The organism is Kitasatospora sp. NPDC004669 (genome assembly GCF_040609455.1).
Taxonomy (GTDB): domain Bacteria; phylum Actinomycetota; class Actinomycetes; order Streptomycetales; family Streptomycetaceae; genus Kitasatospora.
Window position 1 is genome coordinate 1 of sequence record NZ_JBEXKB010000058.1, and the last position, 56,992, is coordinate 56,992.

At 72.2% G+C, this 56,992-nt stretch carries 54 protein-coding genes and 1 pseudogene (1 of these 55 cut by a window edge); 37 read left to right on the top strand and 18 right to left on the bottom strand.

Features of this window, described 5'->3' with window-relative positions:
* Positions 1-88 precede the first annotated feature (88 nt).
* Both ABZW30_RS35010 and ABZW30_RS35015 read right to left on the bottom strand, forming a co-directional pair.
* Positions 89-1,192, bottom strand: a complete 1,104-nt coding sequence (locus tag ABZW30_RS35010) for an NADH:flavin oxidoreductase/NADH oxidase (protein ID WP_355675279.1) — start codon at positions 1,190-1,192, stop codon at positions 89-91.
* A gap of 146 nt (positions 1,193-1,338) precedes the next feature.
* Positions 1,339-4,083 carry an AAA family ATPase gene (locus tag ABZW30_RS35015; protein WP_355675280.1) on the bottom strand — a complete coding sequence of 915 codons (2,745 nt, stop codon included), beginning with the start codon at positions 4,081-4,083 and terminating at the stop codon, positions 1,339-1,341.
* Positions 4,084-4,164: 81 nt separating this feature from the next.
* Here ABZW30_RS35015 and ABZW30_RS35020 point away from each other — a divergent pair, with 81 nt between their 5' ends.
* Positions 4,165-4,311, top strand: coding sequence for a hypothetical protein (locus tag ABZW30_RS35020; protein ID WP_355675281.1), 147 nt, complete (start codon positions 4,165-4,167; stop codon positions 4,309-4,311).
* A 95-nt stretch (positions 4,312-4,406) separates the two neighbouring features.
* Here ABZW30_RS35020 and ABZW30_RS35025 read toward each other — a convergent pair whose 3' ends face one another.
* A complete protein-coding gene (locus ABZW30_RS35025) occupies positions 4,407-5,516 on the bottom strand; it encodes an MFS transporter (protein WP_355675282.1) in 1,110 nt (369 codons plus the stop codon).
* Between the two features lie 51 nt (positions 5,517-5,567).
* Between ABZW30_RS35025 and ABZW30_RS35030 the strand changes: the two genes are divergently transcribed.
* The gene (locus tag ABZW30_RS35030; RefSeq protein ID WP_355675330.1) at positions 5,568-5,849 is read left to right on the top strand and encodes a zinc ribbon domain-containing protein; all 282 of its coding nucleotides are present in this window, start codon (positions 5,568-5,570) and stop codon (positions 5,847-5,849) included.
* 24 nt (positions 5,850-5,873) lie between these two features.
* Here the strand turns inward: ABZW30_RS35030 and ABZW30_RS35035 are convergent, their stop codons facing one another.
* Positions 5,874-6,362: an NUDIX hydrolase gene (locus ABZW30_RS35035; RefSeq protein ID WP_355675283.1), complete on the bottom strand. Its 489-nt coding sequence runs from the start codon at positions 6,360-6,362 to the stop codon at positions 5,874-5,876.
* Between the two features lie 163 nt (positions 6,363-6,525).
* On the opposite strand from ABZW30_RS35035, the gene ABZW30_RS35040 reads away from it, so the two are divergent.
* Both ABZW30_RS35040 and ABZW30_RS35045 read left to right on the top strand, forming a co-directional pair.
* On the top strand, positions 6,526-7,356 hold the full coding sequence (locus ABZW30_RS35040; RefSeq protein WP_355675284.1) for a helix-turn-helix transcriptional regulator: 831 nt from the start codon (positions 6,526-6,528) through the stop codon (positions 7,354-7,356).
* The gene (locus ABZW30_RS35045; protein ID WP_355675285.1) at positions 7,353-7,565 is read left to right on the top strand and encodes a DUF397 domain-containing protein; all 213 of its coding nucleotides are present in this window, start codon (positions 7,353-7,355) and stop codon (positions 7,563-7,565) included. Before ABZW30_RS35040 ends, ABZW30_RS35045 begins: the two co-directional genes overlap by 4 nt.
* 194 nt (positions 7,566-7,759) lie before the next feature.
* On the opposite strand, the gene ABZW30_RS35050 is transcribed toward ABZW30_RS35045, so the two are convergent.
* On the bottom strand, positions 7,760-8,290 hold the full coding sequence (locus tag ABZW30_RS35050; protein WP_355675286.1) for a hypothetical protein: 531 nt from the start codon (positions 8,288-8,290) through the stop codon (positions 7,760-7,762).
* A gap of 553 nt (positions 8,291-8,843) precedes the next feature.
* Between ABZW30_RS35050 and ABZW30_RS35055 the strand changes: the two genes are divergently transcribed.
* Entirely contained in the window at positions 8,844-9,557 is a 714-nt protein-coding gene (locus ABZW30_RS35055) for an RICIN domain-containing protein (protein ID WP_355675287.1), read from the top strand.
* Between the two features lie 82 nt (positions 9,558-9,639).
* Here ABZW30_RS35055 and ABZW30_RS35060 read toward each other — a convergent pair whose 3' ends face one another.
* The 4 genes from ABZW30_RS35060 to ABZW30_RS35075 form a co-directional block, all read right to left on the bottom strand.
* Entirely contained in the window at positions 9,640-12,408 is a 2,769-nt protein-coding gene (locus tag ABZW30_RS35060; RefSeq protein WP_355675331.1) for an AfsR/SARP family transcriptional regulator, read from the bottom strand.
* Positions 12,409-12,500: 92 nt separating this feature from the next.
* On the bottom strand, positions 12,501-12,890 hold the full coding sequence (locus ABZW30_RS35065; protein WP_355675288.1) for a ribosomal protein L7/L12: 390 nt from the start codon (positions 12,888-12,890) through the stop codon (positions 12,501-12,503).
* Positions 12,891-12,931: 41 nt separating this feature from the next.
* Complete coding sequence (locus ABZW30_RS35070) at positions 12,932-14,587, bottom strand: alpha-amylase family glycosyl hydrolase (protein WP_355675332.1); 1,656 nt, start codon at positions 14,585-14,587, stop codon at positions 12,932-12,934.
* Between the two features lie 37 nt (positions 14,588-14,624).
* A complete protein-coding gene (locus ABZW30_RS35075; RefSeq protein ID WP_355675289.1) occupies positions 14,625-15,659 on the bottom strand; it encodes a questin oxidase family protein in 1,035 nt (344 codons plus the stop codon).
* A 577-nt stretch (positions 15,660-16,236) separates the two neighbouring features.
* Here ABZW30_RS35075 and ABZW30_RS35080 point away from each other — a divergent pair.
* From ABZW30_RS35080 to ABZW30_RS35130, 11 genes are read left to right on the top strand one after another with little or no spacing between them, the layout of a single operon-like run.
* Positions 16,237-17,949 (top strand): WD40 repeat domain-containing protein, encoded by a 1,713-nt coding sequence (locus ABZW30_RS35080; protein WP_355675290.1) that lies wholly within the window; start codon positions 16,237-16,239, stop codon positions 17,947-17,949.
* Between the two features lie 9 nt (positions 17,950-17,958).
* Positions 17,959-18,663 carry a GTP cyclohydrolase II RibA gene (ribA, locus tag ABZW30_RS35085; RefSeq protein WP_355675291.1) on the top strand — a complete coding sequence of 235 codons (705 nt, stop codon included), beginning with the start codon at positions 17,959-17,961 and terminating at the stop codon, positions 18,661-18,663.
* Positions 18,660-19,841: a bifunctional diaminohydroxyphosphoribosylaminopyrimidine deaminase/5-amino-6-(5-phosphoribosylamino)uracil reductase RibD gene (gene ribD, locus ABZW30_RS35090; protein ID WP_355675292.1), complete on the top strand. Its 1,182-nt coding sequence runs from the start codon at positions 18,660-18,662 to the stop codon at positions 19,839-19,841. The genes ribA and ribD overlap by 4 nt, the downstream gene beginning before the upstream one ends.
* On the top strand, positions 19,838-20,851 hold the full coding sequence (locus tag ABZW30_RS35095) for an SUMF1/EgtB/PvdO family nonheme iron enzyme (RefSeq protein ID WP_355675293.1): 1,014 nt from the start codon (positions 19,838-19,840) through the stop codon (positions 20,849-20,851). The genes ribD and ABZW30_RS35095 overlap by 4 nt, the downstream gene beginning before the upstream one ends.
* A gap of 5 nt (positions 20,852-20,856) precedes the next feature.
* Positions 20,857-21,942, top strand: a complete 1,086-nt coding sequence (locus ABZW30_RS35100) for a glycosyltransferase family 4 protein (protein ID WP_355675294.1) — start codon at positions 20,857-20,859, stop codon at positions 21,940-21,942.
* 13 nt (positions 21,943-21,955) lie between these two features.
* Positions 21,956-22,888, top strand: a complete 933-nt coding sequence (locus ABZW30_RS35105; RefSeq protein WP_355675295.1) for a nucleoside hydrolase — start codon at positions 21,956-21,958, stop codon at positions 22,886-22,888.
* Between the two features lie 31 nt (positions 22,889-22,919).
* Entirely contained in the window at positions 22,920-24,344 is a 1,425-nt protein-coding gene (locus tag ABZW30_RS35110) for an MFS transporter (RefSeq protein ID WP_355675296.1), read from the top strand.
* Complete coding sequence (locus ABZW30_RS35115) at positions 24,341-25,147, top strand: hypothetical protein (RefSeq protein ID WP_355675297.1); 807 nt, start codon at positions 24,341-24,343, stop codon at positions 25,145-25,147. Before ABZW30_RS35110 ends, ABZW30_RS35115 begins: the two co-directional genes overlap by 4 nt.
* The gene (locus ABZW30_RS35120; protein ID WP_355675298.1) at positions 25,144-26,499 is read left to right on the top strand and encodes an NCS2 family permease; all 1,356 of its coding nucleotides are present in this window, start codon (positions 25,144-25,146) and stop codon (positions 26,497-26,499) included. Before ABZW30_RS35115 ends, ABZW30_RS35120 begins: the two co-directional genes overlap by 4 nt.
* Positions 26,500-26,546: 47 nt before the next feature.
* Positions 26,547-27,212, top strand: coding sequence for an HD domain-containing protein (locus tag ABZW30_RS35125; RefSeq protein WP_355675299.1), 666 nt, complete (start codon positions 26,547-26,549; stop codon positions 27,210-27,212).
* Entirely contained in the window at positions 27,209-27,874 is a 666-nt protein-coding gene (locus tag ABZW30_RS35130) for an HAD family hydrolase (protein WP_355675300.1), read from the top strand. The genes ABZW30_RS35125 and ABZW30_RS35130 overlap by 4 nt, the downstream gene beginning before the upstream one ends.
* Positions 27,875-28,099: 225 nt before the next feature.
* On the opposite strand, the gene ABZW30_RS35135 is transcribed toward ABZW30_RS35130, so the two are convergent.
* Positions 28,100-28,558, bottom strand: coding sequence for a MarR family transcriptional regulator (locus ABZW30_RS35135; protein ID WP_355675301.1), 459 nt, complete (start codon positions 28,556-28,558; stop codon positions 28,100-28,102).
* A gap of 105 nt (positions 28,559-28,663) precedes the next feature.
* On the opposite strand from ABZW30_RS35135, the gene ABZW30_RS35140 reads away from it, so the two are divergent.
* Entirely contained in the window at positions 28,664-29,935 is a 1,272-nt protein-coding gene (locus ABZW30_RS35140) for an alpha/beta hydrolase (RefSeq protein WP_355675302.1), read from the top strand.
* Between the two features lie 79 nt (positions 29,936-30,014).
* Here ABZW30_RS35140 and ABZW30_RS35145 read toward each other — a convergent pair whose 3' ends face one another.
* Complete coding sequence (locus tag ABZW30_RS35145; RefSeq protein WP_355675303.1) at positions 30,015-30,461, bottom strand: MarR family transcriptional regulator; 447 nt, start codon at positions 30,459-30,461, stop codon at positions 30,015-30,017.
* A gap of 104 nt (positions 30,462-30,565) precedes the next feature.
* On the opposite strand from ABZW30_RS35145, the gene ABZW30_RS35150 reads away from it, so the two are divergent.
* Positions 30,566-30,958, top strand: a complete 393-nt coding sequence (locus ABZW30_RS35150) for a nuclear transport factor 2 family protein (RefSeq protein ID WP_355675304.1) — start codon at positions 30,566-30,568, stop codon at positions 30,956-30,958.
* Between the two features lie 102 nt (positions 30,959-31,060).
* Here the strand turns inward: ABZW30_RS35150 and ABZW30_RS35155 are convergent, their stop codons facing one another.
* The gene (locus ABZW30_RS35155) at positions 31,061-31,669 is read right to left on the bottom strand and encodes a helix-turn-helix domain-containing protein (protein ID WP_355675305.1); all 609 of its coding nucleotides are present in this window, start codon (positions 31,667-31,669) and stop codon (positions 31,061-31,063) included.
* Between the two features lie 51 nt (positions 31,670-31,720).
* Here ABZW30_RS35155 and ABZW30_RS35160 point away from each other — a divergent pair, with 51 nt between their 5' ends.
* The 4 genes from ABZW30_RS35160 (at position 31,721) to ABZW30_RS35175 (ending at position 35,512) form a co-directional block, all read left to right on the top strand.
* On the top strand, positions 31,721-32,275 hold the full coding sequence (locus tag ABZW30_RS35160) for a GNAT family N-acetyltransferase (RefSeq protein ID WP_355675306.1): 555 nt from the start codon (positions 31,721-31,723) through the stop codon (positions 32,273-32,275).
* Between the two features lie 290 nt (positions 32,276-32,565).
* On the top strand, positions 32,566-33,087 hold the full coding sequence (locus ABZW30_RS35165; protein WP_355675307.1) for a cupredoxin family copper-binding protein: 522 nt from the start codon (positions 32,566-32,568) through the stop codon (positions 33,085-33,087).
* Positions 33,084-34,037, top strand: a complete 954-nt coding sequence (locus ABZW30_RS35170) for a metallophosphoesterase (RefSeq protein ID WP_355675308.1) — start codon at positions 33,084-33,086, stop codon at positions 34,035-34,037. The genes ABZW30_RS35165 and ABZW30_RS35170 overlap by 4 nt, the downstream gene beginning before the upstream one ends.
* Complete coding sequence (locus ABZW30_RS35175; protein ID WP_355675309.1) at positions 34,034-35,512, top strand: DUF6529 family protein; 1,479 nt, start codon at positions 34,034-34,036, stop codon at positions 35,510-35,512. Before ABZW30_RS35170 ends, ABZW30_RS35175 begins: the two co-directional genes overlap by 4 nt.
* 180 nt (positions 35,513-35,692) lie before the next feature.
* Here ABZW30_RS35175 and ABZW30_RS35180 read toward each other — a convergent pair whose 3' ends face one another.
* From ABZW30_RS35180 to ABZW30_RS35190, 3 genes are all read right to left on the bottom strand, one after another.
* Complete coding sequence (locus ABZW30_RS35180; protein ID WP_355675310.1) at positions 35,693-35,836, bottom strand: hypothetical protein; 144 nt, start codon at positions 35,834-35,836, stop codon at positions 35,693-35,695.
* Positions 35,837-35,934: 98 nt separating this feature from the next.
* On the bottom strand, positions 35,935-36,123 hold the full coding sequence (locus ABZW30_RS35185; protein ID WP_355675311.1) for a hypothetical protein: 189 nt from the start codon (positions 36,121-36,123) through the stop codon (positions 35,935-35,937).
* 260 nt (positions 36,124-36,383) lie between these two features.
* Positions 36,384-36,959 carry a CGNR zinc finger domain-containing protein gene (locus ABZW30_RS35190; protein ID WP_355675312.1) on the bottom strand — a complete coding sequence of 192 codons (576 nt, stop codon included), beginning with the start codon at positions 36,957-36,959 and terminating at the stop codon, positions 36,384-36,386.
* Between the two features lie 69 nt (positions 36,960-37,028).
* Between ABZW30_RS35190 and ABZW30_RS35195 the strand changes: the two genes are divergently transcribed.
* The 4 genes and pseudogenes from ABZW30_RS35195 to ABZW30_RS35210 form a co-directional block, all read left to right on the top strand.
* Positions 37,029-38,246, top strand: coding sequence for an MFS transporter (locus ABZW30_RS35195; RefSeq protein WP_355675313.1), 1,218 nt, complete (start codon positions 37,029-37,031; stop codon positions 38,244-38,246).
* 209 nt (positions 38,247-38,455) lie between these two features.
* On the top strand, positions 38,456-38,890 hold the full coding sequence (locus ABZW30_RS35200) for a hypothetical protein (RefSeq protein ID WP_355675314.1): 435 nt from the start codon (positions 38,456-38,458) through the stop codon (positions 38,888-38,890).
* Positions 38,891-39,319: 429 nt separating this feature from the next.
* The gene (locus ABZW30_RS35205) at positions 39,320-39,901 is read left to right on the top strand and encodes an RICIN domain-containing protein (protein ID WP_355675315.1); all 582 of its coding nucleotides are present in this window, start codon (positions 39,320-39,322) and stop codon (positions 39,899-39,901) included.
* Positions 39,902-40,193: 292 nt separating this feature from the next.
* A pseudogene (locus ABZW30_RS35210) lies at positions 40,194-40,595 on the top strand (NAD(P)-dependent oxidoreductase); the annotation flags it as partial.
* A 108-nt stretch (positions 40,596-40,703) separates the two neighbouring features.
* Here ABZW30_RS35210 and ABZW30_RS35215 read toward each other — a convergent pair.
* From ABZW30_RS35215 to ABZW30_RS35225, 3 genes are all read right to left on the bottom strand, one after another.
* Complete coding sequence (locus ABZW30_RS35215; RefSeq protein WP_355675316.1) at positions 40,704-41,870, bottom strand: alanine--tRNA ligase-related protein; 1,167 nt, start codon at positions 41,868-41,870, stop codon at positions 40,704-40,706.
* A gap of 299 nt (positions 41,871-42,169) precedes the next feature.
* A complete protein-coding gene (locus tag ABZW30_RS35220) occupies positions 42,170-42,625 on the bottom strand; it encodes an SRPBCC family protein (protein WP_355675317.1) in 456 nt (151 codons plus the stop codon).
* Between the two features lie 384 nt (positions 42,626-43,009).
* A complete protein-coding gene (locus tag ABZW30_RS35225; protein WP_355675318.1) occupies positions 43,010-43,336 on the bottom strand; it encodes a hypothetical protein in 327 nt (108 codons plus the stop codon).
* Positions 43,337-43,387: 51 nt separating this feature from the next.
* Between ABZW30_RS35225 and ABZW30_RS35230 the strand changes: the two genes are divergently transcribed.
* From ABZW30_RS35230 to ABZW30_RS35280, 11 genes are all read left to right on the top strand, one after another.
* Complete coding sequence (locus ABZW30_RS35230; RefSeq protein WP_355675319.1) at positions 43,388-43,987, top strand: TetR/AcrR family transcriptional regulator; 600 nt, start codon at positions 43,388-43,390, stop codon at positions 43,985-43,987.
* 296 nt (positions 43,988-44,283) lie between these two features.
* A complete protein-coding gene (locus tag ABZW30_RS35235) occupies positions 44,284-45,111 on the top strand; it encodes an FAD binding domain-containing protein (RefSeq protein WP_355675320.1) in 828 nt (275 codons plus the stop codon).
* Positions 45,108-47,837 (top strand): molybdopterin cofactor-binding domain-containing protein, encoded by a 2,730-nt coding sequence (locus ABZW30_RS35240; RefSeq protein WP_355675321.1) that lies wholly within the window; start codon positions 45,108-45,110, stop codon positions 47,835-47,837. The genes ABZW30_RS35235 and ABZW30_RS35240 overlap by 4 nt, the downstream gene beginning before the upstream one ends.
* 5 nt (positions 47,838-47,842) lie before the next feature.
* Entirely contained in the window at positions 47,843-48,829 is a 987-nt protein-coding gene (locus tag ABZW30_RS35245; RefSeq protein WP_355675322.1) for an antibiotic biosynthesis monooxygenase, read from the top strand.
* 197 nt (positions 48,830-49,026) lie between these two features.
* On the top strand, positions 49,027-49,263 hold the full coding sequence (locus tag ABZW30_RS35250) for a ferredoxin (protein WP_355675333.1): 237 nt from the start codon (positions 49,027-49,029) through the stop codon (positions 49,261-49,263).
* Positions 49,253-50,647 (top strand): FAD-dependent oxidoreductase, encoded by a 1,395-nt coding sequence (locus ABZW30_RS35255; protein ID WP_355675323.1) that lies wholly within the window; start codon positions 49,253-49,255, stop codon positions 50,645-50,647. Before ABZW30_RS35250 ends, ABZW30_RS35255 begins: the two co-directional genes overlap by 11 nt.
* A 54-nt stretch (positions 50,648-50,701) precedes the next feature.
* Positions 50,702-51,940 (top strand): cytochrome P450, encoded by a 1,239-nt coding sequence (locus ABZW30_RS35260; protein WP_355675324.1) that lies wholly within the window; start codon positions 50,702-50,704, stop codon positions 51,938-51,940.
* Between the two features lie 576 nt (positions 51,941-52,516).
* On the top strand, positions 52,517-54,340 hold the full coding sequence (locus ABZW30_RS35265; protein ID WP_355675325.1) for an FAD-dependent oxidoreductase: 1,824 nt from the start codon (positions 52,517-52,519) through the stop codon (positions 54,338-54,340).
* Between the two features lie 220 nt (positions 54,341-54,560).
* Positions 54,561-55,838 (top strand): ABC transporter substrate-binding protein, encoded by a 1,278-nt coding sequence (locus ABZW30_RS35270; RefSeq protein ID WP_355675326.1) that lies wholly within the window; start codon positions 54,561-54,563, stop codon positions 55,836-55,838.
* On the top strand, positions 55,835-56,767 hold the full coding sequence (locus ABZW30_RS35275; RefSeq protein ID WP_355675327.1) for a sugar ABC transporter permease: 933 nt from the start codon (positions 55,835-55,837) through the stop codon (positions 56,765-56,767). Before ABZW30_RS35270 ends, ABZW30_RS35275 begins: the two co-directional genes overlap by 4 nt.
* Positions 56,764-56,992, top strand: partial view of a carbohydrate ABC transporter permease gene (locus ABZW30_RS35280; protein ID WP_355675328.1) — the 5' portion only. It continues 602 nt past the right edge of the window; 229 of the gene's 831 nt are visible here — the first part of the coding sequence; the start codon lies at positions 56,764-56,766; its stop codon lies off the right edge, out of view. Before ABZW30_RS35275 ends, ABZW30_RS35280 begins: the two co-directional genes overlap by 4 nt.

Consider the following 56,992-nt stretch of genomic DNA (forward strand, 5'->3'; position numbering starts at 1 on the left):
GTCTCGCGGCAGCCCACGCCCCACCCGCGGCCCGGCGCCCCCCCCCACCACGCCGGTTGGCCGGCGGCCGCGGCGGCCGTCGGGTGCGTCAGGCGCGGTGGTACTGGACGGGGGAGTGGACCTCGCCGCCCAGCTCGGCGGCGGCGTGACGGGCCCAGAAGGGGTTGCGCAGCAGCTCACGGCCGATCAGGACGGCGTCGGCGCGGCCGGAGGTGAGGATGTCCTGGGCCTGGGCGGGGTCGGTGATCAGGCCGACGGCGGCGACCGGCAGGCCGGCCTCGTTGCGTACCGCCTCGGCGAAGGGCACCTGGAAGCCGGGCGCGGCCTCGATCCGGGCGTCGGGGACGAGGCCGCCGGTGGAGACGTCCAGCAGGTCCACGCCGTGCGCCTGGAGTTCCTTGGCGAGGCGGACGGTGTCCTGCGAGGTCCAGCCCTCGCGGCCGTCCTGCGGGTTCTCGGTGAGCCAGTCGGTGGCGGAGACGCGGAAGAACAGCGGCAGTTCCTCGGGCCACACCGCGCGCACCGCGTCGACGATCTCCAGGGCGAAGCGGATGCGGCCCTCGAAGGTGCCGCCGTAGGCGTCGGTGCGGTGGTTGCTCTGCGGGGAGAGGAACTGGTGGATCAGGTAGCCGTGGGCGCCGTGGAGCTCGATGACCTGGAAGCCGGCGTCGAGCGCGCGCCGGGCGGCGTCGGCGAACTGCCGTACGATCTCGCCGATCTGATCGACCGTCAGCTCGTCCGGGGTGCTGTGCTCGGGGGAGAAGGCGGCGGCGCTGGGGCCGACCGGCATCCAGCCGTGCTCCTCGTGCGGGGCGAGGGCGCGCCCGCGCTCGATCCAGGGGCGCTCGGTGGAGGCCTTGCGTCCGGCGTGGCCGAGCTGGATGGCGGGGACGGTGCCCTGCTCCTTGAGGAAGGAGACGATCCGGCGGAAGGCCTCGACCTGGGTGTCGTTCCAGAGGCCGAGGTCGTACGGGCTGATGCGGCCCTCGGGGCTGACCGCGGTGGCCTCGACGATGATCAGCCCGGTGCCGCCGGCGGCCCGCGCCGCGAGGTGGGTGTAGTGCCAGTCGTTCGGGACCCCGGCGGCCTCGCCGGTCGGCGCGGCGCTGTACTGGCACATCGGCGGCATCCAGACCCGGTTGGGGATGGTCAGTTCCCGCAGGGTGTACGGGCTGAAGAGGTTGGTGCTCATGGTCGGACTCCCGGTGGGGTCGGCGGCGGAGACGCCAGCAGCCGTTTGCAGGTGCGCTCTATGTGCCATGACAATAGTTGCACAGGACGATAAAATTCAAGAGTGACCCGCCCGCGGCCCCACCGCCCGGTCCGCCACAGCCCGTCTCAGCCCGCGGTGTCCGAGCGCAGGAGACCGCGGGCCCGGGCGGCCAGGCCGTCGGCGCCGCACCGGGCGGCCAGCTCCAGGCCCCGGGCGAGCGCGGCACCGGCGGCCGGGGCCGCGCCCAGCGCCTCCCCCAGGTCCACCAGGGCGAGCGCGTGCTCGTAGCGGGCGGGCGAGCGCTCCAGATGCCGGACCGCCTCCGCCAGCAGCTCGGCCGCGCGCGGCCGCCCGTGCACCGCGGCGCCGAGCCGCAGGGCGCTGCCGACGGCCGAGTCCGTCCCGGACTCCCGGGCCCGGCGGACCGCCTCCTCCGCGAGGCCACGGGCCCGCTCCGGCTGGTCGACGGCCACCGCGCGGGCCAGGTGCCCCAGCCACGGCGCCCACACCGTGTTGCGCCACCCGCGTGCGTCCAAGGCCGCGCCCGCGGCGGCCAGCGCCTCGGCCGCCCCCGACACGTCGCCCCGCGCCAGCAGCAGCCGGCCGTACAGCGTGGACGCGTCGGGCAGCACCATCACCGTCGGGTACGGCGGCCCGTAGGCGTGCTCGCGCGCCAGCTCCAGGGCCTCGTCGAGCCGGCCGCGCGCCGCCAGGGTCTCGGCCAGCGCCCCGACCGCGTCCCAGTGCAGCGGGGTGCCCGGGCCGATCCGCTCGGCGATGCGCAGGGCCCGGCGCAGGTAGTCCTCCGCCTCGACGAGGACACCGCAGCGGAACCGGAGCATGCCGGTCAGCAGATAGGCGAAGCCGAGGTGGCCGCCGCTCCACCCGGCCACCTCATAGGCGCGCACCGCCTCGGTGAACAGCTCCTCCGCCCGGTCGACCCGGTCGGCGTACAGGTAGCTGATGCCCAGGACCCCGGGCAGCTCGAAGCCCCAGGTGGTGTTGGTCCAGCCGAGACAGCGCGGCAGCCGCCCGCCCGGCAGCGCCGACTCGGCCAGGGCGATCACCTCCGCGCGGTCGCCGCCGCGCAGCGTGAGGTCCCAACAACGCAGCACGGCCACCGCGTGAGCCAGGCCGTCGTGCTCGAACACGGCCTCACCCGGGGCCGCCCCGTCCTCGACGGTGTCGGCGAAGGCCAGGCCGACCGTGTCCAGCATCCGGGCGAACTCCGCGAGCCGCCGGGAGCGGCCCGGGCCGTCCTCGTCCTCGAACCGGAACGCGGCGAACATGAAGTGGGCGACCTCCAGGCGAAGCCGCCCCGGGCCGGGCCGGGTGCGCGCGGCCTCCTCGGCGCACAGCGCGGCCGCCTCGCCCAGCCGGTTGCTGTGGGCGAGGGCCTGGGCGAGCCGGAAGACCGCGTCCACCCGCAGCTCGGGGCCCAGCCCGTACGGGTCGGCGAGCGCCTGACGCAGCTGGTTGACCGTGGTCGCCGGATCGGTGAGCAACGCCGAGCAGCCGAGTTCGTAGAGCACCGGGGCCCGGTCCTCATCGGCGGGCGGCTCACTGATGGCACGGCGCAGGCAGCGCTGCGCCGCTTCGGGCGCGCCGATGGCCAGGTGCTCGCGGGCCGCCCGGCGCAGCTTGTCGACGATGGCGCCGTCCCCTTCGGGCAGGATCTCCAGCAGGTGCCGGGACGCCGCCAGCAGGCCGAGGCCGGCGTTCTCGACCTCGACGGCGGCGACTCCGTGCATCCCGGTCCGGGTGGCGGGCGACATCGACTGGTAGACCGAGGTGGCGACCAGCGGGTGGACGAACTCCAGCCGGCCCGACGGCGTGCCGGTCAGCACCTGGTGCCGGCGCAGCTCCCGGATGGACTGGGCGGCGGTCTCCGGCCCCTGGGCGCAGATGGCGGCGGCGAGGTCGGGCCGGACGTCGGTGTCCAGCACCGACGCCGCCCAGGCGAAGCGCAGCGCGGTCGGGCCGAGCCGGTCCAGCCAGTGCCGCAGCGTCATCCCCCGTGCCGTGGCGGCGAGTTCGCGCAGCTGCCCGGTGCTCTCCTCGACCGGGTCGAGTCGCTGGTCGGCCACCTCGCGCAGCAGGGCGGCGGTTTCGTACGGGTTCCCGGCGGTGACCGCCCAGACGTGGCGGCAGAAGGCGTCCTCGGCCCGCGCGCCCAGGGCCGCGCGGACCAGGTGCGCGACCGAGGCGGGCTGCAGCGGCCGCAGTTCGTGCCTGCGGTCGGCCCGGTCGGTGAGGCCGCGCTGCAGCGGCAGGGCGTCGTCGGGGAACTCGTCGCGGCAGGCGAGCACCAGCAGGGCCGGCAGCTCCCGGGTGCGGACCGCGAAGCCCGCCAACCAGCCGAGCGACTCCGGGTCGGCCCAGTGCAGGTCGTCCACGATCACCGCCACCGGCGAGCGGAGCTGGACGAGGCGGGTGAGGACGAAGTCCAGCCCGTCGCGCACCCCCTGCGGATCGAGCCGCCCACCGGGCGGCCGCAGTCCCGCCGCCGGACCGACGATCTCCTCCCACGGCCCGAAGACCTGCGCCCGCTCCGCGTCGGACAGGGCCGACAACACCGGCCGCACCAGCTGGCGCACCACGTGGAACGGCTCGTGGCACTGCCGCTGCCCGCCCCGGGCGAACAGCACCGTGCAGCCCGCGCGCTTCGCCGCCCGCCGCACCTCGGTCAGCACCGCGGTCTTCCCCAGCCCGGCCGCGCCGGTGTAGAGCAGCAGTTCCCCGAGCCCGCTGTCGGGCCGGACGAGCGCCTCGATCGCCTGCGCGGCCGACCGGATCTCGGCCTCGCGCTCGTGCAGCGCAGGGCCCTCCCGCCCGGCCTCGTCGCCGCCCCCGCCCTTCCCCTCGGCCACCCGTCGCCTCCAATTCGCCCCGCCGGGGCCGTCGTTGCAGAGGGCCGAGGCTACTGCCGATCGGTCGGCTCCGGTACGGGCTTGACAAAGCCGCCCGGCCACCTCACCCCGGCGGTGCGCGACCACCTCCTGCCGCTGCTGCGCGAGTGCGACGACCCCGTCCTGCCCCACCCCTGGTACCCGCCCTACCTCGGCCGGGAGGTCTCCAGGTGGTTCTGGATCATCTGAACGGCATCGACAGCAAGGGAGTCGACGGTCCGTAGGCAAAAAGGGGCGGCGCCGCCCGGAAGGACCGGGTAGCGCCGCCGTTCGCGCGTCAGCCGTCAGCGCACCGTCTGCGGCACCCGTTGCGCCGGAACGGCCGGCGCCGAAGCCTTAACCGCCGTACCGCCCGCGGCCGGCGAGGCGCCCAGCGCCGTCCCGCGCGTCTCCTCGGCCCACAGCACGCACACCAGCAGCCCGAGGGCCGTCGTCCCGGCGGCGATCAGCATGGTCGGCCCGGTGCCGAGCCCGGACAGCGACAGTGGCAGCAGGTAGGTGCCCACGGCCGCGCCGATCCGGCTCACCGAGGTGGCCACGCCCACGGCGGTGGCCCGGATCTCGGTCGGGAAGAGCTCGTTGGGGTACGTCCAGTCGAGCACGTTGGGCCCGCCGCACAGGAAGGCGTACGCGCACAGCGCGGTCAGGGCGATCGCGGCGGGGGCGGTGGGCCACACGCCCAGCAGGGCGAGCGGGACGGTCATCAGGGCGAAGGACCAGATGATGACGGGGCGTCGGCCCCGGGTGTCGATCAGGCGCAGCGCCGGGTAGCAGCCGAGCAGGAAGACCAGGCTGATCAGCCCGGTGCCCAGGGTCTCCATCACGGTGCCGCCCGGCATGCCGAAGGAGGAGAGGATCTGCGGGCCGAAGGTGAGCATCGCGAACAGCGGACCGACCTGGCAGAGGAAGAACAGGCCGCAGAACAGGGTGCGGCGCCGGTAGGGCGGGGTCATCAGCAGCCGCAGCCCACTGGCGCGCCGGGCGCGTTCGGCCGGGTCGGGCATCAGCTCCCGGCCGTCCACCCGGACACCGAGGTGCTTCTCGACGACGCGCACCGCCTCGCCGACCCGCCCGTTGGCGGCCAGCCAGCGCGGCGACTCGGGGGAGCCGCGGCGGATCACCAGGAAGACCACGCACAGCACGGTGGAGCTGGCCAGCATCCACCGCCAGCTGCCCGGTCCGGCCAGCTCCAGGAACAGGTAGCCCACCACGTAGGCGAGCACCGAGCCGGCGTACCAGGCGACGATCTGCTTCCCGAGCAGGCGGCCGCGGTGCTTGGCGGGCAGCCACTCGGCGAGCAGGGAGGTGGCGATCGGGTAGTCGGCGGCCACGGCCATGCCGAGCACGAAGCGCAGCACGGCAATCGCCCACACCGCTTGGACAAGGGATGGCATCTGCTCGAACTGGCCCTGCGCAACGCCGCCCGGACCACTGGGACGGCCGTGGTGCTGGTCAACCCCGCGTACACGTCGCGGACCTGCTATGCCTGCGGGCACTGCGCACCGGAGAACCGCGAGAGCCAAGCGGTCTTCCGGTGCACGGCCTGCGGGCACCGGGACCACGCCGACGTGAACGCCGCGAAGAACATCAAGGCCGCCGGGCAGGCGGTCTCAGGGCGTGGAGACCTCGGCACTGGCCGGTCTGTGAAGCGCCAACCACCGGCCAGGCACACGCGCACGGGGCGAAGCCCCCACGCGGCGCGCTCGGCCGGAATCCCCGTCCTTTGAGGGCGGGGAGGAAGTCAACCTGAATCAGCCGACCGGGACCGGCACGCCCCGTACGAGGAGCGGAAGACCGGCGCCGTGCTCCCATGCGTCCCAGGCGTCCTCGACGCGCCGGCACTGGTCGTCCGCCATGACCTCGCGCAGCTTGGACTCGGGCACCCAGTGGAGGCCACGGATCTCCTCCGGTGGCTGGTGGCGGCGGACGGCCTCGGCCTGCCGGGGCGTGATCATCCCGCCCGCGTAGACGAAGTTGACGCCCTCGGGGAACTCCGCGGCGGGCACGTAGTCGATCGTGAGGATCGTCCGCACGGCGAGGACGAGTCCGGTCTCCGTCTCCAGGTGCCGACGGGCCGCGAGGTGCGGCAGCTCGTCCTGCTCGGCGCTGCCGCCGGGCAGGGTCAGTCCCTCCCGGTAGACGGGGTCGACCAGGAGGACGAGGAACTCGTCCGACCTGTCAGGGTCTTCGCGCAGGACGAAGACCTGCTGGCCCGATCGCCGAACGGGAGGACGGCTCATGAGGCGGATCCTGCTCAACCCTGCTCCAGATGTGAGAGATTGCGCTGCGCTTCCGGTGAATCACCAGATGTAGCCATGATGGCGTTCCGCCCTCTACGATCGGAAGGCTTTCCCACTTGACAGTTCCCCTGGGTGGGATTCGTGTAGCGGCGGAGGTCTGACGATGCGTGAGACGCGGCTGGATCCATCGGCATCCCCCCTCAAGGCGTTTGGGGCTCAACTGCGCAGGTTGCGCAAGGCGGCAGGCTTTACCCAGACTCAACTCGGCGAGCTGACCAACCTGAGTGATAGTCAGATTTCGAACCTCGAAAGGGGGACGCGCAATCCCACACTTGACTGGGTTCGAAGCGCTGACAAGGCCCTTGATACCGATGGAACATTGGAACTGACGTACTGGAGCCTCAGCGGGTCATCGTTGCTGGAAGGCTTTCCCGAGTACGCGCAGCAAGAGGCGAAAGCCCACGGCATCTCCCACTTCGAGCTGGGCATCGTGCCTGGCCTGGCCCAGACGATGGAGTACGCCGAGGCCTTCGCGTCCGCAGCCGTACGACGCGGCAGCATCACCGAGGAACAGGCCGCAGATCGACTCGACTTCCTGGCCACGCGTCAGAAGCTGCTTGACCGCGGCTCAGCTCCGCGCCTGCACTTCGTCCTGGATGAAGGAGCCCTGTTGCGAACGGTGGGTGGGGTCAAGGTCATGGCGCGGCAGTTGGCGCATCTTGAGGACCTCGCGAGCCGTCCGAACATCACCATCCAGGTGGCGCCGTTCTCGCTCGCGGAAGAGCTGCCGTTCACCATGATGGTCACGTTGCTGACTCTGGCGGATCGAACGCTCCTGGCATACTCGGAGTGCCAGCTACGTGGTTTCCTCGCGCGAGACGCCGATACTGCCCAGGCCTGGGAGCGGGACTACCATCAGCTCCAGGTGGAAGCGCTGTCGAAGGCCGCGTCGCTGGAGATGATCCGCAAGCAAGGCGTGAGAGGAACGTCATGATTCGCCCTGTAGACCTGTCCGACGCCGCATGGTTCAAGAGCAGTTACAGCAACAATGGCGGGTCTTGCGTCGAGGTGGCTCCCGACTTCCCCGGCCTGGCGCCTGTCCGCGACTCGAAGGATCCTCAGGGGCCGGCCCTCGTCTTCCCGTCCGAGGCCTGGGAGTCGTTCGTCGCCGCTGTCCGCAGTGGCGAGTTCGGCGACGTCTGAGCCGAAGCCCGCAATCGTAGGCCCGGACCGAAGCCACTGCGGTCCGGGCCTACGGGCGTCTACGGGGTGCCGCGCCCCGTCCCGCCCTCGGCCGGCTCGTCGTAGGAGGAAGTGCCCGCGTCCAGGAGTGGCTCCTGGGTCTTGAGGCGCGCCGGCCCCGAAAATGAGGACCGGAGCCGGCGCGCGGAGTGTTATCACACCGGGGTGCCCGGAATCTGGGCGAACCCCGAGCCGCAGGCAGCCGCCAGGTTCGACGCGTTGAACGGCGTCCCGGTGATGCTGCACACGGCTTGGTAGATCTTCCCGTCGTCGCTCTCCACGCTGAGGAAGAGCTCGTTGGGGATGTTCGCACCGCTCTCGGTGGCGGACACGTGGGTGCCGATCACACACTTCGGGGCGCCGGGGAGGACGTCGACGTCCACCCATACTCCCGGGTTCCGGCTGTCGTTGAGGAACGCCTCGCCCCTGCGGTTCGTAGCCAGGCGGAACTCGGTGCCCGAGAAGGTTCCGTAGTCCACGACGTCGGAGCTGAAGCCGCGCGCTTCCCGCTCGCAGTGATAGCCGCTTTCCTGACCCGCCGAGTGCCCGGACGTGAGTGCGGGGGCGGTGGAGCCGGCCCGAGCCGTCGAGCCCATGCCGCCCTGGGCGACCGCGGGCGAGGCCAGGAGGATCCCGGCGACCACCGCTCCGGTCACCGTGGACAGGCGTCTGAAACCGTACTTCATTCGTGAATCCCTTTCCTCGGAGGGGTGCGACGCCGGCCCGGCGGCTCCAAGGAAGTTCTCCGACCGGTTCACCGTCAGCGCGGTCTCACCGCGAACGACGTCCAGTGGGCTTCGGAGGTTTCATGGAATCAGGCCGCAGCCCTTCCGCCGGGCACAGGCTGCACACTCGAACGAAGTCGATGATCCCCACAAGGGTGCACGGCAGTTCACGCCATGCCGGAGCCGTCGCTCGCCGGGGGCACGGCGCTGCCCCCGAACGGATCAAGCGTGCGCCGCCACGGGGTGCGCGGCCGCGCGGTCCTCGGCGGCCACCTGGCCGGGCGCCGGGACCGGACCCGCGGCCACCCCGCCCCGCCCGAGGCGCTGCCCCGCCCGAGGCGCTGCACCACTTCCCGAGCCCGCGGCCCTCGCGGATCAGCTGGTGTGAACAAGTTCTGGACAAAGCTTTCACAGTAGTTGACGGTCCATCACCACATCCCCCACGCTGGGCGACACCGACCACGCACTCCACACGCCCGGTCGGTCCGCGTCCACCGGAAGGGGTCCCCCTCGCATGCGCCGAACCTTCGCCGCCTTACTGACCGCCCTGCTCGCCCTGGTGGGTGTCGCCGTCCTGCCGTCCGTCGCGCAGGCCGACACCCCCGGCAACTGCACCACCGGCCGAGGTGCCGGGATGGCCACCGCGAGCTGCGGCAACGTCCCGCCCGGCACCGTCTGGCACGTCGAGACGGTCTGCTTCTACGTCGTCCAGAACCAGCCGTTCACCTACTGGGTCGCCGGCAACACCGTGGTCGGCGACGGGACGTCCAGGTCGGTCTGCCGCCCCGGTGACATCGCCACCGACACCATCCGCCCGGTCGTCATCGGCATGCAGGGCAAGCAGGGCCGCCTGGTCGGCTACGGCGGCAAGTGCGTGGACATCGCCCACGGCAGCACCAACATCGGCACCCCGGTGCAGATCTACGACTGCAACCCCACCGGCGCCCAGTGGTGGACCCTGGGCCTGGACAACTCCGTGCGCGCCCTGGGCATGTGTCTGAACGTGGTGTGGGGCAGCCCCGGCAGCCCCAACGGCACCAAGGTCGAGATCTACGACTGCGTCGGCAGCCAGGGCGAGCAGTGGGTCCCGCAGCCCGACGGCTCGCTGAAGAACGTGCTGACCGGCAAGTGCCTGGACGAGCTCGGCTTCAACACCGCCAACCGCACCCAGCTGGGCATCTGGGACTGCAACGGCCTGGACAACCAGAAGTGGGTGCTCACCTCCTGACGCCCGTCGAGCGCCGTTCGGCGGGCCCGCCTCCCCGGGAGGCCGGACCCGCCGAACGGCGCGCCCCGGCTCCGGCCGGCCGTCAGCGCCGTCCGGCCCCCGCCCGTTGGGCCCCCGCCGGTCCGGTGCGCGGCTCGGCGGCGGCCGCGGCGGCCGTCGTGGCGGGCTGGGCGGGCAGGGCGCGCAGGGCCGCGCGGGCCGCCGCCTCGCCCTCGCCGTACTGGTGGGCCCGGGCGGAGCGGAGGGCGGCGTCGAGGTGGAGCGCGGCCTCCTCCGGGTGGCCGGTGGCGGCGAGTGCGCGGCCGTAGAGGGTCTGCAGGACGACCCGGCGGGTGACCGGGAAGGGCGGGTCGGTGAGGGCCAGGCCGCGGGCGGCGTGGTGGGCGGCCTCCTCGGGGTCGCCGGCCGCCAGGCACTGGTCGGCCAGGTGCTGGCGGGCGAGGGCGACGAGGTCGGCGCGGTCGGCCTGTTCGGCCAGCGCGAGGGCCTCGGTCAGCAGGCCGTGCACCCGGGCCCGTCCGCCGTACCGCGCGCCGCGGCCGTACCGGGCGAGGGCGACGGCCAGGTTGGCCAGGGCGACGGCCTGCGCGGTGCGGTCGCCGGCCAGGGCGGCGAGGCCGGGGGCCTGCTCCAGGTGGGCGAGGGCCTCCTCGGGCCGGTCCTCCTCCAGCAGGACCCAGCCCAGCAGCGCGCGGGCGCGGGACTGGGCGCCCGGGTCCGAGTCGGCCTCGGCGGCGGCCAGGCCGTGTTCGAGCAGCGGTACCCAGCCGTCCCGGACCTGCCACACGATCAGCGGCCACTGCAGGAGCACCAGGCGCCAGGCCCGGTCGTGCAGTCCGGCCGCGACCGCCGCCTCCACCGCGCCGCGCAGGGTGTCGCGTTCGGCGGCGTACCAGGCGAGTGCGCCCGCCCGGTCCGGGAACGGCCGGACCTCGACGGGCCGCCGGGCCCCGGGCGGGGGGACGCAGCACGGCTCGCTGCCCGGCTCGGCGGCGGCGCACGCGGCGAGCAGGGTGTTCACCAGGTGGTCGAGCAGGCGGGGCAGCGCCTCGGCGTCGTCCTCGCCCGGACGCAGCGGCAGGCTGCGGGCGTAGAGGCGGACCAGGTCGTGCAGGGTGTAGGCGTCCCGGCCGATCTCGACGACCAGGTGGGCGGTGGCCAACTGGCCGAGCGCGCCCGCGGCCCGGGGCAGTGCGCAGCCGGCCAGCGCGGCGGCGGTGCGGCTGTCGAGGGTGGCGCCGGTGTGGGTGCCGAGCCGGTGGAACATCCGGCGGGCCGGCTCGGACAGGTGCTGCACGGTCAGCGCCAGGGCGGCCGCGACACTGGTGTCCTCCACGTCCAGCAGGCCCAACCGGCCCTGCTCGTCGGCCAGTTCGTCGGCCAGCGCGGCCAGGCCCCGGGTCGGGCAGGTGGCGACCCTGGCCGCCGCCAGGCGCAGCGCCAGCGGCAGCCCGTCGCACAGGGCGGCCAGCCGGGCGGCGGCCTCGGGCTCGGCCGAGACCAGCTCCCGGCCCAGGGTGTCGGCCAGCAGGGTGACGGACTGCGGCGCGGACAGCTCGGCCAGCGGGACGGGCCGGGCGGCGTCCGAGGCGACCAGGCCGCCGAGCCGGTCGCGGCTGGTCACCACGGTGACGCAGCCCTCCCCGTCGGGCAGCAGCGGGCGGACCTGCTCGGAGGTGCGCGCGTTGTCCAGGACGATCAGCATCCTGCGCCCCGCGGTCGACTCCCGGTAGCGGGCGGCCATCGCCTCGGGGGAGTGGGGCATCTGCTCGGCCGGCAGGCCGAGGGCGAGCAGCAGCTCGCGCAGCACCGCGGGGGTGGAGCGCTCGGGCAGCGGGCTGTGCCCGCACAGGTCGACGAACAGCCGACCGTCGGGGAAGTCCTCCTGCCGCCGGTGGGCCCAGTACACGGCCAGGGTGGTCTTGCCGACCCCGGCCCCGCCGGCGACCACGGCGATCGCCCCGGGGGAGGCGGTGGCCCGGTCGAGCGCGGCCAGCTCCTCCCGGCGCCCGGAGAACCCGCGGGGGCGCCGGGGGAAGGGCCAGGGCGCGGGCGACGGCGGGGCTTCGACGGCCGGGGCGGGCGGGGCACCGGAGCGCAGCAGCGCCTCGTGCACCCCGGCGAGTTCCGCCCCCGGGTCGATCCCCAGCTGCTCGGCCAGGGCCCGGCGGGTGCGGTGGAACCACTCCAGCGCCTCCGAGCGCCGCCCCGCCTGCCCGAGCGCCGTCATCAGCACCGCCACCAGCGACTCCCGCAGCGGGTTGAGCGCCGCCTCGGTGCCCAGCACCCCGGCCGCCGCCCCGTGGTCGCCGAGCCGACCGTACGCGCGCGCCAGCTCCTCCAGCGCCGCGAGCCGCAGTTCCTCCAGCGCCTGCGCCGCGCACCGCAGCGGCAGGCTCGGCGACGTCCCGGCCAGTGCCGGCCCCCGCCACAGCCCGAGTGCCTCGCGCAGCGCCGCCACCGACTCGCCCGCGTCCCGGGCCGAGCGGGCCGACCGTACGAGGCGCTCGAACCGCCCGGCGTCCACCGCCGAGTCGGGCACCCGCAGCAGGTACGCGCCGCCGTCGGTCACCAGCTCGACCCCGCCGTCGGCGGCCCCGTGCGCGGCCAGCAGCGCACGCAGCCCCGACACGTGGTTCTGGACGACCGTGCGCGCGTGCCGGGGCGGTTCCTCGTCCCACATCGCCTCGGTCAGCCGCCCGACCCCCACCGGCACGCCCGGGTTCAGCAGCAGCATCGTCAGCAGACTCCGGCGCTTGACCGACCCGACCGCGAGCTCCCGCCCCTGCGCGGCCACCACGGCCACCGAGCCCAACAACCGGAACTCCACCCACGCCCCCACCGCGCTCACCAGCAAATATGACAAGCATATGGCGGCGGGCGGCCTCCCCATCGCAGAGCGCGCGCCGGTAGCGGTGAGGCGGGTCGACCGCTGCGCGCGACTCAGGAGCCGCGACGGCCGTCGTGCCCGGGCAGGGGCCCGTACGCGACGCAGAAGGCGCAGTCGCAGCTGGTCGTCGAGTTGGCCTGGCAGTGCGCGGCGGGAAAGTACGGGGACGCGCAGGGGCCGGGGTCGACCGGGGTGTCGTCGGCCAGGGTGCGCCGGCACCAGTTGCACTGTAAGGCGGCCGGCACCCCCGCCTGCCGTAGGAGCCGCGCCGCGGGGGCGGCCACGTGGAACGGGATCTCCGGCTCCACGACGGCCGGCGCGCTGTCCAGCAGTTGCCTGCTGCGCCACAGGCTCAGCCCGGTCACCGTGCGGACCGCTTTGAGGGCCGTCGGGTCGTGCGGGGACGCCCCGGTCAACAGGACGGTGAACTGCGGGTCCTCCACGGCTTGCCACCTCCATCGCCCGACATCGTGTCCGGCGCCAGTCAACCGTCCTGACGGTCCGTCTGGCCACGGGTTTCGGCGCTCCACACGACGCCTTCGCCGGGCGCCAGGACGGTCGGGTCGGCGCCGCGCCCGGCGTCCGCCGTGCGCGCGGTGGACAGGAGGCGCTCCCGGGGCGGCCGCTGCGACAGGAGACGGTCGATCGGGACGGGCAGGTCGGTGAGGTTGAGCGTGATGAGCAGGTCGGCCTCGGAGCCGTCCGAGCGGGTGTAGGCCAGGACGCCGTCCGGGGCGTCGAGGAAGGCGATGGTGCCGCGGCGCAGCGCCGCGGTGGTGCGGCGCAGGGCGAGGAGGTCGCGGGTGAAGGACAGCGGGGAGGTCCGGTCCGCCTCCTGGGCCTGCACCGTTCCGCCGGGGGGGATCGTGATCGGGAGCCATGGCTCGACTCCCGTGGGAGTGAAGCCGGCCGACGGTGAGTCGGAGTGGGAGGACCACGGCATGGGCGAGCGGGCGTGGTCGCGGCTGAGGGCGGGGGTGCGCAGGCCCCAGGGGTCGCGGATCCGGTCGGGGGGGACGGCGGCGTCGGGCATGCCGAGTTCGTCGCCGTTGTAGAGGATCGCGGTGCCGGGCAGGGTGAGGAGCAGCAGCATCGCGTTGGCGGCCTGGGAGGGGCCGACCCGGGAGGCGACCCGAGGGTCGTCGTGGCTTCCCATCACCCAGGTGACCGTCGCTCCCGCGGGGACGGCGTCGAGGATGGCGCGGATGGTCCCGCCGATCGCCTGCGGCTGCCACGTCACCCCGAGCAGACCGAAGTTGATGGGCAGGTGCAGCTCGTCGAGGTCCCGGCCGAAGTAGCGGCTCCAGGCGGGCCAGTCGTATTCGTGGACCTCGCCCAGGGCGACGCGGTCGCCGGGCTTGCCGTAGGAGTCGAGCAGGGCGCGCACGTCGCGGTAGCGGGGGTGGAGGTCGGGGTGGCCCTGGTCGTGGAGGTGGATCTGGTCGTCGAAGCCGCCCATCGAGCGGTGGTGGGCCGAACTCCCGGCTGCCGAGGGCGGGTTGTCGCGCAGGGCGGGGTCCTTGGCGATGAGCGGGGCGCAGTCCACGCGGAAGCCGTCGACGCCGCGGTCGAGCCAGAACCGGGCGACGTCGAACATGGCGTCCTGGACGGCGGGGTTGCGCCAGTCGAGGTCGGGCATGGACGGCAGGAAGGAGTGGAGGTAGTACTGGCGGGTCGCGTCGTCCCAGGTCCAGGCGCTGTCGCCGAACAGGGTGATCCAGTTGTTCGGCGGCGCGCCGCCGGGGGCGGGGTCGCGCCAGACGTACCAGTCGCGCCGGGGGCCGTGCGGGTCGGCGCGGGAGTCCTGGAACCAGCGGTGCTGGTCCGAGGTGTGGTTGGGCACGTAGTCGATCAGGACGCGCAGGCCGTGTCCGTGGGCGGCGTCGAGGAGTTCGTCGAAGTCGTCGAGGTCGCCGAAGAGCGGGTCGACGGCGGTGTGGTCGCGGACGTCGTAGCCGAAGTCGGCCATGGGCGAGGCGAAGAAGGGCGACAGCCACAGCGCGTCGACGCCGAGGCGGGCGAGGTAGGGCAGCCGGCGGCGGACGCCGGGCAGGTCGCCGACACCGTCGCCGTCGGTGTCGAGGAAGCTTCGGGGGTAGACGTGGTAGATGACGGCATCGTGCCACCAGAGACGTTGCATCACCGGTCCGTCGGTAGTGGGCCAGCAGGGCCGCCGGTCAGTACGACTGGGTCTCGCAGAGCCACACCCAGTGCGTCGCGGCCACCCCGTACACGGGGTCCGGGCTGAGCGCGTCCTCGCGCCGGCAGGCCTCCACGTACTTGATGGCGTGCGGGTCCTCCGAGGCCAGGGCGCGTTCGGCGAGCGTGGCGTAGTCCTGGACCGGCTCGTGCGGCTGGTGCTCGCGCCGCCCGGTGCCGTAGGCGCAGCGGATGGCGGCGGAGAAGCGCACCGCGGCGGCGACGCTGGGCCAGTGCAGTTCGGCGGGCAGGTGGGGCAGCACCAGGCGGACGGCGGCCGGGGTGGTGAGCGCGTGCACGAAGGCCATCGGCCGGTTGTGGTCGTCCGTCAGGTAGCTGGTGGCGGTGGTGCGGGTCAGCCGGCTGAGCGCCTGCCCTGGGTCGCCGTCGGGGCGCAGGGAGTCGACGGCGGGGGCGAAGTCCGGTTCGAGCCACAGGGCTTCGAGCCGGATCCGGAAGATCATGCCGTCGCCCTGGTCGCTGCGCAGCTTGGGTACCGCCGCCCAGGCCTGCGCGAGGTCGCGGTCGCGGGGGGTGGCGGGGCTCTCCGGGAGCTCCTGGTAGCGGGCGGCCCAGTAGCCCAGGCCGCGGGCGAGTTCCTCGAGCCGCCACGGGGTGTGCGCCTCGCCGAGCATCCGGACGGCGTGGCCGGTGCGGATGACGCCGTGGCCGCCGCCGGCGGAGAATCCGGGCAGCAGGCGGGGCCACCACCGGGCCAGGACGTCCGTCCAGGGGGCGCCGGCGAGTTCGCGGCGGAAGAACTCCGCCCAGTCGCCCATCAGGCGCATGTTCCCCAGCGCCGGGCGCCAGTTGTCCTCGGTGATGGTGTCGAGGTGGCCGAACGTGTCCTGGTAGAGCAGTTTGCGGTAGGAGCTGACCCAGGACGCGATCGCGTCCGCGTGCCCCAGCTGCGCGAGGGCCTCCGAGGCCATGGGGCCGTGGTTGCTCACTCCGGGGCCGAACTCGGGGCCCGAGTCGTCGAGGAACTCCAGCGCGCCGTCCAGTTCGTTCACCGTACCCCCTTGGTCGATTCCCTTACATCGAAGGTGTTGTGACGATGTTTCAGCAACAACGCCTCGACGGTTTGGCTCGATCGATGTCATGCCCGAGATGATCGTCGAGTGCTCCACATCCGGACGGGAATCCTCCGAAATGTGCCGATCATGCCCGGAGCAGGAGGGATCCGGATCGGGGCGGCGCAGCCGTACGGCGCGTTCACGCGAGCCTCGATCGGCCTTCACCCGCAGTGGCGGACGGTCGGGCGGGATCAAGACATGTCCGCTGCGATGTTGACTGTGGCATGTACCGGTAACTAGCGTCCTGCCTTGGCCCAGTCCCGTGCCCGCCGCCGGCCTGCGCACCGGTAATCCCATTGCCGGTCCCGTGAGCAGGCGTTCCTGCGTCGACCGTCCGGTCGGCGTCGAACCCCCACCGCCGAGGCACTGGCGCGACTGGCCGTTTCACCGCACCAGGCTGATCCCGCAGCATCAGGTCGATCCCACCGCGCCTTGCGCCGAGGCGCCTCGTCACGCCCAATCACGGGCCGCGCCCAACCGCGGACCGCGATCCAACGAGCCTAAGGGGACCCTTGTGATCAAGCACTCGTCGCCGATCAGCGGCATCGACGCCCACGGCGATCTCGTGGTGACCGCCGGGTACGACAACCGAGTCATCCTGTGGAACGCCGCGACCCGCACGGCGATCGCCGAGGCCCGCCACGACCACCTCGCCAACCAGTGCCGCTTCTCCGCTTCCGGCCGCATCGTGGTGACCTCCAGCAGCGACTACTCCGCGCGCCTGTGGTCGGTGCCGGACCTGCGCCTCATCACCGTCCTGACCGACCACAAGGACGACGTGGAGATGACCGTCGTCTCGCCCGACGAGACCCGCGTCGCCACCGCCTCGCGCGACCACATCGCCCGCGTCTACGACCTCGACGGCCGGCTCCTGCACCGCCTGGAAGGACACGAGGCGGACGTACTGTCCGTCGAATGGGTGCGCGGCGGCGCCGAGTTGGTGACCACCAGCGACGACGGCACGGTCCGGCGCTGGAACCCGGACACCGGCGCCCTGCTGAGCACCATCGACCTCGGCGACATCGAGACGGACACCGTCGCCGTGCTCGGCCCGGACGACTTCGCGCTCGGCAACGACGAGGGCGAACTCATCCTGATCGACCCCCGGGGCACCCGGCGCCACCAGGTCCACGACGCCGGCATCAAGCGCCTGGCCTGGGACGCCGACAACGGCGTCCTGCTCAGCTCCAGCTACGACCGCACCGTGCGCCTGTGGCAGCTGGCCCCCGGCGCCGACCCCGTCCACCTGCTGACCAGCGAGGTGCCCGCCGACGTGTGGCTGCGCTCCTGCGCCAAACTCGACGACACCCGCTGGGTCTTCGGCACCTTCGGCTCCAGCTACGCCGTCTTCGACCGCAAGGACGGCAGCTGGGACCTCACCGCCGTCGAACCGACCCCCGGACTCAACGCCGTCGCCCAGACCACCGCCGGCCGCTTCACCGTGGGCGACAGCGGCACGGTACGGTGCGACGGCCGGGTCACCGCCGAACTCGGCAGCTGCTGCAACTTCGTCACCCAGGTCGGCACCGCCGTCGTCAGCGGCGGCCAGCTCGGCACCGTCTTCGACGCCACCACCGGCGCCGCCCTGTACCAGCACCGCTCCCCGCTCAACTGCGCCGCCGTGCACAGCGGCAGCGCCGGCGACACCCTGATCATCGGCACCTACACCGGCGAGGTCCTCGTCCTGCGCGACGACACCGGCACCGGCCTGAAGCCGACCGCCACCCACCGCATCCACGACAACGCCATCAAGGGCATCGCCGTCCAGGGCAACGTCCTGTTCAGCGTCTGCGCCACCGGCGCCGCCGCCTGGCACTCCCTGCCGTCCCTGGAACCCGTCGCCGCCGACGAGCAGGCCCACGCCCGCATCGCCAACGGCGCCGCCGCCCTGCCCGACGGCCGCTTCGCCAGCGTCGGCCGCGACCTGACGCTACGGATCTGGAGCGCCTCCGGCGAACAGCAGGCCGCGGTCACCACCCCGCACCGCAACAGCATCAAGTGCGTCGCCGTCGACCCCTTCACCGGCGTCATCGCCACCGGCGGCTACCACGGCCGCGTCGCCGTCCACGACCCGGACACCGCCACCTGGCTGACCGACGAGCGGCCCACCGTCGCCGGCATCTCCTCGCTCGCCCCGGCCGGCGCCCCCGGCCGCTTCCTCGCCTCCTCCTACGACGGGCGCGTGTACGAGATCGACGCCGACACCATCGCGCACTCGAAGCGGTAGGGGCCCGCGATGACGACGACCGACGAAGCGACAACCAGCCGGGCGACATCCGACGACGCCCTGCTGCGCCTGGCCAGCGCCCCCGTGCCGGTCGGCTCCACCCTGATGCAGCTGACCGTCTTCGGACGGATCGGCGCCGCCGGCCAGGAGGACACCGAGGAGGTCGTGACCCTGCGCACGATCGCCCCGCACAGCGAATCCGACGCCCCGCCCATCGTGCGCATCCACAGCGCCTGCTTCACCGGGGACGTCCTCGGCTCCGAGAAATGCGACTGCGGCCCCCAGCTGGCCGCCGCCGTGGACGCCATCATCGCCTCGCGCAACGGCGTCCTCGTCTACATGCTGCGCCAGGAAGGGCGGGGCATCGGCCTGGCGAACAAGATCCGCGCCTACGCCCTCCAGGCGGCCGGACACGACACCATCAGCGCCAACCTCGCCCTCGGACTGCCCGCCGAGGGGCGCGACTTCACGATGGCCGCCGACTGCCTGCGCCAGCTCGGCGTCTCCGGGGTACGGCTGATGACCAACAACCCGGAGAAGGTCGAACAGCTCACCGCCCAGGGCATCGTGGTCAAGGACCGGGTCCCGATCGGGGGCTTCCGCACCCCCTTCAACGAGGGCTACCTCGAAGTCAAGGACCGGCGGATGGGCCACCTCGGCGCACTCGGCCTGCCCCACCACGCCTTACCCACCCCCGCCCAGGGGGCCCGGTGACCCCGCACGCCCCACCGGAGGCGCTCCCGCCCGAGGCCTTCTCGCCCGAGGAACGGGCCGCGATGCGGCGCGCCCTCGCGCTGGCCCGGCGCGGCCTCGGCCTGACCTCGCCCAACCCGGTGGTCGGGGCCGTGATCCTCGACCGCCGGGGCCGCGAGGTCGGCCGCGGCTGGCACCGCAAGGCCGGGGGACCGCACGCCGAGATCCACGCGCTGCGCACCGCCGGCCCCCTGGCGGCCGGCGGCACCGCGGTGGTCACCCTGGAGCCGTGCAGCCGCCAGGGCCGCACCGGGCCGTGCACCCGCGCGCTGGTCGAGGCCGGCATTCGGCACGTCGTCTACGCCGTGTCCGACCCCACCCTCGCCGACGAGGGCGCCGAACTGCTGCGCGCGGCCGGCGTCGAGGTGCGACCGGGCCTCATGGCGGCCCGGGCCGCGGAGGTCAACCACGCCTGGCTGGCCGCCGCGGTCCACCGCCGCCCCCACGTCACACTGAAACTCGCCACCAGCCTCGACGGCCGCATCGCCGCCCGGGACGGCAGCAGCCGCTGGATCACCGGCGTGCCCGCCCGGCGCGACACCCACCTGCTGCGCACCCGGGTGGACGCCATCGCCGTCGGCAGCGCCACCGTCCTCGCCGACGACCCGCAGCTCACCGCCCGCGACCCGGCCGGGCGGGCGCGCCGGCGCCAGCCGGTGCGGATCGTCTTCGACCGCCGACTGCGCACCCCGGCCGACTCCCGGCTCGCCACCGACGGCGCCGCGCCCACCTGGATCGTCACCGCCAAGGAACCGGACCGGCAGCCGGACCGGGAGCAGGAACCGCAGCGGCGGACGGAGCGCACCGCCCCCGGCACGTGCGAGCTGATCCCCGCCGACCCGGGGCCGGGATTCCTGGCCACCGCCCTGGCCGAGCTCCACGACCGGGGCATCCGCTCGCTGCTCGTCGAAGGCGGCGCCACCCTGGCCGGCTCCCTGCTGGCCGAGCGCCTCGTCGACCGGATCGTCTGGTACAGCGCACCCCGGCTGCTCGGCGCGGACGGGGCGCCCGCGGTGCGCGGACTCGACGTCCCCACCTGCGCCCAGGCACCCGGCTTCCGCGTCATCGGGGCGCGCCGGATCGGCGAGGACGTGCGTGTCGTACTGGAGCCAGACCCCACCGACAAGGAGGGCCCGTGACTTCCCACATCGTGCACAGCAACCTGGTCGACGCCGACATCAACGCCCTGACCGACCGGGCCGCCATGGGCCTGCCCGAGGGCTACGTCGAACCGCGGGCCGAGCGCCTGGAGTTCTTCGACCGGGTCGGCGAGCGCGACACCGCCCAGCTGGCCGCCACCGCCGAGGACGCCTCCCTCGCCCTCGAACACCGCCTGGCGGCCGGCACCGTGCTCGCCCTGGCCGGCGACCCGCGGATCCGCTGGGACGACCCCGCGATGGTGGACGTGCCCGCCGGCCGGGCCCTGATCGGCACCCCCGACGGCGAGGTCGACGAACTGCACCGGGACGCCGAGCAGTTCGGCGTACAGCGCTCCTGGGTGCAGAAGGAGTGCCCGCGCCACCCGGTGGAGCTCGCCGGGTTCCGGATCGCCGTCTACCCGGTGACCAACGCCGAGTACGCCGTCTTCCTCAAGAGCACCGGCCACAACGAACTCCCCAGCAACTGGAGTTACGGACGCTTCGCACCGTCCGCCGCCAACCACCCGGTGCACACCGTCACCGCCGACAGCGCCGACGCGTACGCCGCCTGGCTGAGCCGACACACCGGCCGCCACTTCCGCCTGCCCACCGAGCAGGAGTGGGAGTACGCCGCCGGCGGACCCGAGGGCCCGCGCTACCCCTGGGGCGGCACCTGGCGCACCGAGGCCGCCAACACCCTGGAGTCCGGGCTGCTGATGACCAGCTCGGTGGGCGTCCACCCGCAGGGCCGGTCCTGGTGCGGCGCCCTGGACATGGCCGGCAACGTCGAGGAGTACACCAGCAGTACCTACCGCCCCTACCCCGGCGGCCAGTTGGTGGAGGACGACCTCTACAAGAGGATGGGCGAGTACCGCATCGCGCGCGGCGGGGCCTTCAACCGCTTCCGCGACCTCGCCCGCTGCCAGCGCCGCCACGGCCCCTACCCGCGCTCGCTGTACGCGATGGGATTCCGCCTGGCCGAGGACGCCCTCCCGCACGGGGAGGCCTGAGCACGGTGCGCATCGTCCACCTCCACTGGACCGGCCTGCCGGTCACCGGCGGCGTCGAAACCCACCTCAAGGCCTTGGTCGGCCAACTCGCCCCGCTGCCCTGCGAGGTGACGGCGATCGTCGGCACTCCCGACTCCCCGGGCTGCGCACACCACCCGGCCCTGGACATCGCCGCGCCGTCCTCCCCGGACCTCAACGCCGACCTCGCCGACCGGCTCCAGGACGCCGACATCGTCCACTGGCACAACCCGCAGTGGCACAAGCCCGACGTGGTCACCGCCCTCGTCGACCTACTGCACGGCCGCGGCTGGCGGGGCCGGTTCGTCTTCGACCTGCACAACATCGACGACGACCCCGGGCAGTGGGCCTTCCTCGCCACCCTCCCCGGCACGATCACGGCCCACTCCCCGTTCGTGGCCGGCGAGGTCCACCGCAAGCTCCCCGCCGCCCGGGCCGTCACCCTGCCCCTGGCACTGCCCCTGGACGAGGAACCCTTCCCACTGCCCACCGCAGGCCGCCCCACCGTGCTCCAGCCCAGCCGGATGACCCGCTGGAAGGGCTCCCACCTCAGCCTGGAGGCCTCGCTGACCCTGCTGGACGAAGGCGCCGACCTGCACTTCGTCCACGCCGGCACCCGGCACCTGATCTGGCCGCCGGGCATCCCCGACACCCTGATGCAGCGCGCCGAGACCTGGCGCGACAAGGGCCGGGTGCACTTCACCCACTACCGCCCCGAGCAGAGCTGGTCCGCCATCCGCGCCGCCGACGTGATCGTCCATCCGACCATCGACCGCGGCACCCACGGCGAGCCGTTCTCGCTCTCCGTCGCCCAGGCCGTCATCTGCCACCGCCGCGTCATCGCCAGCGACTCCGGCAACCTGCCGGCGCTGCTGGCCGGTTACTCGGCCGCCACCATCGTGCCCGCCGGCGACGCCCGGGCACTGACCGACGCGCTGCGCCGCGCCCTGGGCGCACCCGCCCACACACCGACCCCCGACGACCTGGCCCTGGCCGAGAGGCTGCGGCAGTCCTTCGCCGCCGCGGGCCGCCACCACCTCTCCCTCTACCGCACCCTCACCACCACGACCTGAACCGGAGGCCCCCGTGCCCACCCCCATCATCCTGGACTGCGACCCCGGCCACGACGACGCCATGGCCATCCTGCTGGCCGTCGGCGACCCCCGCGTCGAACTCAAAGCCGTCACCACCAGCGCCGGCAACCAGACCGTCGACAAGACCGCGATGAACGCCCGACGCATGTGCTCCCTCGCCAAGGCCTTCGACATCCCCGTCGCCGCCGGCTACCCCAAGCCGCTCACCGGCAGCCTGCTGATCGGCGACGACGTCCACGGCGAGACCGGCCTGGACGGCTGGGACTTCCCCGAGCCCGAGGTCCCGCTGCACTCCGCCCACGCCGTCGACCTCATCCACGACCTGCTCGTCGACAGCCCCGAGCCCATCACCCTCGTGGTCACCGGCCCGCAGACCAACATCGCCGGCCTCTTCGCCCGCCACCCCGGGGACAAGGCGAAGATCAAGGAGATCGTCTGCATGGGCGGCGCCACCCACCGCGGCAACACCCAGCCCTACGCCGAGTACAACATCCTCGTCGACCCCGAAGCCGCCCACGAAGTCCTCCACAGCGGCGTCCCGATGACCTACTGCGGCCTCAACGTCACCCACCAGGCCCCCGTCACCGCCGAGGTCATGCAGCGCATCCTCGACGTCGACACCCACATCAGCAAGGTCTCCGCCTCCCTGCTGGGCTTCCGCTCCAGCACCTACGACCAGATCTGGGACCTGCCCGACGCCCCGCTGCACGACCCGGTCGCCATCGCCCGCGTCCTCGACCCGACCCTCGTCGAATGCGTCGAGGCCCCGGTCTCCATCGAGCTGCGCGGGGAGTTCACCCGCGGCGCGACCGTGATCGACCTGTACGGTGTCACCGGACGCACCCCCAACGCCAAGGTGGCGACCCACCTGGACACCGAGCGGTTCTGGGACGTCTTCATGAAGGCACTCACCGCTCTGGGCTGACCCGATGACACCCCATGGAGGCTGACCCGCCGTGCACGCTTCTCCCGTACTGACCCCCGGCCCCCGCCTGCTCACCGCACTCGCCGGAGCTCAGCTGCTGGTGGCGCTCGACTTCTCCATCATCTACGTCGCGCTCCCCGACATCGGGGGAAGCCTGCACTTCTCCACCATCGCCCTGCAGTGGATCGTCAGCGCCTACGCCATCTTCTTCGCCGGCTGCCTGTTACTCGGCGGCCAGCTGGCCGACGCCTTCGGCCCCGGCCGGATCTTCCTCGCCGCCCAACTCCTGTTCGCCGCCTCCTCGATCGGCGCCGCCCTCTCCGACTCCGCCGCCCCGCTCATCGCCGCCCGCGTCGGACAGGGCGTCGCCGCGGCCCTCCTCGTGCCCGCCACCCTCGGCCTGCTCAGCGCCGCCTACCCGGCCGGCCCCGCCCGCGACCGCGCCGTCAGCGTCTGGGGCACCACCGGAGCGGTCGGCCTCGCCCTCGGCGTCACCGCCGGCGGCGGCATCCTCGCCGCCGCCTCCTGGCCCTGGATCTTCTGGATCAACCTCCCCATCACCGCGGTCTGCCTGCTGGCCGCCGGCCGCGCCCTCGGCCCCACCGAGGGACGCACCCACACCCCCGTCGCCACCTCGGCCACCTTCTCCGCCTGCGCCACCGTCGTCGCCGTCGTACTGGCCTTCACCGAACTCTCCCGCAGCAACCCGTCCACGCCGGTCATGGCCACCTCCATCGTCACGGCCCTCGCCGCCGGCGCCCTCCTCGTCCACAGCCAGCGCCGCCGCCGCCCGCTGGTGCCCGGCTCCCTGCTGCGCGTGCGCACCCTCCAAGTCGCCTGCGTCGTCGCCGCGTTGTACATGGCCAGCTTCGGCGCCGAGTTCTACCTGGTCACCCTCTACCTCCAGGACGTGCGCGACTACAGCGCCCTCGCCGCCGGCATCGCCTTCCTACCGCTGGCCGCCACCATCGTCGTCGGCAACACCCTCGCCGGCCGCCTGGCCGGCCGCATCCCGCTGAGCCGCCTGCTGGCGACCGCCTTCGTCACCGGCGCCGCCGGACTGGCCGTCCTCGCCGTGGCCGTCGGCCTGCACAGCGGCTACGCCACCGGCATCCTGCCCGGCCTGCTGCTCAGCGGCCTGGGCCAGGGCATGGCCTTCACCGGCATGTTCATCACCGGCACCCGCGACCTGCCGCCGCAGAGCAACAGCACCGGCAGCGCCCTGGTGACCACCGCGCAGTACACCGGGGGCTCCATCGGCCTGGCCGTCCTCGTCCTGCTGCACGGCGAACACCCCGCCACCGCCGACTTCACCCGCACCTTCCTCGTCACCGCCGCCGTCGCCACCGCGGCCGCACCCCTGGCGCTCGCCCTCCTCGCACGCGACGGGCACGCGCCCACCACCGAACAGCACCCCACCACCCCCTCAAAGACCAGGGCCGGAGGACAGCAATGAACCGCTCCCACCTGCTCAACCGAGCCGAACTCCCCACCGACGTACAGCAGACGGTGTCCGGCTTCGAGAAGGACTACGACACCTACTTCGGCCACCTGGTGCACTTCAGCGCCCCGACCCTGGCCGCACTGCACCGCGCCGGCCCGCTGCCCGACACCGTACGGGTCGCCTCCGCCGAACGCCCCGCCATCGCCGACAAGATGGCGACCATCGCCCAGATCGCCAACCTCCCCGCCCAACAGGAGGCCGACCGCGCCCGCTACTTACGGGCCCTGCTCGACATCTACGCCCTGCTGCCCGTCCAGGCCGCCCAGCGCGCCGCCGAACCCGGCACCGTCGTGATAGCCCCCGAACGCGAGGGCCGCATCCTGGCCGAACACCTCGGCGTCACCGACCAGCACCGGCGCTGGACCCCGCAGGCCAAACGCATGCCGCTGGCCGACGGACTGATCGTCGGCGTCGACGAATGGCTGCCCTCCCAGGCCGAGAAGGTCGTCATCATCGACGGCGTCGTGGCCAGCGGCGTCACCCTGATGGCCATGATGCGGCTCGCCCTGCGACCCGGCGCCACCGTCGACGTCTTCACCTGCCACTCCACCCACCAGGGCGCCCTCGCCCTAGCCCGGCACGCCGAACAGCTGGGCCTGCGGCTGACCCTCCACGTCGGCCACATATCCGGGGTCCTGAACCACAAGTTCTACGCGGTGAGCCCCGACGACGGCGGCGAGCTGGTCCTCGGCGACGTCGGGGACACCATCGCCCCCGTGGCCGCGACCGTCCCGCCCCAGGCCGCCAGGCCATGACCCCCGCCGACGCCGACAGCCCGAGCAGACCCAGACCCCCCTCGACCGGCCCGGCCGGCACCCTCGACCGCCACTTCGAACTCAGCGCCCGCGGCACCACCTGGCGCCGCGAGATCCTCGCCGGCGCCTCCACCTTCCTGGCGCTGTCCTACATCGTCATCGTCAACCCGGCCATCCTCGGCCAGGCCGGCATCCCGCGCACCGCCGCCTTCCTCGCCACCGCAGCCGTCGGCGGCCTCGCCACCATCGCCATGGGCCTGTGGGCCCGCCTGCCCTTCGCCGTGGCGCCCGGCATGGAGATGAACTCCGTCATCGCCTTCTCCGTGGTCGGCACCCTCGCCTACACCTGGCCCCAGGCCCTCGGCATGGTGTTCTGGTCCGGCGTCGCCATGCTCGTCGTCTCCCTGCTGCGCGTGCGCGAAGCCGTCATCAACGCCATCCCCACCGAACTGCGCTCGGCCCTCGCCGCCGCCGTCGCGGTGTTCATCGGCCTGATCGGCCTGCAGATCGCCCACGTCGTACGCACCTCCGGCGGACACCTCGCCGGCGCCGGCGACTGGACGGGCGCACCCGCGATCGCCCTCTACACCGGCCTGGCCACGGCGCTCCTCCTGGACCGCTACGGCGCCAAGGCCGTGGCCGTCCCGGCCGGCATCCTCGCCTCCGCCCTGGTCTGCGCGGCCGGCGGCGTCGGCGTCGCCCACCTCGGCCACGGCCTCGACGGCAGCGGCGCCGCCCTGTTCCGCCTCGACCTGACGGTGATCGCCGACCCCGGCGCCTGGGGCGTCATCCTGGTGCTCTTCGCCCTGGACTTCTTCGGCAGCATCGCCAAAATCGTCGGCCTGACCGCCCACACCCCCCTACAGGACCGGGCCGGGAAGGTCCCCGGCATGCGCCAGGCTCTGCTGGTCGACGCCGGCGCCACCATCGCCGGCTCCACCACCGGCTCCTCCAGTTTCGTGGCGTTCGTGGAGAGCGCCGTCGGCATCCGCGCCGGCGCCCGCAGCGGCCTCTCGGCCGTCACCACCGGACTCCTGCTGCTCCTGTGCCTCTTCTTCGCCCCGGTCCTCGCCCACGTCCCCGTCGAGGCCACCGCCGGCGCCCTGGTCTTCGTCGCGATCAAGATGCTCACCGCACTGCGCCCCGCCCGCGGCGAGCACCTCACCCTGGCCACAACCGCCGTCGCGGCCGCCGTCACCGTCGCCACCCTGGCCATCGACCAGGCCATGGCCGCCGCCTTCGCCACCAGCGCCCTGCTCCGCGCCGCCGGCCGAAGACCCCTCCACCCGGCGCTGTGGGCGACCACCCTGGTACTCGCCGCCAGTATCCTCCTCCAGTACCTCCAGTTCTGACACCTCAAGTCCTGACACACCGTCAACACACGCCACCGGGAGGCCCCATGCCCCATGACGACCGGACCCCGAAGTTCGCCGCGTCCGTGCGACAGCCCGACACCACCCCCGAACGGCTGCGCCGCCAGATCGAGTTCATCATCGAGGTCGACCAGCTCAAGAACGTCTTCCGGCAGAGCCCGCTGCTGGCCGCCGATCGGCGCGAGAACGACGCCGAACACTCCTGGCACCTCGCCCTGATGACCCTCGTCCTCGCCGAGTACGCGGAGGAGCCGGTCGACCCGGTCAAGGCCCTCGCCATGGTCATCCTGCACGACCTGGTCGAGATCTACGCCGGGGACACCTTCCTCTACGACTCCGCGGCCGCCGCCGACCAGGAGGAACGCGAACGCCGCGCCGCCGACAAGCTGTTCGCGATCCTCCCCGACGACCAGCGCGACCACTTCCGCGCGATCTGGGACGAGTTCGAGGAACGCACCAGCGCCGAGGCCCGGTTCGCCAAGGCGATGGACCGCCTACAGCCGCTGCTGCTCAACTACGGCAACCGCGGCGGAACCTGGCGCACCCCCGGGGTCACCGACGCCGACGTCCTGGCCCGCAAGTCCGTCATCGGCGACTCCTCCGCCGACCTGTGGCGCTACGCCGAGACCCTGATCCGCACCGGCGCCGACAACGGCTGGGTCCCACGCGCCAGCGCGCCCCCCGAGTCGTGACCGGCCTGGCCCTGTTCGACCTCGACGGCACCCTGCTGGACACCGCCTCCACCGTCGTCGACACCAGCACCGCCACCCTCGCCGCCCTCGGCGTCCACGGCACCACCCCCGAGGCGATCCGCGCCACCATCGGCCGTCCCCTGACCGAGGCCTTCGCGCAACTCCTCGACGCGCCCGCCGACACCGAGACCGTCACCACCGCGGTGCGCACCTACCTGACGCTCTACCGCGAACGGATCGTGCCCCGGGCCCCCGCGCTGCTCTACCCCGGAGTCGCGCGGGGTCTGGCCCGCCTGCGCTCCCACGGCCGCACCCTCGCGGTGGCCACCAACATGCTCACCGCCGGCGCCGAGGCCCTGCTGACCGCGGCCGGCCTGCGCGACCACTTCGCCATGGTGGTCGGCGCCGACGCCGTCCCCCACCCCAAACCCGCCCCCGACGCGGGCCTGCTGATCACCGCCGAACTCGGCCACCGGCCCGCCGAGGCGGTCATGGTCGGCGACACCGTCAACGACCTCCACATGGCGAACGCCGCCGGCATGCCCTCCATCGCCGTCACCTACGGCCTCCACCCCGAGGCCCGGCTGCGCACCGCCGCCCCGACCTGGCTGGCCCCCACCTTCCCCGCCGTCGTCGACCGGATCCTCGCCCCGCCCGGCTGACCCTTTGCCGGCATCCGCGCACCGCGGTGGCAGCGGGGGAGCGGCCGACGCCCTACGCCCGCACCGCCCGGCGGTGCGGGCGCGGTCCGTCGTCCCCGGCGCGGGTCGGCTCCGGACGGTCGCGGCGGGCACCCCGTCCCCGCGCGGGCGAATCGTCGGGCGGCCGGAGGACTGCCGGCCGACGGCTCCCGCCGAGGTGCCGTCAGGCAGGGCCGGTGGCCGTCCTCACAGTCGGTCGTAGACGGCGGACAGTCGGTGCAGCACCTCGACGGCCCGGTCGAGGGCATCGTCGTCGTAGTCACCCAAGTCGGTGTGCAGGGCCTCGGTCAGCGCCCGCTGGCGCTGGTCGTGCCGGGCCCGGCCGACGTCGGTGAGGGCGACCAGGACGGAGCGCTTGTCCTCGGGTTGGCGGGTGCGGGTGACGTAGCCGGCCGTCACCAGGCCGTTCACCAGCTGGGTGGTGGCGGCGCCGGTGGTCTCGGTGCCGGCGGCGAGCTGACTGATGGTGAGGGGGCCCTGTTCGGCCAGGGTGCGCAGGGCCCGGGCGTGGGTGAGGGAGAGGGCGCCCGGGGTGCGGGTGGCGCGTCCGCGCAGCCGGGCGTCGGCGGCGCTGAGGCGGTAGGCGGCGCGGGCCAGGCGGTCGAGCGCCTGGGCGCGGTCGGCGGTGGGTGGCGGCTCGGCCATGGTCGGTCCTCCTCGGCGGGTTGACAGCAGCCTAGCCTCAGTACTTAATGACTAAGTACTTATTCATTAAGTACTTAGCTCAAAGGACCTCGGAAGGAGACCCCCATGACCACCCGTTCGACCGGCCAGAGCTGGGTCCTGGACATCGCCCTCGCCCAGGGCGGCTTCGACGCGCTGCACCCCGAGGCCGTCGGGACCATGGAGCAGCTCGGCCACGACCACACCGACTTCGCGAAGGTCTTCGCGCTGGTCAGGAGCGGTGCGATGCTGCCCAAGGCGTGGGCGACGGTGGCCGGACAGGCCGAGGAGCGCGCCGCCCACCACGAGCGCGGCGGGTTCGCGCAGACCGCCGCCGACCTCTACCTGAGGGCGGCGGTGATGTGGGGCCGGGCGCAGTACTCGCTCTTCGACGCCGCCGACCCGCGCAAGGCGGCCATGCGCGAGCGCGCCGACCACTGCGTGGAGCGCCTGGGCGCACTGCGTGACGGCCGGGTGCGGCGGGTGGTGCTGGACTTCGAGGGTTCGCGGATCTTCGCCCTGCTGCACCTGCCGGCCGGGCGGGTCGAGAACGCGCCGGCCGTCATCCTCGGCCCGGGAATGGACATGATCAAGGAGGACTACATCTGGGCGGCCGAGCGCTACTACACCTCGCGCGGGATGGTCGCGCTGTCCATCGAGGGGCCGGGCCAGGGCGAGAGCCGCGCCGGCGGGCTGACCGTCGACCTCGCCAACTACGAGCGGGCGATCGGCCGTTACCTCGACCACCTGGCCGCGCTCCCGGGGGTCGACGCAGACCGGATCGGCATGTTCGGCATCTCGATGAGCGGCTACTGGGGCTCCCGGGCGGCCGCCACCGACCGCCGCCTGGCCGCGCTCGCCGCCTTCGAGGCCGTCACGGGGGACTTCGCGACGATCTTCGAGCGCGCCCAGCCGACCTTCAAGAACAACTACATGTACATGGCCGGGTACGCCGACGAGGAGGTCTTCGACCGCGACCTGGCCCACCGGATGCCGCTGGGCGACCTGGTGGCCGACATCGACTGCCCGGTGCTGTACGGGATCGGCGAGTTCGACGAGCTCACCGACCTCGGCCAGGCGCTGGAGAGCTTCGAGCGCATCCGGGCGCCGAAGGAACTGCGGGTTTACGAGGACGAGTTCCACCCGCTCGGGGGAGTGGCGGCCGAGGTGTTCCGGTTCGGGGCGGAGTGGCTGGAGCGGGCCCTCGCCGGAGAGTTCGCCGACCCCGGACGGGACGTGCGGCACTACGTCCACCGCGACGGCCGCACCACCGACGGCAGCGCCGACCCCACCTGGTGGCTCGGCGCCGCCCCGGCCCGGCTCGCCGAGGCCCGGCTCGCCGAGGGCCGGCGGGGCTGACCGGGCGGCGGCCGCCGGCGCGCCGGCGGTGCCGTGCCCGGCGGGTGCCGGCACCCCTTGCGGGTGCCGGCCTCCCTTCCTACGCCCGGAAGGGCCCCTCCTCGACGAACAACCGCAGCAGCCGGGCGAAGGCCCGGGCGTCCGCCGCCGGCCAGGACGCGAGGGAGCCCTCGATGCGGGCCGCCAGGCGCTCCCGGGTGGCCCGCACCACGTCCTGCCCGGCGTCGGTGAGGACGAGCAGGGTGGCGCGCCGGTCGCCGGGGTCGGCCTCGCGCCGCAACAGGCCGGCCTCCTCCAGCCGGTCGGCGCGGCGGGTCACGGTGGTGCGGTCCAGCCCGGCCTCGCGGCCGAGGTCGGCGGCGCTGCACGGGCCGGTGCGGGCCAGGCTGCTGAGCACCGGATAGGTGAGCTCGTCGACGGCCTCGCCGAGGCCGTCGACGAGCCGGGCGTGCAGGCCGGCGCGGGTGCTGCGCCGCAGCAGCAGCCCCAGGGCCTCGGCGATCTCGTGTCCCGTCGGGTTCGTCACCCCTTCAGATTAGCGTGCGCCGAGCACGCTTTTCCTGTACTGTGAGATGCGTGCTTAAGGCACGCATCTTTTCGCTCCGCCTACCCGTTCACCGGAGGAACCCCATGCACCGCACCGACGTCAGCGCCGCCCTCACCGACCTGCTCCTCACCCCCGGACTCGACCTCCACGAGGCCGCCGACCGGCACTTCGCCCCCGACTACCGCCAGCGCACCGACGGCCAGTGGGCCGACCGCCAGGAGTTCCTGGCCCACATCGCCCACCTGCGCACGGTCGTGGCCGGCGGCTCGGTCGAGGTCCACGACGAACTCGTCGACGGCGACCGCTACGCCGACCGCCACACCATGACCGTCGCCAAGACCGACGGCTCCACCGTCCGCATGGAGGTCTACCTCTTCGCCGAGTTCGCCCCCGACGGCCGCTTCCGCCGCCTCGAGGAGACCACCCTCATGCTCGAAGGCGCCGAGCACGACCGGAACCTCGGCAGCGCCCGCTGAACCCGAAGGGCGCCCACTTGGGGAGCCCGCCGGGCCCGTGAACCCCACGACGGCCCGGATGGTCCGACGCCGCGCAGCCGGGAACGGCCGCAGGCCCGGACCTCAGGGAAGCGTGGCGTCGAGGAAGTCGCGCCAGGCGGTGTGCACCCGCCCGGCGTGGCAGCCGCCGCTGCCGTCGTCGTCATCCTCGCCGTCGCCGTCGCCGTCGTTGCCGTCGGCGAGGAGGTCCAGCAGCAGGCCGCGCAGGACGGCGAGCACCACGGTGGCGTTCGCCCCGGTGCCGTCGAGGACGCGTTCCAGCGGCGGCAGCCACTCCTCCAGCGAGGCGGTGCCGAAGTCCAGCCAGGGCACGCGGCGGTCGAAGGCGCGGACGTATCCCTCGAAGAACAGCCGCAGCGCGCCCCGGCGTTCGGGCCTCGTCAGCCACTCCCAGAGCAGTTCGAGGGTCTCGCGGGCGCTGCCGCCCTCGACCTCGCACCGCTCCAGCAGCGCCAACTGCTCGGCCCGTCCGACCGCCAGGACCTCCCGGACCAGCTGCTCCTTCGACCCGAACAGGTACAGCAGCACGCGCGGGCTGGAGCCGATCCGTGCCGCCAGCGGGCGCAGCGAGAGGTCGGACACGTTGTGCTCGGCGACGTAGCGGACGGTCGCGGCGAGGATCTCCTCGCGGCGCGGCGACGGGCGGGAGGCTGCGTTGGCGGGAGTGGACACGTGGTCTATCGTTCCACTGAAACGAGTGTTTCAGTGGAAGGGGATGCCGCCGTGGCCGCCACCGCACCCGCAATCGCGACCATCCGCGAGGCCGACCGCCCCGGCGACCTCGGCGCCGTCGCCGCTCTGCACGGCGTCCTCTACACCCGCGAGTACGGCATGGACGCCACCATGGAGGCCTACGTCGCCGCCGGCATGGCCGAGTTGGTGCTGGCCCGCATCCGCGAGGGCGCCCCGGCCCCCGGCCGCCTGTGGGTCGCCGAACTCGCCGGCCGGGTGGTCGGCGCCGTCGGCCTCGTCCGCGCCGAGGAACGCCCCGGCTGGGGCCAGCTGCGCTGGGTGATCCTCGACCCGGACGTCCGCGGCCAGGGCCTGGGCCGACGACTGCTGGACACCGCCCTGGACGAGGCCCGCGCCCGCTCCTACGAAGGCGTACTGCTCTGGACGGTCACCGGCCTCGACGCCGCTCACCACCTCTACGCGAAGGCCGGCTTCGAGCTCACCCTCTCCCGCCCCGCCCACAAGTTCGGCCTCGACACCGTCGAACAGCGGATGGACCTGCGATTCGGCCCCGGAGCCCTGGCCCGGACACCAGCCGCGAAGTAGTGGGATGGTCACCTGCTCTCTTGGCCCAGTGAGCGGCCCGAACGCCCTGACCTGCTTGAGGCGTCCCGCTGCCCGCCGCCGGGGTGAAACCGTGAGACTCCGCTGCGGAATTCGTTTCGCTCCAGGGGATGTGCTGTCCGCTCACATAAAGTGACCCACCGGGTTGCACCCCTTCCGGCATCCTCCGGCGGGTGTGACGCGGTCGTCTGTCTGCTGAGAAGACCGGTCCCGGACTGCTCCTGGATCGCACCCGCCCGTGCGGCCGGGGACGCGCAGAAGGAACGATGGTCATGAATGCGAGCCCCTCTCCGCCGGTCCGGCGGTCGCGTGCGGTGTGGCTGGTCGCTGTCGCCGTTGCCGGAGCACTCGGACTGCTCAGCGCGTGCGGCGGATCGTCACATCCCGAATCCGCCGGCGCGCTGAGTCCCGGGCCCGGCCAGACCCTGGCGGGATTTCCCGGCGCTTCCGGAACGAGCGGTACGGTCGCCGTCAGCGCACCACCGAGCACGTCCTCGACCTCACCCGCCGGCGGCCAGCCGTCCGCGCCAGCGGCCGCCAACGCGGTGACGATCAAGAACTTCGCGTTCTCCCCGCCCACGCTGACGGTCAAGGCGGGCACGAAGGTGACCTGGACCAACACCGACCCCGACGCCCACACCGTCACCAGCAAAGAGGGATCGGGCGGGCCACTGCAGTCGGCAGCCCTGGCCACCAACGACACCTACAGCTACACGTTCACCCAACCCGGCACCTACCCCTACTACTGCACCATCCACCCGTACATGACCGCCACCGTGGAGGTGACCCCATGACCGAGGACACACACGACTCCAACGGCGGCGGCGAGCACGGCATGACCCGCCGGCAGCTCATGCGGCACTCCGCCTGGTTCGGTGGTGCCGTCGTCCTGACGGTCGTCGCGGGAGAGGTGATCAGCCATATCCCGGGATCGGCGAACGCGGCCCCGGCAAGTAGTGCGGACCTGCGGTTCGTGCAGATCTCCGACAGCCACATCGGCTTCCAGGGCCCGGCCAACATGGACGTCACCGGGACGTTCGGCACAGCGATCAACCAGGTCAACTCCCTCGGGTTCCGACCCGACTTCGTCATGCACAGCGGCGACCTGACGCACCTCTCCACCCCCGACCAGTTCGACCAGGTCAAGCAGATGCTGTCGCAACTGGACACGGACCGGGTCTTCACCGTGCCGGGCGAGCACGACTCGATCGGAGACAACGGACCACGCGCCTACCGACAGACCTTCGGCCAGAACACCCTGGGCGACGGCTGGTACAGCTTCGACACCCACGGTGTGCACTTCATCGCGCTGGTCAACACGCTGCACCTGGAGCAACTCGGCCACCTGGGCAACGATCAGATCGACTTCGTGCGCAAGGACATCGCCGGCCTGTCGTCGGACACCCCCATCGTCATCTTCAGCCACATCCCGTTGTTCGCGATGTATCCGACGTGGGGCTGGGGCACCGACGACGCGGTGCAGCTGCTGTCGATGTTCCGCCGCTTCTCCTCCGTCACGTGCCTCAACGGGCACGTCCACCAGCTGTTCAGCAAGACCGAGGGCAACATCACCTTCCACTCGGCCCGCCCCACCTGCTACCCGTTCCCCAAACCCGGCCAGGGCCCCGCCCCACTTCCGCAGGTGCTGCCCGCCGGACGCCTCAAGGACGCACTCGGCATCCGCACCGTCGACTACTGGCAGGGCAGCCACACACTGGCCGTCAAGGACGAAAAGCTCGCATGAACACCCGGAGCCTGACCGTCCTCGCGCTGCGTCTGGTGCTCGCCGCCACGCTCGCGGTGAGCGGGTACATCCACGCTCAGCTCTACATCGACGGATATCGCCTCGTCCGCGTCATCGGCTCGTTGTTCCTGCTGCAGGCCAGTACCGCGTTCGCGGTGGCCGCACTCCTGTTGTTGGCGGCACCTCTGCTCCTGCGGATCGCCGCCGCCGCGATCGCCGTCTGTACGCTCGTCGGGTTCGTCGCATCCCGCACCACGGGATTGTTCGGGTTCTCCGAAAACGGCCTGCAACCCGCCCCGCAGGCCCTGCTCAGCCTCATCGCCGAGACGCTCACCCTGCTGATCCTCGCGTCCTGGCAGGTGTCCGAGGCCCGGCGACACCGCCGCGCCCGGCCGACCGACGGTCAAGGCGGACACGAAGGTGACCTGGACCCGCGGCTATCCGTTTCCCAACAAGGACGCGGGGCCGCCCTGTCGGTGAGCGGCGCCGCGGATGCCGAGCGCACCCGGAGCCTGACCGTCCTCGCGCTGCGTCTGGTGCTCGCCGCCACGCTCGCGGTGAGCGGGTACATCCACGCTCAGCTCTACATCGACGGATATCGCCTCGTCCGCGTCATCGGCTCGTTGTTCCTGCTGCAGGCCAGTACCGCGTTCGCGGTGGCCGCACTCCTGTTGTTGGCGGCACCTCTGCTCCTGCGGATCGCCGCCGCCGCGATCGCCGTCTGTACGCTCGTCGGGTTCGTCGCATCCCGCACCACGGGATTGTTCGGGTTCTCCGAAAACGGCCTGCAACCCGCCCCGCAGGCCCTGCTCAGCCTCATCGCCGAGACGCTCACCCTGCTGATCGTCGTGGCCTGGCAGCCCTCGCTCACGGCGGTGGTGAGATCGAGAGCGGCGGCGGCCGAGCACGCGGAGGGCCTCGCTCCCCCCGTCGGCCACCGACGGCTCTATGACGTCCTGTGGCTTCTCCTGCCCGTGGCGGTGGCGGCCGGCCTCTTCTGGTACGGCCGGGCACACACCCCCGACTACGAGACCAGCCTCTTCGGGAACCGCGGCAGGGACGCACAACTGCTGAAAGCCCAACTGGGATCCGCGCTCCTGGGCCTGGCGCTGATCCAGCTACTCCTCGCCCTGTGGATCTACGGCCGCCTGCCCGCACTGCGAGCCGCACCGCACGCGGTCCACACCACGCACCGCCTCATCGGTCTGACCGCCTTCCTCCTCTCCCTGCCCATCGCCCGGCACTGCATCGCCGCCTACGGTGTCCAATTCACCGACACCCGTGTGGCGCTGCACTCGCTCATCGGCTGCTTCCTCTACGGGGCCTTCGTCGCCAAGGTCATCGTGGTCCGGCACCGCCGCTGGCCCGGATGGGCACTCCCTCTGGCCGGCGGTACCCTCGTCACGGCGATCGCCCTGATCTGGTACGTCGCCCCCTTCTGGTACCTGAACGGCTTCCAGGTACCCGGCCTGTGAGCAGAACGTGGGGTCCTGCCTCTTCCGCACCGCGCATGCCCGGCGCCGCGAAGCGGCGGAGTTCTCTGCGTCAGCGCTTGGGCGGGCGTTGTCAGTGCCTCCATGGCAGACCATCGGGGTTGGCCTGAAGAATCCCGCGATCACGGTCGACCGCACCCAGTTCTCCCCGGGAACCCAGGTTCAGGTGAGGGTCATATCGACCAGCGGCTTCACGAGCACGACTTCGGACATCGAGAGCTTCCGAGTATGAGTCGGCGGACGTGATGAAAAACGAAGCAACCGGTCAACGACAGGGTTGACCGGTTGCTTCCAGTCGACGATCACCGGCCCGACGGTGTGGCCCGGCCGCCTCAACGGCCACATGCGATGCCGAGCAAGGAGCCAAACGGGTGAGCGCGCCGATACCACGATGTGGTGTGGCGCTACTTGAAGATGCCGATGGACACCTGCCCGCAGTGGCTGTTCACGCAGACCTGAATGGTGAGAGGGCTCTTCTTGATGAACTTCACGGTCCACTCGGACGGTACTTGGAGCCCCTTCTCGCCGAGGTACTTGCTCGGATCCTCGTTCGCATGCGTGAGCTTGTCCTGATCGTTGTCCAACTCGTCCACGACTTCGGCTAGGCGAGGGTGGCTCACGATGTGCGCGATCGCCAGCTGGAGACCCGGCTGCGGCAACCGTGCCCGCGCCGCCCGCCACTACCACCGCCAGCGTGGCCACTCGGCGTAGCGCCCGCGAACGGCAACGCGCCCCGGAGGGTCGGTCCCTCTGGGGCGCGGTCATGCCGGCCGGCCGTCAGCCGATGTCGACAAGCCCGGCTGCCGGTCGGCGGGGGCCGGTCGGGCGCCTTCGGCCGGACGCCTCCGGAGTGTCAGGCGCCCTGGGCGCGGGCGCGGTGGGCGGCGGTCTTGACGCGGTTCTGGCAGGCGGTGGAGCAGAAGCGGCGGGTGCCGTTGCGCGAGACGTCGACGTAGACGCGGTCGCAGGCGGGGGCGGAGCACAGGCCGAGGCGGGAGGCGAACCGGCTGCCCAGGGCGGTGGCGAGGCCCAGGGCGAGGCGGGCGGCCCAGTCGGAGGCCTCGTCGCCGGCGGTGCTGCGGAAGTAGAGGTGCCAGGGTTCGTCGCGGTGCCGTTCCAGGACCGGGACCGGGCGCAGCTGTGCCAGCAGGGCGTTCGCGGCCTTGACCGCGCGGTCCTGGTCGTCGGCCGCGAGGTGCTCGAAGACGGCCCGCAGGCGCGGGGCGAGGGCCGCCAGGCGTGCCGCCGCGGCGTCGTCGAGCGGGGTGGCGTGGCGGTGGGCCGCGTGCAGGGCGGCATTCGTCCGCGCGGTCAGTTCGGCCCCCGGCGGGGGCTGGTAGGGGCGGGTCCGGGACAGGCCCGGGGTCGCGAGGTTCACCAGGTCCGCCGCGCCCTGCACCATCGCGGTGTTGTGACTGTCGAAATCCACTTGACCAGTCACGCATCCTTTCATCATGGTCGTGACCGTCAAAACAGGAAACGACAGTAACGGAGTTCCGTGTCCGCCGCCACCGCCACCCCGTCCCAGGCCCGCCCGCGCCCCTCCACCTGGTCACGTACCTCCACCACCGGACGGGCCCTGCTCACCACCGTCCTGGCCACCGGCGTCACCACGTTCATGTTCCTGCCCCTGCTCGCCCTGCACCTGAGCGCCGCCGGCACCCCGGTGGGGCGCGTCGGGTTACTGATCGGGCTGCTCTCGCTGTGCGGGCAGGGCTTCTCGGTGGTGTCCGGCCTCCTCGTGGACCGCGTCGGCGCCCGCGCCACCACCACCGCCGGCTTCGCCTGCCGCATCGCCGGCTACCTGCTGATCGCCGCCGGAGGACCGGCCCTGGTGCCCGGCATCGCGGCCGTCGGCATCGGCGGCTCACTGCTGGTGCTCTCCGTCAAAGCCCGGCTGGTCACCGAGGCCGCGGCGCACGACGACACCCGCGGGATGCTCGCGCTTCGCTCCACCTTCGGCAACGTCGGTGTGGTGCTCGGACCGGCCCTCGGCGCCGTCGCCTACCCGTTCGGCTTCGACGCCATCCTCGGCGCCGCCGTCCTCTCCCACCTCGTCCTCGGCTTCCACCCGACCTTCCTCGCCAAGGGTGAACCGGCCGCGCCCCGGCCCCCGCACGGCGCGGACCGGCAGCCGGAGCCCGCGCCCGCCCCAGGCTCCGACCGACGCGGGGCGGCCGTCCTCTTCGCGGCCGCAGTCGCCTACTGGGCGATCTACAGCCAGCTCAACTCGGTGATCCCGCTCACCGCCAAGGCCCTCACCGGCAGCACCGCGGCCGTCTCGGTGGTCTTCACCCTCAACGGTGCCCTCGTCCTGCTGTGCCAGTACACGCTGCTGCGTCGCTTCCTCGGACACCTGCCGCCCCGCACCCTGCTCGCCACCGGGTTCGCGGCCTTCGCCCTGGCCTACCTCGCCCTGCTGCCGCACGCCGGATGGCTGTCGCTGCTGGTGTTCACGGTGCCGGCCACCCTCGCCGAGATGCTGATCGGACCGAGCCTGGACGAACTGGCCGTCACCACCGCCCCACGCCGCAGGACCGGCCGCGCCCTCGGCCTCCTCGGCCTGGCGGGGGCCGTCGGCTCGCCCCTCGGTGCAGGCCTCGGTACCCACCTGCTCCAGTCCCTGCACGGCGGCCCCGGCCTGTGGCTCACCATCACCGCGACCGCCACCCTGGCCGCCGGCGCCTGCCTCCTCCTCCCGCGTACGGCCCGCTGACCCGTCCACGGCGACGGCGAAGTCGTGTCAGGCGTCTGGCCCGCACCGCCGACCGTCACCCCGGGCGCCTTCCCGACTGTTACATGACAGTGACGTTCCGTGCGCAACCGGTGGCTTCGAGTGAGGCGTCCCACCGGATGACAGTGCCCGAATCGCGCCGACCGCGTCTTCGGGCCGAACGACCACCTCCCCCTGAAAGGGGTGCACCCGTGATCGTCTCCAAGCGGAACTCCCTGCGCCTGGCCGCCGTCGCCGCCCTCAGCGCGCTCGTCCTCGGGGCGGCGGGCACCGCCATGGCGGCCGCCCCGGCCGTCCCCGCCCCGGCCGTCTCCGTCGCATCCGCCCCGGCGGCCTCCGCCGTCCCCGCCGCGTCCGCCGGCATCACCGCCAAGCCGTCGGTCACGTCCGTCCAGGCCTGGCAGCTGTTCCGTGTCACCGGCACCACCACCGGCCTCAAGGCCGGAAGCACGGTGACCCTGCAGCAGAAGCAGCACGGCACGTGGGTCACCCTGCCGGCCTCCGTGCACACGACCCGCAACGGCTCCTACTCCCTCGGCGTGAAGCTCGGCATCAAGGGCCTGAACGAGCTGCGCATCATCAGCGGGAACACCGCCTCTCCCGTGTTCACCGTGACCGTGCGCTGACCCACGGCCCACAACCCCGCACACCCGACGGCCCGCCGCGTGCAGTGTCCCTGCACGCGGCGGGCCGCCGTCGGTCCGGGGCGGGCCGTCAGACGTTGATGTCCCCACGGTGGAGGCGCCGGACACGGTCGCCCGCCGCGCTGGAGAACACGTTCCCCGTGGCGCACCGACCGGGCGTCAGTGTCGGGCGAACGTCGGGTCAACGTCGTAGCCGCAGGCGTCCCACTGCGGTGAGGATGGCCGTGTCAGCCGGTCGGCTGACACGGCAAGCGCAACGGAGCCCAGCACCGGATCGACCCGGTTGCGGTCCGGCAGGGTCAGCGCCGTGAACCTCCAACGGACGGACACCCGCAGGACCGGTCCTCCGGTCGACATGCTTCCGGATCGTGCACGTGCCCCGTCCGCTCACTCATTCTGCGAGGAGAGTTCATGCGCAAGCAGATCTGCACCGGCCTCGGAATCCTGGCTCTGGTCACAGCCGCCCTCGGCGCGGGCATCGGGTCGGCTTCGGCTGCCGATGGCGGCGCGTTCGCCGGCCGGGCGACCGGTACGAGCGCGAAGTCCGCGACGGTCCGCGCCGCGGGGGCGTTGAACTACGTGGGCCAGTACCGGATTCACAGCAACTACAACGGCAAGTGCCTGGACGCGGACCTGAACACGATCGGTGCCAACGGCACCAAGGTCCAGCTCTGGGACTGCAACGGCTGGAACAACCAGAACTGGACCCTGTGGACCGACGGCAACGTCGACTACATCCAGAACAACTACAGCGGCCGGTACCTGGACGCGGACCTGAACACGATCGGTGCCAACGGCACCAAGGTCCAGCTCTGGGACTACGACGGCTGGAGCAACCAGCGCTGGAACGCGGCCAGTTACGGATGGGTCAACGGCTACAACGGTCGCGTGCTGGACGCGGACCTGAACACGATCGGTGCCAACGGCACCAAGGTCCAGCTCTGGGACAGCAACGGCTGGAGCAACCAGGGCTGGTGGCTTGAGTCGATCTGACCCTCCCCGGGTCGATCCGGGCAGCCTGCCCCACCAGGAGTCGCCCGGAGACGGTGGCGCCGGCCTCAAGCCGGGCCGGTGCCACCGTCATGGCCGGACCGGCCGGCCTGGTTGCACGTGGCGGCAGGTCGGGAGGCGGGCCGGGAAGCGCGAACTGCGGACACTGAAAAGAACCCTGGTGTTCCGTCAAGTATCGTCGCACCTCGCCGAATCCGACCCGCCAGTTCGATGAGCCCGCGAGGAACCATGGAAACGCACCAGATGGTGAACCGGCCCCGCCAGATCCTCCTCACGGCCCGACACCTACTACGGGCTCTCCCAATGCTTCGGCGAGAACCTCGCCTCGCTGTACGCCGACCGGCACGGAATCGAGACCGTCTCCCTGCGCATCGGCTCCTTCGCCGCCGAACCCCGCAGCATCCGGATGCTCGCCACCTGGCTCAGCCCCGGCGACTGCGCCCGCCTCGTGCACGCAGCGCTCACCGGGCCGGTGGCCGGCCACACCGTGGCCTACGGCATCTCCGCCAACACCCGCGCCTGGTGGGACCTCGCCTCCGCCCGCGCGCTCGGCTACCAACCACAGGACTACGCCGAGATCTTCGCCACCGACCTGATCACGAAACTCGGCGAACTGCCCGCAGACGACCCGGAGCACCGCTACCTCGGCGGCCGCTTCACACAGGCCAGGCCCTGACCGCCGACACCCCCCCGATCCCGGTCGCCGCCCGCCCCGGCCGAGCCGGCTTCCGGGAGTGCTCGTGAGCGCGGCCCCCCGGTGCTCAGGCTGTCGAAGGACGGCCCGTCACCGCGTCCGCAGGTTCAGGACGAGGTCGCGCGGCAGGCCGTGGGTGTCGTGGAGGTAGTGGAGGTCGTCCTCGCTGAGCGGGCCGCGGAATCGAGGACGGGACAGCACCTGCCGGCCGCGCTCCAGCAGGCGGCCGAACCGGCGCTCCTCGTCGAGCAGCACCTGGCGCACGGACTGCGGGTCCACGTCCTGGCGGAAGTGGTCCAGGGTGTGCCGGACCAACTCGACCGGTACGTCGCCGAGTCCGCGCTGCGGGTCGTCCCGGCGGAGCACGGTGAGTACCCGGCGCACCAGGCGGCGCAGCACGTAGCCACGGCCGGTGTTGGACGGGTGCACGCCGTCGCCGATGACGACGATGGCCGAGCGCAGGTGGTCGCAGACCAGGCGCAGTGACGGTTCGTCCAGCTGCCACAGGGCCGGGACGAGGCGGCGCCACGGGTCGAAGACGTCGCATTCGAAGACCGACGACCGGCCCTGCAGCAGCGAGGAGAGCCGTTCCAGGCCGAGGCCGGTGTCGATGTTGCGCTGCGGGAGCGGGACGAGCGAACCGTCGTCGAGCCGCCGGTGGCGCATCATCACGTGGTTCCACACCTCGACCCAGCGGTCGTCCCGGGTGGGCGTCGACTCCGGCGGGGTGTCGCCGGTCCACAGGAAGATCTCCGAGTCGGGGCCGCAGGGGCCGGTCGGTCCGTTGGACCACCAGTTGTCCTCGACGGCGAGCTCGACCGGCACGCCGCGGTCCTGCCACAGCTCCAGGGAGGCGGTGTCCGGGCCGACCTGGTCGTCCCCGCCGAAGACGGTGACGTGGAGCAGGCCGGGATCGACGCCGAACCCGTCGGTGAGCAGTCCGTAGCCCCAGTCGAGGCTCTGCGGGCCCTCGTAGTCGCCGAGCGACCAGGTGCCGAGCATCTCGAAGACGGTGAGGTGGGTGCGGTCGCCCACCTCGTCGAGGTCCGTGGTGCGCAGGCAACGCTGCACGTTGACCAGCCGCCTGCCGAGCGGGTGCGGGTGCCCCTCCAGATAGGGCGTGAGGGGGTGCATGCCCGAGGTGGTGAACAGCACCGGGTCGCCGGGCGGGGGCAGCAGGGTCGAGCCGGTGATCCGGCGGTGGCCGCGCTCCTCGAAGTACTCGATGAAGGTACGGACGAGCTGGTCGGTGTTCATGAGGGTGGCTCCTTCGCGTGTGTGCCAGGGGGAGGCACCGGACAACGAGTCCACGCGATCAACGGAACCGAGGAGGGAACGCCTCGAAACCACCACCGGCGGACCGTTTCCGGTCGCCGGGGGAGAAGAACGTACGTCAGGCGGCGGCAACCGGCGAGCTGGTCGCTCGCGCGGCTGCGGTGATGCATCGGTCCATGACGTCCATGCCTCCGAGGCTAACGCCACGGGCGCATCCCGGGCCACACGATTTCACGGGCAGTCGCCGGCCCGGTCCCGGCGGAGGGGATTCCCCGCCGCCGTCAGCTGCCCTCCGGCGACGGCCGGGGGCCGGTCCCGGCGGCGAGGTCCTCGACGAACCGCTTGAAGCGGCGCAGGTCGCCGCGTACCTGGAGGCCGAGCACGCCCAGTTTGTCGGCGGCCTTCTCGGCCAGGCCGGTGGGCTGGAAGACCATGGTCATCCTCACCCGGGTCCGGGTCGCGCCGAGCGGCTCGAAGTCGACCGTGCCGGTGTGCTTCACGCTCTCGCCGGTGGTGCGCCAGGCGACCCGCTCGCCGGGTACCCGCTCGACGACCTCGGTCTCGAACTCCCGGGACAGCCCGGCGATCCTGGTCCGCCAGTGGGCACGGCGGTCGTCCAGCTGCCTGACCTCCTCCACGCCGTCCATGAACTTCGGGAAGTCCTCGAAGGTCGCCCACTGGTCGTAGACGACGCGGACGGGCACGTCCACGTCGATCGACTCCTCCACCGTGCTCATCGCCGCACCTCTCCGCGCCGTCCCGTCGGCCGACCCGCCGAGCGGCTGCCGAGAAAGGGGCGAACGCGCAGGCGGTGTCCCTGCCAATCTGGGCCGTGTGCCGGGTGGCGGCAACCGGTGCACCCCCCGGCCGCCCGGGCCGCGCGCAGCCGAGACCGAGTTGCCGCGTCTTCGGCCGGGTCACGCGTTGGAGGCGGACTGCGGGTTCCGCGGTGGTGATCCGGCGTGTCCGGAGCCGGGTGAGCCGAGGTCGCTCCACGACCCGGCGACCACGACGAAGCAGCAGCGGTTCCAGCGGGAGGAAGCCGAGTCGGCCGCCAGGCGAGTGTCCGACCGGATCTCGCCGGGACGGCCCGCAGGGTGATCCTGGCTTGCCGTATCAGGTCAGATGGTCCAGGTGATCGGGTAGGTGGCTTTCGGGTGGAACGTCACGCCGACCGCCTCCATCTCCCCGCGTGCGACGACCTGCATCTCCTTCAGGTGGTCCAACTGCGCCGCATGCTCGCTGGAGTCCCAGACGCTGACGTGCGTCATCGACCCGTCCGGCGAGACGCCCGCGTAAAAGTGGATGAGCCCCGGCAGCCGCTTGACGGCCGGGATCAGGTACTCCGAGGTCTTCGTGTTCATGGCGTCGACCTCTTCGAACCGGCTCGGGTCGAAAGTGCCAGGCGAGAGGCGGACGTGTGCAGTCGCAGGCAGTGACTCGGTCATGGTGATCCCCCACCCTCGATGAATTACGTTCCGATGCCACATCATAATCCAATGAACACTCCACAGGTGAAGGCCGGACGGCCGAGAAACCCGGCCCTGGACCGAGCGATCCTGTCGGCCGCCGCCCGCCAGCTCGGCGAGCTCGGCTACGCCCGCATGTCGCTGGAATCCGTGGCCGCCGCCGCAGGCACCACCGTGCCCAGCCTCCGACGCCGGTACCGGAACAAGGCGGAGCTGGTCGCCGTGGTGATCGGCTCGCTACGGGTCGAGGAAGCGCCCGCCGACGCCCCGACCCCCCGCGCCCACGCCCTGGCGATCCTCGAAAACTTCCACAGCAACCTGCGGGCCGTCCCCGCGCTGGCCGTCCTCGGCTCACTGCTCGCCGAAGAGGGACGCCACCCCGAACTGCTCCACCTCTTCAGGACCCGCATCGTCGAGCCGCGGCGGGCGCTGCTCCGGCAAGCACTGGCGGCCGGCGACCTCCCGGACTCCGCCGACCTCGACGCGCTCACCAGCATGCTCATCGGCTCCTTCTACGGCCAATACGTCACCGTCGCCGGCATCCCCGGCGACTGGCCGAACCGCGTGCTGAGCGCCGTATGGCCACACGACACCAGCCCCGCACCATCGCGCCGCGATCACAATCCGTGACCGAGACGGGCAAGCCCGAAAACCGCACGCAGATCGAAAGCGGACGGAGGAACCGGGCCTGACAGGGCACCGCGCCTCCGACCGCCGATGCACGGCCGGCACCACGCACGGACCCCGACGGCTCGACGTCACGCCGAGGTCCTGACTTGGCGGGCCCGGCTCGTCCGGCTATACGCTTGAGACGAATTCCGAGCGCCCGCCGAGGTTCCTCCTCCGGCGGTGCGACCGTTGCGGCCCGACGGTGATTCGGTGGGCGGTCCGCCGCACGGTGGTCGTCGTGAGGGAGAACGGTTCCCATGGACCTCAACACCATCACCGAAGTCGTCCGGCGCCCGCCCGATCGGCCCGGGCTGGGCTGGCGTGAAGGCGATGCCTGGCTCGCGGGCGGCACGTTCCTGTTCTCCACCGAGCAGCCGAGCCTGCGCCGCCTGATCGACCTGGCGTCCCTCGGCTGGGATCCGCTCGTTCCGAGCGACACGGGCCTGGAGATCGGTGCGACCTGCACCATCCGCGACCTGTATGCCTTCGAGCCGCCGCGTGACTGGACCGCGGGCACCCTCTTCGCCACGGGCTGCGAGGCGTTCCTGTCCTCGTTCAAGGTGTGGAACGCGGCGACCGTCGGCGGCAACATCTGCCTGTCGTTGCCCGCCGGCCCGATGATCACCCTGACGGTCGCCCTCGAGGCAGGGTACGAGCTGTGGGCTCCCGACGGGTCGACCCGCGTCGTCGACGCCCTCGACTTCGTGACCGGTGACAACCGCAACATCCTCGCACCCGGCGAACTCCTGCGCCGCATCAGGATTCCGGCGAGCGCCCTGCGCAAACGCACCGTGCACCGCCGCTTCACGCTGACCCACCTCGGCCGTTCGACGGTCTTCCTCATCGGCACCCAGACGCCCGGGACGAACGACCTGCTGCTCACCGTCACCGCCGGTACCACGCGGCCGGTGCGGATCGTCTTCGACAGCATGCCCGACGCGCGGACCCTTCAGCACAGCATCGACGTCATCCCCGCCGACGTCTGGTTCGCCGATCCGAACGGGACCCCCGAACACCGGCGCCACCTGACCAAGCACTTCACCGAAGAGATCCGTCACGAACTCGTGGCTGGGGGCCCGGCATGACGTTCATCGTGAACGGCAGGAGCTTCGACGAGGAGCCGGAGCCCGGTCAGTGCCTACGCACCTTCCTCCGTTCGATCGGTCACTTCGGCGTCAAGAAGGGGTGCGACGCGGGCGATTGTGGCGCGTGCACGGTGTGGCTGGACGGCGATCCGGTGCACAGCTGCATCACCCCCGCGTTCCGCGCGGACGGTCACGAGGTGACGACGATCGAAGGCCTCGGATCACCGGGTGACCTGCATCCGATGCAACGACAGTTCCGTGACGCCCCGGGATTCCAGTGCGGCTTCTGCACGGCTGGGATGATCATGACGTCGGCGGCGCTCACCGAGGCTCAGAAGGACGACCTGCCCCGGGCGTTGAAGGGAAACCTCTGCCGCTGCACCGGCTACCGGGCGATCGAGGACGCCGTGCGGGGCGTCACCGGCGTGGAGACGGCGGCCCCGGGGAAGGCCGTGGGGAGGAGTGTCGGCACACCGGCGGCCGACGATGTGGTGACCGGCCGCGCCGAGTTCACCATGGACGTCCACCTCGACGGCATGCTGCACCTCAAGGTGTTGCACTCACCGCACGCGCACGCCCGGATCGTCTCGATCGACAAGACCGCCGCACTCGCGGTTCCCGGCGTGCGCCGGGTCTACACCTGGGAGGACGTGCCGCGCAAGCGCTTCACCACGGCGATCCACACCGATCATCTCGTCGATCCGGACGACACCTTCATCCTCGACGACACGGTGCGCTTCGTCGGCCAGCGTGTCGTGGCCGTCCTGGCCGACACCGTCGGGGCGGCGGAGGAAGGCTGCCGGAGGGTCGTCGTCGACTACGACGTCATGCCGGCCGTGTTCGACCCCGAGGAGGCGATGGCCGAGGGGGCGCCGCAGCTGCACGGCACGGACGACCCCTTCGTCCGGGATCCGGTCCACAACATCCTGCTGGAGCTCCATTCGCACATCGGTGACGTCGACGCCGGATTCGCCGACGCCGACGTGATCCACGAGGGCACGTACTCCTCCCCGCGCGTGCAGCAAGCGCACCTGGAGACCCACGGCTCGATCGCCTGGATGGAGGACGGCCGCCTGAACGTCCGTACCAGTTCGCAGTCGCCGTCGATCGCCAAGGTCAAACTCGCCTACCTGTTCGCGCTGCGGCCGGACCAACTACGCGTGTTCTGCAAGCGCGTGGGCGGCGCCTTCGGCGGCAAACAGGAGGTGTTCTCGGAGGACCTGGCCGCGCTCGCCACGCTGGACACCGGGCGGCCCGTCTGCTTCGAGTACACCCGCGAGGAGGAGTTCACCACGGCCTCGCCCCGGCATCCGATGACGCTGACGGTCAAGCTCGGCGCGAAGGCGGACGGAACGCTGACGGCGTTCCAGGTCCGCAACGTGTCGAACACCGGCGCCTACGGCAACCACGGCGGTGAGACGCTGTACGGGGGAGGCAGCGCCGTCATGATCTACCGCTGCCCCAACAAGAAGTACGACGCCTACGCCGTCTACACGAACACCGTTCCGAGCGGGGCACTGCGCGGATACGGGATGACACAGCCGGCGTTCGCCGTGGAATCGGCGATGGACGAACTGGCCCGTGCCCTGCACCTCGACCCGCTCGAACTGCGGCGCCGCAACATCGTCCGACCGGGCGATCCGCTCGTCGCCATGCACGACGGACCCGACGACGTGACGTTCAGCGAGGACGGACTCGCCAAGTGCATCGACCTGGTGGACGCCGCGATGGCCCGCACGGCTCACGAGCCGTCACCGGGGCCCGACTGGCTCGTCGGGGCCGGCGTGGCGAGTTCCCTGCACGAGACCGCGCCCCCGACCGAGCACATCTCGGAGGCCTGGGTCACGCTCGGGGACGACCTGGTGTACGAGCTGGCCGTCGGGACGGTCGAGTTCGGCCAGGGCACCCCCACCGCCCACATCCAGATCGCGGCCGGCCAGTTGGGCACGACGCCGGAGCGGATCCGCCTGGTGCAGTCCGACACCGACCGCACGGGATTCGACACCGGCGCCTTCGCGAGCGCGGGACTCTTCGTGGCGGGCAACGCCGTCCTCCGTGCGGCCAACGCGGTGCGGGACCGGATCCTGGAGTTCGCCGCCGCCCACACGGGCGTCCACGTCGTGATGTGCTCGATGAACGACGACGGCGTCCTCTGCGGCGAGCAGCACGTGTCGTTGGCGGACCTCGTCGCCCTGGCCCGCGCGCGCGGAATCCGCTTCACCGCCGCCCGCAAGGCCTACGGCTCCCCGCGAAGCGTCACCTCCAACACGCAGGGCTTCCGCATCGCCGTCCACCGGGTGACGGGCGAGATCCGCATCCTCTACAGCGTGCAGGCCACCGACGCCGGCGACGTCATCAACCCCGTACAGGTCCGGGGACAGGTGGAGGGCGGCGTCGCCCAGGGAATCGGCTTCGCGCTGACCGAGAATCACCAGATCGACGCGAACGGCGTCATGGTCAACCCGAACCTCCGCAACTACCGCATCCCCACCTACGCCGACATCCCCCGCACCGACGTGCTCCTGGTGGCGTCCTCGGACTCGGTCGGGCCGATGCGCTCGAAGGGGATCGCCGAGTGCTGTATCAATCCGGTGGCCCCCGCGTTGGCGAGCGCGCTCCACGACGCCACGGGCGTCCGCTACCGCGCGCTGCCGCTGACCCCGGAACGGATCTACAGTCGGCTGAACGAAGCCAGGCCGGTGTCGACGGCGCCCGGACCGAGATGAACGCCGTGAATCCCGGGGACGGGGACGGGGACGGGGACGGGGACGCCGGGGCAACGGCCATCATCGGTCTGAAGGTCCGGCCGGGGCTGGAGCGCGAGTACGAGGCGTGGCAGCAGGACGTCAACGCCGCCGCCGCCGACTACGCCGGCTACCTCGGCGCGGAGGTCTCCCCGCCGACGTCCCTGCAACCCGACTGGGTCGTCGTCTACCGGTTCGACTCGATAGCCCATCTGCAGGCATGGATCAACAGCGCGACCAGGCAGAACCTGCTCGACGCCGGCAGCAGGTACATCGACGGCCCGGGAACCCAGCAGGTCGTCAGAGGCGGCGTGCAGGCACCGGATCCGCTCGTGACCGTCGTGGTCGCCCACCGCGTCCACCCCGACCACGTCGACGAGTTCCTCGACTGGCAGCAGCGCATGAGTCAGGAGGAGCGGACATTCGAGGGCTTTCGCGGTACGGAGCTCTTCCGCCCGATCGAGGGGCTTCAGGACGAGTGGACCACGCTGTACCGGTTCGACAGCGCCGAGCACCTCGACGCCTGGCTGACGTCAGGCACGCGGCGGAAGATCCTCGCCGAGGGCAAGAAGTTCAGTGAGTTCAAACTTCGGACGATCGATGACTCGTTCGGCAGCTGGTTCGCCTTCGAGGAGAACGGCAAGCAGACGCCGCCGCCGTCGGAAACCAAAACCGCCATCGCGGTGTGGGTCGGCCTGTACCCGACCGTCGTGCTGCTGACGCTCGCCCTGTCACCGCTGAAGATGCCGCTCTGGATCGGACTGCTGGTGGGCAACCTGCTGTCGAGCTTCACCATGAGCTTCCTGACGATGCCCTACTACGTGAACCCGCTGCTCAAGCGGTGGCTTCGACCCTCACCGGGCGAGCCGCCGGCGAGGACCAACCGCATCGGTCTCGGCATCGTCGCCGGGGTGACCGCGTTCTGGGTCATCGCCTTCTACCTCGTCACGACCCGCTTCTGGACCCTGCCCTGACTCTCAGGAGGGAACCGCGCCGAAGCGTGCGGCGCCGCTGGTCCGTCAGGGGGATATCCGTCAGGCCGTCGGCGCAGGGGCTGCGGTCGCCGGGACGCGGTCCGGAGCGCAGCTGGTATGACCGCTGGTGCGAGCTGCCCCGGTAGGCAGGGCGTCCCGCACCTCATTGGCCAGGTCGCCGATGGAACGGAGGCATGATGAGGCTTGTCGTTGATCTCAACCGGTGCCAGGGGTACGCGCAGTGCGCGTTCCTGGCGCCGGACGTGTTCACCATGCACGGTGACGAGGCTTTGATGTACGACCCCATGCCCGACGACGCCCAGCGGGAGCACGCACTGCGGGCCGCGCAGGCATGCCCCGTCAAGGCCATCACCGTGGAGTGCCTGGACGCAGCACCGGCCGGCGAGAAAGCGGGGGTCCCCCATGTCGGTTGACGGTTTCCTGGAGAAGCTCAGGAGGGAGGGGCGCATCGTCATCGTGGGGGCCTCCCTGGCCGGTCTTCGGGCCGCCGAGACGCTCCGCGAGGAGGGTTTCACCGGCACGCTGACCATGATCGGTGACGAGCCCTACGAGCCGTACGACCGGCCGCCGCTGTCCAAGCAGGTGCTGCTCGGCCGGGTGCCCGCCGACGGCACGCTGCTGCCCCGGCGCCGGGCGCTGGACGCGCGGTGGCGGCTCGGGGTCGCGGCCACCGGACTGGACCCGGCGGCCAAAGTGGTACGCCTGGCCGACGGCGACTCGGTGGAGTACGACCGGCTGCTGATCACGACAGGGGTTCGCGCCCGGCCCTGGGTGCACGAGCTGGAGGCCGAGCTGGACGGGGTCTTCCTGCTGCGCACCAGCGACGACGCCACCCGCTTGCACCGCCGCCTGGGCGCCGGGCCGCGCCGGGTGCTGGTGATCGGTGCGGGGTTCACCGGCTCGGAGATCGCCTCCGCCTGCCGGGAGCGGGGGCTGGAGGTGACCGTCGCGGAGCGCGGCGCGGCGCCCCTGGTGGGTGCGCTCGGCGGCGTGGTCGGCGAGGTGGCCGCCCAGCTGCAGCGCGAGCACGGCGTGGACCTGCGGTGCGGTGTGACGGTGACCGGGCTGGAGGGGGACTCCGCCGGGCGGCTCAGGCGTGCGCACTTCTCCGACGGCGGCAATGTCGAGGTCGAGGTGGCGGTCGTCTGCCTGGGCGCGACGCGCAACACCGAGTGGCTCGCCGGCTCGGGCCTGGGCGCCGGCCCGCGCGGCATCGCCTGCGACGCCGGCTGCCGGGCCTTCGACGTACGGGGCATCGTCACCGACGACATCTTCGTCGCCGGCGATGTCGCACGCTCCCCCCACCCCCTGTTCGGCTACCAGTTCCTCTCCCTGGAGCACTGGGGCAACGCGGTGGCGCAAGCCGAGGTCGCGGCCCACAACATGATCAGTGCCAGCGCGGACCGCCGCCCGCACGTGTGGACGCCGTACTTCTGGTCCGCCCAGTTCGGCGTCAACATCAAGTCCGTCGGCGTGCCGCCCATGGCCGACGAGATCATCGTCACCCAGGGCTCACCGGCCGACCGCCGTTTCACCGCGGTCTACGGCTACCAGGGCCGCATGATCGCCGCCGTCACCTTCGACCAGGCGAAATGGCTGGAGTTCTACCAGCGCCAGATCGAACAGGCCGCCCCCTTCCCGCCCGAGTACCCCACCGTCGACCGGCGCCCCGAGGGAATGCGGCCCGTGCCGGCCCGGTTCCCCGACCCCTCGCTCCCGACCCACGGGCCGACCGTCACCATCAGCGGCCACTCGCCGACCGACCAGCGCCTCACGTTCACCCCTGTACGCGCCTGACCGAGCCCTCCAGCACGGACGGCCCTCGGCCGACGAACCCGGAAGGAAACCGCCATGACGTCGGTCGCGCTCCTGCGCCAGATCACCGACTACGCCAACCGCGCCGACCCCTACCCGCTGTACGCCGAGCTCCGCAAGACCCCGGTGGTACGGGACGAGGACGGCCCCTACCTGGTCAGCACGTACTGGGAGATCCACAGCCTGCTCCACGACCCCCGGGTCAGCTCCGATCTGCGCAACCTGAACCCCGAGGCCGCCAAGCTCCTCGGCCGGGAGGACAACCCCGACCTCCCCCCTGCCTTCATCAGGCTCGACCCACCCGAGCACGACCGGCTGCGCCGACTCGCGATGCGGCCGTTCGGGCCGCCGCACACCCCGCGGCGCGTGTACGAGATGCGCGGCGAGCTCGGCGAGATCGTGTCCGAGCTGATCGACGGCTTCGGGGACCGGGACCGGATCGACCTGGTCGACGACTTCTCCTATCCCTTCCCGGTCACGGTGATCTGCCGCCTGCTGGGGATTCCCCGCGAGGACGAACCCCGCTTCCACGGATGGGCCGACACGATCGCCGCCAGCGTCGACCCGGTCCGCGGCTCGGCCGAGGAACGCGAGGCACAGAAACAGGCCGTCCGGCAGGCGCAGACCGACCTCGCCGCCTACCTCGCCGAGCTGATCGAGGACCGCCGCCGCTCGCCCCGCGACGACATGCTCTCCGCGATGGCCACCGGACCGGGACCGGACGACCGGATGTCGCTGGTGGAGATCGTCAGCACCTCGATCCTGCTGCTGATCGCCGGCCACGAGACCACGGTCAACCTCATCACCAACGGCATGCTCACCCTGCTGCGCAACCCCGACGTCCTGAAGCGGCTCCGTGAGGACCAGGACCTGATCGTCCCGCTGGTGGAGGAACTGCTGCGCTTCGAACCGCCGGTGCACCTGCTGCCCCAGAAGACCACGCTGACCGACATCGACATCGCGGGGACCACCATCCCCAAGGGCGCTTCGATCTGGCTGGTGCTCGCCTCCGGCAACCGGGACCCCCAGCGCTTCGTCGACCCCGACCGGTTCATCCCCGACCGGCCCGACAACCAGCACCTGGGATTCAGCAGCGGCATCCACAACTGCTTCGGCTCCCCCCTCGCCCGGCTGGAGGCGCAGATCGCGCTGACCGAGCTGGTGCGCCGGCTCGACGACCCCCGCCTGGTCGAGGACCCGCCCCCGTACCGCCGGAACGCGGTCCTGCGCGGCCCCCGGCACCTGGGCATCGCCTTCGACGGACTCAAGCCGTAACCCACGGTGCCCCGGATCGCCGCCGGTACGGCCGCTGCAGCACGCTGCAGCGGCCGTACCGGTAGGTGAGTCCCTCGATCCGCCCGCGGCTGTGTCCGCCGGCCGCCGCCGGTACCGGTCCTGCACCCGCACCGACCACGTGCCGCACCCGGGGCACCCGGCCCGATCACCGGCCACCCGGCCGACCATCCGAACCACGCGGCCGGCATCGACCACGTCCTCCACCACCACGCCGGCCGGAAGCGGCATCGACGTCCGCAGATCACCATCGCACGGCCGACCGTGATCCCGGCCCGGTTGACCGACCGTCACCGAATCCCGACATGTGGACCGGAGCCAGGCCAACCGACCGCCGTCGGGGAGTCCGCCGCGTCCGCCGACACGAAGCGATCACCCGGGAACCGGATCGACGGCTCCGAGCTCAGGCCGATGTGCGTGGTCGCACCCCCACCCGCCGTTGAACGCAACGGTGTTGGACGTGACCGGTGCGGGTGATCTTCGGGAGATCGGCGTTGCGCAGTGCGGTGGTCGGGCGTTGCTTGGACGGTGTCCCAACTGCCTTCGTCAGGAGAGAACGTGAGTCAGCCCACTGTGAGCCGGTCCGGCGAGTCGAGCGCCGCCCTCGGGCAGCCCCGGCTGGGGAGGCGTGCCCTCCTCGGGTCGGCCGCCGTGGCGGCGGTCGGCCTCGGCGCCCGGGCCGCGGCGGCCACGGTGCCCGCGTACGCGCCGAGCGTCGGCCCGGTGGCCGACGAGGCGGTCAGCCGCGCGCTGGCCCGCGAGATGCTCATGGTCGGTGCGGACGAGCAGACCGACCTGACCCTCGAATACCTGCGCATCCTGATCGACGGCCACCTGCCGCCCCGCACCGACCGGAAGCGGGTGCTGGTGGTGGGTGCGGGCGTCGCCGGGCTGACCATTGCGACGCTGCTCAAGCAGGCCGGTCACGAGGTGACCGTCATCGAGGCCAACGCCAACCGGGTCGGCGGGCGGATCAAGACCTTCCGCGGTATCTTCGCCGACCCCCGGCTGCACGCGGAGGCCGGCGCCATGCGCCTGCCCGACTTCCACCCGCTCGTCCTGGCGCTCGCCGACAAGCTCGGCCTGAAGCGGCGCCTGTTCTACAACGCCGACATCGCGCCGGGCGCCGGCCCGACCGGCGCCGTTCCGCCGGTGACGTACCGCTCGTTCACGGGGGAGACCTGGAGCAACGGCCCGGACCGGACGTTCACCCCGCCCGCGGCCTGCTTCCGCAGTCTGATCTCCGTCAACGGCACCCGGACCACCCGCGCCGCGTACGCCCAGTCGCCGACCATGGTCAACCGCTCCTTCGGCGCCCGGTTCGACTCCACCACCGCCAGTGCCCTCGACAAGGCGTTCGAGCAGGTCTCGGTCCGGGACGGCGACATCCGCCACCGGCTGGACGCCTGGACCCACATCTTCTCCACCTATGGCTACCACTCCACCCGCCGCTTCCTGCGCGAGGACGCCGGCTGGGACCCGGCGTCCGTCCAGGCCGCCGGCACCCTGGAGAACCTCACCTCCCGGCTGCACTACTCGTTGATCCCCACCCTGATCGACCACGCGGTGATCAGTCCGACCAACCGCTACTGGGAACTGGAGGGCGGCACCGCCACGCTCACCGACGCGCTGGCCGCCCCGCTCCGGGACGACCTGCGCCTCGGTCACCGGATGACCCGCCTGGTGCAGGACGCCGGCAAGGTCACCATCGAGACGGTCGCGGAGAGCGGCGACGAGGACTCCTGCGACGGCGCTCCCGCCGCTCCCACCGAGACCTTCGAGGGCGACTACGCGATCGTCACCCTCCCGTTCAGCGCGCTGCGGTTCTGCCGGATCGAGCCCCTGATGTCCTACCCCAAGCGCCGGGCCGTCGCGGAGCTGCACTACGACTCGGCCACCAAGGTCCTGCTCGAGTTCCACCGCCGGTTCTGGGAGGAAGGCCTGGACGGCTTCACCGGCGGCGGCTGCGTCAGCGACAGCCCCAGCCGCTTCACCTACTTCCCCTCGCACGCGCCGGAGGGCTCCTCGGGGGGCGTGGTGCTCGCCTCGTACACCTGGTCGGACGACGCGGCGCGCTGGGACTCGCTCACCCCGGGCGAGCGATACGCCTTCGCCCTCGACGACCTGGAGCGGCTCATGGGGCCGCGTGTGCGGAGGGAGTTCACCGGAGTCGGCGCCACCCAGTCCTGGGCGCGCGCCCGGTACGCCCTCGGTGAGGCCGCCATCGTCACCCCCGGTCAGCTGCACGAGCTCCACCCGGCCACCCGGACCCCGGAGGGCCGCGTCCACTTCGCCGGCGAGCACACCAGCCTCAAGCCGGCCTGGATCGAGGGCGCCCTCGAGTCGGCCGTCCGCACCTTCCTGGAGGTCCACCACCGCTGAGCGGGAACCGGCGCGGCGTCGCCGCCGTCCCCGCGCCCGCTGCTCCGGTCCGCGCCGTGAGGCCGCCCACTCCGGCCCGGCCGGGCAGCGGCGGGTGCCGCCGGACCCGGTCCGGCGGCACCTGACGCCCGGTGGGACGGTCGACGGCGCGGCGCGTTCGGCGCCGAATCCACGCCCGGCTACCGTCGGCGGGTCCGTCCATCTCCATGTCGGGAGAGCGATGCCCGGTATCCGCGGATCCCGCTCACGGCGGCTGACCGCCGCCGCGGGCCTGTTCGTGCTCGCGTCGGGCCTGGCGGGCTGTGGAAGCAGTGGGCCTGGCGGGCCGGCCACGTTGAACTGGTACAACTTCCCGGACGATTCGGGTGCGCTCCAGCAGGCGGCCGACCGCTGCAGCCGTCAGTCCGGTGGCCGGTACACCATCAAGTACGACAAGCTGCCACGCGGCGCCGACGGGCAGCGCCAGCAGCTGGTGCGGCGGATGGCCGCGCACGACGCGGGCGTGGACATCCTCGGCCTGGACGTGACCTGGCCGACGGAGTTCGCGGAGGCCGGCTGGATCCGCGAGTGGACCGGCACGATGAAGAAGCAGGCCACCTCGGACACCCTCGAGGCGGCAGTGCGGACCGCGACCTGGCAGGGGCACCTGTTCGCGGCGCCGTACAACTCCAACACGCAGCTGCTCTGGTACCGGGACGACCTGGTGACGAACGCGCCGGGGACGTGGACGGAGATGCTCGGCCAGGCGGACGCGTTGGCCAAGCAGGGCAAGCCGCATCACGTGGAGATCCAGGGGGCCCAGTACGAGGGCCTGACGGTGTGGTTCAACACTCTGGTCACCAGTGCGGGCGGCTCGATCCTCACCCCGGACGCGCAGGCGCCCTCGCTCGGTCCGCCCGCGGTGCTGGCCGCGCGGGTGATGCACGACACCGCCACGTCGGTGGCCGCCGACCCCTCGCTGCCCAACCAGATGGAGGACCAGAACCGGCTGGCGATGGAGTCGGGGACGGCCGCCTTCGAGCTCAACTACCCGTTCGTCTACCCGTCGATGAGGGCCAATCAGCCCGAATTGTTCAAGCACCTGCGCTGGGCGCCGTACCCGTCGGTGGTGCCCGGTCGTCCGGCGACCGTCACCATCGGTGGGATCGACCTGGCCGTGGGCGCGTACGGCCGGCACCCGGACCTCGCGTTCGAGGCCACCCTGTGCCTGCGGGACCGCGAGAACCAGCTGACCAACGCGCTGAAGGGCGGCCTGCCACCGTCGCTGCGCAGCCTGTACCAGGCGGCCGAGCTCACCGAGAGCTACCCGTTCGCCGCGGACGTGCTGGCCGCGCTGGACAACGCGAGCGTGCGGCCGCAGACCCCTGCCTATCAGAACGTGTCCATCGCCATCACGCACACCCTCTCGCCGCCCGCCGACATCCGTCCGGAGAGCACCGTGGCGGACCTGCGCGGGCAGATCGAGGACGCCCTCGGCTCCAAGGGACTGATCCCGTGACACCTGCCACCTCACTCGGCGACCCGGCCGGGAAGAAGACCGCGAAGCTCTTCGAGGGCGCCCGCCAGGAGCGTCGGCTGGGCCTGCTGCTGTGCGCGCCCGCGGCGATCGTGATGCTGGCCGTCACCGCCTACCCGATCGCGTACGCGATCCACCTGTCGCTGCAGCGCTACGACCTGCGGTTCCCGCAGCAGGCGCACTGGGTGGGGCTGTCCAACTACGTCGCGGTGCTCAGCTCGCCGTTCTGGTGGCAGGCGCTGTGGGTGACCGTGCTGATCACCCTGGTGTCGGTGGCGATCGAGCTGGTGCTCGGCATGGCGCTCGCCCTGGTGATGCACCGCGCGGTGTTCGGCCGCGGTACCGTCCGTACCGCGGTGCTGATCCCGTACGGCATCGTCACCGTGGTCGCCGCCTACTCCTGGCAGTACGCCTGGACACCCGGTGTCGGTTACCTCGCCGCGCTCCTGCCGCAGGGCAGCGCCCCGCTGACCGACCAGTGGCAGGCCATCGGCCTGATCATCCTGGCCGAGGTGTGGAAGACCACGCCGTTCATGGCCCTGCTGCTGCTCGCGGGCCTCGCGCTGGTGCCCGAGGAGACCGTCCGGGCGGCAATGGTGGACGGTGCGACGTTCTGGCAACGGCTGCGTCTGGTGGTGCTGCCGTTGATGAAGCCGGCGATCCTGGTCGCCCTGCTGTTCCGCACCCTGGACGCCTTCCGCGTCTTCGACGACATCTACGTGCTGACCGGCGGCTCCAACGGCACCGGCTCGGTGTCGATCCTCGGCTACGACAACCTGTTCACCGCCCTGAACCTGGGCATCGGGTCGGCGATCTCGGTGCTGACCTTCCTCTGCGTGGCGGTCATCGCCTTCGTCTTCATCAAGGTCTTCGGCGCCGCCGCGCCGGGTGGCGAACCGGAGCGCCGATGAGCAGCCGCACCCGCACCCTGACCAGCTGGGGCGTCGCCAACCTGATCGTGGTGCTGTACGCGCTGTTCCCGGTGTGGTGGATCGTCGCCCTCTCCTTCAAGGACCCGAGCACCCTCGGCGACGGCGACTTCATCCCGCGCGAGTGGACCTGGGAGAACTACCGGGGCATCTTCCAGACCTCGGAGTTCACCCGCGCCCTGGTCAACTCGATCGGCATCTCGGCGA

Bases quoted from the DNA above. Each gene is read 5' to 3' on its own strand.
- ABZW30_RS35010 (WP_355675279.1), bottom strand. From the start codon at position 1,192: ATGAGCACCAACCTCTTCAGCCCGTACACCCTGCGGGAACTGACCATC.
- ABZW30_RS35025 (WP_355675282.1), bottom strand. From the start codon at position 5,516: ATGCCATCCCTTGTCCAAGCGGTGTGGGCGATTGCCGTGCTGCGCTTC.
- ABZW30_RS35035 (WP_355675283.1), bottom strand. From the start codon at position 6,362: ATGAGCCGTCCTCCCGTTCGGCGATCGGGCCAGCAGGTCTTCGTCCTG.
- ABZW30_RS35040 (WP_355675284.1), top strand. From the start codon at position 6,526: ATGCGTGAGACGCGGCTGGATCCATCGGCATCCCCCCTCAAGGCGTTT.
- ABZW30_RS35045 (WP_355675285.1), top strand. From the start codon at position 7,353: ATGATTCGCCCTGTAGACCTGTCCGACGCCGCATGGTTCAAGAGCAGT.
- ABZW30_RS35050 (WP_355675286.1), bottom strand. From the start codon at position 8,290: ATGAAGTACGGTTTCAGACGCCTGTCCACGGTGACCGGAGCGGTGGTC.
- ABZW30_RS35055 (WP_355675287.1), top strand. From the start codon at position 8,844: ATGCGCCGAACCTTCGCCGCCTTACTGACCGCCCTGCTCGCCCTGGTG.
- ABZW30_RS35070 (WP_355675332.1), bottom strand. From the start codon at position 14,587: ATGCAACGTCTCTGGTGGCACGATGCCGTCATCTACCACGTCTACCCC.
- ribA (WP_355675291.1), top strand. From the start codon at position 17,959: ATGACGACGACCGACGAAGCGACAACCAGCCGGGCGACATCCGACGAC.
- ABZW30_RS35115 (WP_355675297.1), top strand. From the start codon at position 24,341: ATGAACCGCTCCCACCTGCTCAACCGAGCCGAACTCCCCACCGACGTA.
- ABZW30_RS35120 (WP_355675298.1), top strand. From the start codon at position 25,144: ATGACCCCCGCCGACGCCGACAGCCCGAGCAGACCCAGACCCCCCTCG.
- ABZW30_RS35125 (WP_355675299.1), top strand. From the start codon at position 26,547: ATGCCCCATGACGACCGGACCCCGAAGTTCGCCGCGTCCGTGCGACAG.
- ABZW30_RS35135 (WP_355675301.1), bottom strand. From the start codon at position 28,558: ATGGCCGAGCCGCCACCCACCGCCGACCGCGCCCAGGCGCTCGACCGC.
- ABZW30_RS35140 (WP_355675302.1), top strand. From the start codon at position 28,664: ATGACCACCCGTTCGACCGGCCAGAGCTGGGTCCTGGACATCGCCCTC.
- ABZW30_RS35150 (WP_355675304.1), top strand. From the start codon at position 30,566: ATGCACCGCACCGACGTCAGCGCCGCCCTCACCGACCTGCTCCTCACC.
- ABZW30_RS35165 (WP_355675307.1), top strand. From the start codon at position 32,566: ATGAATGCGAGCCCCTCTCCGCCGGTCCGGCGGTCGCGTGCGGTGTGG.
- ABZW30_RS35170 (WP_355675308.1), top strand. From the start codon at position 33,084: ATGACCGAGGACACACACGACTCCAACGGCGGCGGCGAGCACGGCATG.
- ABZW30_RS35175 (WP_355675309.1), top strand. From the start codon at position 34,034: ATGAACACCCGGAGCCTGACCGTCCTCGCGCTGCGTCTGGTGCTCGCC.
- ABZW30_RS35205 (WP_355675315.1), top strand. From the start codon at position 39,320: ATGCGCAAGCAGATCTGCACCGGCCTCGGAATCCTGGCTCTGGTCACA.
- ABZW30_RS35215 (WP_355675316.1), bottom strand. From the start codon at position 41,870: ATGAACACCGACCAGCTCGTCCGTACCTTCATCGAGTACTTCGAGGAG.
- ABZW30_RS35220 (WP_355675317.1), bottom strand. From the start codon at position 42,625: ATGAGCACGGTGGAGGAGTCGATCGACGTGGACGTGCCCGTCCGCGTC.
- ABZW30_RS35225 (WP_355675318.1), bottom strand. From the start codon at position 43,336: ATGACCGAGTCACTGCCTGCGACTGCACACGTCCGCCTCTCGCCTGGC.
- ABZW30_RS35230 (WP_355675319.1), top strand. From the start codon at position 43,388: ATGAACACTCCACAGGTGAAGGCCGGACGGCCGAGAAACCCGGCCCTG.
- ABZW30_RS35235 (WP_355675320.1), top strand. From the start codon at position 44,284: ATGGACCTCAACACCATCACCGAAGTCGTCCGGCGCCCGCCCGATCGG.
- ABZW30_RS35240 (WP_355675321.1), top strand. From the start codon at position 45,108: ATGACGTTCATCGTGAACGGCAGGAGCTTCGACGAGGAGCCGGAGCCC.
- ABZW30_RS35250 (WP_355675333.1), top strand. From the start codon at position 49,027: ATGAGGCTTGTCGTTGATCTCAACCGGTGCCAGGGGTACGCGCAGTGC.
- ABZW30_RS35255 (WP_355675323.1), top strand. From the start codon at position 49,253: ATGTCGGTTGACGGTTTCCTGGAGAAGCTCAGGAGGGAGGGGCGCATC.
- ABZW30_RS35260 (WP_355675324.1), top strand. From the start codon at position 50,702: ATGACGTCGGTCGCGCTCCTGCGCCAGATCACCGACTACGCCAACCGC.
- ABZW30_RS35270 (WP_355675326.1), top strand. From the start codon at position 54,561: ATGCCCGGTATCCGCGGATCCCGCTCACGGCGGCTGACCGCCGCCGCG.